The sequence below is a fragment of the Stenotrophomonas sp. PS02289 genome (assembly GCF_029960115.1).
GTDB lineage: Bacteria > Pseudomonadota > Gammaproteobacteria > Xanthomonadales > Xanthomonadaceae > Stenotrophomonas.
In genome coordinates this window covers 1-49,732 of sequence record NZ_JASCOZ010000011.1, presented here as the reverse complement: position 1 = coordinate 49,732, position 49,732 = coordinate 1, and the positions used below count along the sequence as shown (strand labels likewise).

Sequence of the window (49,732 nt, the reverse complement as noted above, 5' to 3'; positions counted from 1 at the left end):
AGCCAAGGTGCTTGAACAGACCCCATAGATGGGGAGAACCTGATCGAGAGACGAGCAATCAACCTTGAAATTCAGTCGCTTAGGCAGCTTTTGGCCCTGTACGTAATGATTCCCTGCCGACCCTCTATTCAGGATCCGTGGTTGAATAGCATCGACGTTGGAAGGCCGCTGGCCGGCCCCTTACAGGAACTGCGAAACACGATGAACCTCAGAATTGACCACGCCCCTGTGACCCTCCGGGAGAAATGCCTGGAGAAGCTTCGCAACGCGATCATCACCGGCTACTTCCCGTCGGGTGCCCGGCTCGTCGAGCGCACCCTGTGCGACCAGTTGGGCGTGAGCCGCACCGTCGTGCGCGAGGTCATCCGCTATCTGGAGGCCGAGGGCCTAGTCGAGGTGCTGCCGCAGAAGGGTCCGATTGTTGCGGTGCTCAGCTGGGACGTGGCCAGCCAGGTCTACCGCATCCGGCTGGTGCTCGAGCAGGCGGCCGTGGCGGATTGCGTGCGGAATCTGACTGATGAGACCAAAGCCCAGATCACCCAGGCCTTGGAGACCTTGCGCCTGTCCTACGGCGCGGCCGATATTGCCCCGGTGCTGGAGGCCTCCTCCACCCTGTACGAAACCATCTTCCGCGCCGGCAACAATCACATCGCCTGGGAAATCGTGCAGCGCCTCAACGGAAGAATCAGCCGCCTGCGTGCGATGACGCTGACCCATGTGAACCGGGAAAAGACCGGCTTCGAGCGCATCAAGGCGATTTGTGATGCCATCTGCGTGTCGCAGGATGAGGCACTGGCGCGGCAGCGCGTGGCCGAGCACATCGGTGAGGCCCAGTCGATTGCACGGGCGTTGCTGCAGGAGGGTCAAGACTGATGGCCGCGTACTGGATTGCCCATGTGACGGTATTGAACGCGGAGAAGTACGCGGGCTACACGGCCTTGGCACCGGCTGCGTTTGCCAAGTACGGTGCGACCTTCCTCGCCCGCGGCGGGAAAGCCGTCGCGGTTGAGGGGGAGTCTGCTGACCGGCATGTGGTGATTGCGTTCGAGGACATGGAGACCGCACTGGCGTGCTACCACTCGCCGGAGTATCAGGCGGCGAAGGCGCATCGTGACGCGAACTGTGTTGCTGAGATTGTGATTGTTGAGGGGATTTGAGGCAGTGGGTGGTTGACCCTTACGCAACGTCAGGGTGCACTATGAAGAGATGGACTACACCGTCGGACAACTCGCGAAGCTCAGCGGCGTCACCGTACGCGCACTCCACCACTACGAGAAATTGGGCCTGCTGCCTGCCTCTGACCGCACCCAGTCGGGATATCGCCGCTACACCGAAGGCGACGTCCTGCAGCTGCACAGGATTCTGGCCTGCAGGCAGCTGGGCATCCCCCTCAAGGACATCAAGCCCTACCTAGGGGCCGGTGCCCCTTCATTGAAGTCACTGCTGGCTCGACAAGCGAGCGCCCTGGGCACGGAGATCAAACGCCTGCAGGGCCTGCTGTCGTTCATCAATCGAGTTTCCGCGGCCGTGGAAAGCAACACCGATCAACAGGTAACCCTCCAACTACTGAGCCTGATGAACACCATGAATACTCTAACTGTGCACTACACGACTGAAGAACTCGAGCACTTGCGTTCACTGCAAGGCACTTTGAGCCCTGAAGCGCGAGCCGAGTCTGCTTCGGTGCTTGCTGATCTCCTCCAACAGTTCAGCAGCGCAGCGTCTGCAGGGCTCGCACCGACGAGCGCTGCAGTAACCGAACTTGCCAGCCGTTGGATCGAACTGGGAGAAACGCTTGCCTCCAGCGAGGCGATACGGGCCAAGACGCGCCAGCTCATCGACAGCGAACCTGAGATTCAGCGTGCCACTGGCATTACGCCCGATCTGAAAGCCTATATCGACAATGCATTGGCAGCCAGGAGGAGTGCCTCAGCCGAGTGACGTAGGTATAGGAGGGCATGGACGCCTTCCACTACGCGGAGTTGTATGACGGCTTTCCGCGAGGGGCAGCCGGGCAGAGCCCGGCTCTACGGAGCAGGTCACGCTTGTTCAATACGGGCGTAGATTTCACTCACCCATTCCACAAACACACGCACCTTGGTGCTTAGCTGCCGGCTCGGGGCGTAGGCAATGTAGACGTCCAACGGTGCGGGCCGCCATTCTTGAAGCACTGGCACCAGATCGCCCCGATCAATGGCCGGCCGCACCATGAAATCCAGCGTGTGGATCACCCCGAGTCCGACCAGTCCCGTTGCCAGGTGGGCATTGCTCTCATTGACCATGACCGCACAGTCCGGCGCGACCTCCAGCGGCACGCCGTCACCCAGAAAATGAAGCGGCGGTGCCCTGCCCGAGTGCGCGGAGAAGTAGCCGACCACCGGAAACCGGGGTTCGAGCAGCTGTTCCGGGTGAGTCGGCACCCCATACTGTTCGAGATATGCCGGGCTCGCGCAGGTGGTCCAGTTCAGGCGGCCGATCTTCCGGGAGATCAGCGCGCCATCTTCTGCGGTACTGCGGATGGCGCAATCGATGTTCTCACCGATGACGTCGACCGTCCGGTCGGTTACGCCCAGGTGCACCTGGATGTCCGGATAACGGGCACGAAACTCCGGCAATGCCGGGATCAACAGTCCACTTGCGGTCGAGCCGCCGGTGTCCACACGTAACTTGCCCTTGGGGCTGCGTTGGGCGCGGCCGAGGGTGGCTTCCACGTCATCCAGCTCCGTCAGCAGGTGCCGGATGCGCTCGTAGTACGCGGCCCCATCGTTACTGACACTGACCCGCCGCGTGCTGCGTTCCAGAAGCTTGACCCCAAGGTGCTTCTCCAGCGCGCTGATCGACTTGCTCAGGGTGGCGTTGGGCATCTGCAGCGATTCCGCCGCGCGATTGAAGCCGCCGGTTTCCACGACGCGGGCGAAGGCACGTATTGCCTGCAGGTGGTCCATGGCGGGCTCCGGGCTGGCCTTCGATTATTCACCCGTGGAAATAAAGAATCAACGATAGTGCCATTTATCTCTGCATTGCACCCCAATAGAGTGGCACCCATCGCGGCAGCCGCCGTCCACTCAAGGCAAAGACATGCAAACCCAGGAACTGGTCAACGTCCACAACACAAAACACGCCGGCAAGGTGGCTCTGGTCACCGGCGGCAGCTCGGGCATCGGCTTGGCCACTGCCAAGCGCCTGGCGCTCGAGGGCGCAAAGGTGGTCATCAGCGGTCGCCGGCAGGAGGAGCTGGACCGCGCGGTCGCCGAAATCGGGCATGGCGCGACTGCCGTCCGCAGTGACATCTCGGTGTCCGCAGACCTGGACGCCCTGATTGAGACCATCCGTGCGACGCACGGTCGCCTGGACATTCTCATTGCCAACGCAGGCGGCGGCGAGTTCACTCCGCTTGATGCCATCACCGAAGCTGGCTTCGACAAGTACTTCGGCATCAACGTCAAGGGCACCTTGTTTACGGTGCAGAAGGCGCTACCGCTGATGACCGCGGGCGGTGCCATCGTGGTGACGGGCTCCATCGCGGCCAATCAAGGCGTACCTGCCTTTGGCGTCTATGCCGCCACGAAGGCCGCGTTGCGCTCATTCGTGAGGACCTGGGCTTCCGACCTTAAAGGCCGGGACATTCGGGTCAACCTGGTGGCTCCCGGCGTGGTGGTCACTCCGGCCTATAAATCCGAGCTTGGCATGAGTGATGCTGACATCAACGCTTACCTTGCTGACATCTCGCAGAAGGCCCCGCTTGGCCGCGGCGGCAGCCCGGATGAGATTGCCAAGGCGATGTCTTTCCTGGCGTCGGACGACGCGTCGTACATCACCGGCACTGAGCTGACGGTTGATGGTGGGTTGACCCAGGTCTGAGGGAGAAGGACGAAATGACGATACAGGACAATTTGAAGATTGCGCACCGGTTCCTTGAGAAGATCGGGTCTGGGGCACCGCGTGAAGAGATCGCGTCACTGTTCAGTGCGGATCTGGAGTGGCACATCCCCGGCGACGCCGCTGCGCTGCCGTGGATAGGTCGAAAGTTCGGGCGTGGCGCAGTGGAGAGTTTCGTGATTGAGTCGGGCGAGCTGATGCGGCGCATGCGATTTGATGTGCATGACGTGCTGGCGAGCAGTGACCGAGCTGTCATCCTCGGCGAGCTCGCAACGGTGATCACTTCTACAGAAAAGGTGATCGAGTCACCTTTCGCGATCGCGCTGACCATTGCTGGAGGTGAGATCTCCAGATTCCTGATGCTGGAGGATAGTTTTTCGGTGGCTGCCGCTTCTCAGCCTTGACCTCGACGCAGCTTATAGAGGCTTGTTCTCCATCTTCTTCCTCCACGCCGCATCCTCAGCCTTCCGTTCGGCCAGGTATTCCTGGTAGTCACGCAGACGGCGAATCATCCCCGTAATCAGTTTGATATCCCCCTCATCGTCATTGGTTGAGTATTGGTCAGGGTCGCGGTTGAGGTCGGCTCGGACTGCGCGCAGCCCTTCCCCGTCAGGGACGAAGTGGACTTGGGCGACACAGAATCCTGTCCAGCTGCGATGCATATAGAGCGTATCGTTGGCGAAGTAGTGGAACCATTTGTCCTCCATTTCCCACGGGATGAACCCCCGTCGCACGCTCTCCGATTCCAAGGCATCCAGGCTGAAGTCCAGTGCCACGGTGACATGGCGTTCCGGCAGCGGATGGTTCTGCCAATCAGCGGGGGTGGCGATCGGGTGCGTCATGGGCTGCTCCGGGAAATTGGGGTCTTCGACCATATCGGGAAGTACTGCTCGCAGTCCCAGGATTTTTTGAACCAACAGGCCCGTACAGCCACATAGGTTTGTGGTCTGTCACAAAGACCACTCTCGGTGCACGTGCCGGAAAAGACAATGGAATGACCTGGGTCAAGCCTTGTGTTGTGGATCATCAGCATCAGTCCATCCGGTGACACCAGGAAATCAGGGAACGGCTCCGGATCTGGTGAGCGAATGGTGTGGAATGTCTGGTAGTTACTGAGGTAGAGGATCGGCCGCGATGTCTCATTGCGCAGCTCTATCTTGTAATCCCCTGTTGCGGGATCGTAGGAGCGGATCGAAAGAGTTACGCCGTCTGAGAGCGGCGGCAGCGTTGTGCAGCCTGCCAGCAGCAATAGTGCGATGAAGGATAGGTATCGCTGCATGGCGCTTGGCATCCTGTCCAGTGGGCCTTATGGGGCGGAATGGATGCTAGCACCTGTGGCGGCGTACTCGCAGGGGCCGACGCCACGGCTAAGAGCAGCCGGGCAGAGCCCGGCTCTACGTCCGGCTTCACCATATGTAACTATGTGTGTTACATATGTGCAGCCATGCCTTGAGCCGAGCCCTCATGTCCACGTTCCACGACGCTGCCGCCGTCAGCCGCTATCAAGAGACCGCCCACGCCAAAGTGCCGGGCATGGCGGCGCTCCATCGCATGGCCCATGTGCTCCTCGCCGAATCCGTACCGTCGCACGGCGAGGTGCTGGTGCTGGGGGCCGGCGGCGGGCTGGAGCTCAGCGCTTTTGCACAGGCGCATCCCGGTTGGCGTTTTGTGGGCGTGGACCCCTCCCCTCCCATGCTTGAGCTGGCGCGTGAGACGTTGGGTGCCAATGCCACTCGTGCGGCTCTGGTGGAAGGTCTCATCGAGGATGCGCCCTTGCGGGAGTTCGATGGGGCTACCTGCCTGCTGACGCTGCACTTTCTCGATCGCGACGCGCGGCTTAAGACGCTGCGGGAGCTGTTCCGGCGGCTCAAGCCCGGTGGGGTGCTGGTGGTTGCCCACCATAGCTATGCGCCTGAAGAGAGCCTGCGTTGGCTTCGTCGCTCTGCTGCATTCGCTTCCGTGAGCGGCGTGGTGAGCGAGCAGGATGAGGTGGGGATTGCTGGGATGGCGGCAAAGTTGCCGGCGCTGTCCTCGGAGGACGAGGAGGCGCTTCTTGAGGCGGCTGGGTTTGTGGAGGTGGAGCTGTTTTACGCTGCGCTTAGCTTTCGCGGGTGGGTGGCGCGGCGGCCGGTGGGGGCTACGGCTGACTGACGGGGTGCTTCGGTGATCATTCTTTGCGTGGGCCGGCCAACGGCCCGCGCTACCGGGGAGATGACGACCGTTCGGACTCCAGTGCGCGTGCTACGCTGGGCTGTTGCGTCCACCCTGACCGCCTACCCATGACCGCCAAGCTGAAGCCCCGCTTTGATTCCCCCAATGCCGGAGCTGCCTTCCGCACGCTTTGGCCACTGCTGGGGGTCATGCTGTTCTTCATCGGCAGCGGCTTTCTGGCCAGCAAGAACATCCGCACCATCCGGGAAGGCAGCGCCGAGGTTCTTCGCTCGCAGGAGACGATGACCGCCCTGAGCGACGTTCTGTCTGCCGTCCAGGATGCGGAGACCGGCCAGCGCGGTTACCTGCTTACGGGCAATGAAAGCTATCTGGAGCCCTACGAGAGCGCACTGCGGGATGCCACCGCCCAGTTGCAGGCCATGGAGCGGGCGCTGGGTTACGACCCCGCCCAGACCGAGCGCCTCAAGCTGCTGTCCCGGGGCGTTCAGGCCAAGCTGGAAGAGCTGCACGAGACCATCGAGTTGCGGCGCACGCAGGGGTTTGAAGCGGCCCTGACCGTGGTCAACTCCAACCGCGGCAAGGCGGCCATGGATGATATCCGGGCGCGTCTGACCGCCATGCGCACCATCGAGCTGGACAAGCGCGCCGAACGCCTGGCCGAGATGGACGCGGCGTACCGCGCGGCACTCACCAGTGGCGCAGCGACGGCGGTGCTGGGCATCATCCTGACCACGCTCATCGCCTTCCTGCTTCGCCGCCACGCCAGGGCCCGCGACCGCAGCGACTGGCTGCAGCAGGGTCGGCTGGAGCTGACCACCGCTACCGGCGGCGATCTGGACAACGATGTGCTGGCCAAGGCCAGCCTCGGTTTCCTCGCCCGCTACACCGGTGCCGAGGCCGGGATGCTGTTCGTGCCGACGGACGCCGGCTTCCAGCGCATCGGTGCCGTGGGGACCACCTCGCCGGTAGACATCATCGAGGGCGGAGCGCTGCGCCCGGCCGAGTCCCTGCTCGGCCGCGCCGTGGACGAGAAGCGTGTGCTGCTGGTCTCGGACGTGCCGGCCGGCTACTTCACGGTCGGCTCGTGACTCGGGCAAAGCCAACCCCGCCACCTGATCATCGCGCCCGCTGTTCACGAAGGCGAAGTGACCGGGGTCATCGAACTGGGCTTCTTCGGCGCGGTGCCCGCCGAGGTCGTCGAACTGATGGAGCTCGCCTCGGGCGACCTGGCGGTGGCCCTGCGCTCGGCTGCCTATCGGGCCAAGCTGTCGGAACTGCTGGCCCAGACCCAGGCCCAGTCCGAAGCCCTGCAGGTGCAGAGCGAGGAGCTGCGGGTTTCCAATGAAGAGCTCGAGGAGCACAGCCGTGCCCTGCGCGCTTCCCAGCATGAGCTGGAGGAACAGCAGGCCGAGCTGGAACAGACCAACAACCAGCTGTTTGACCAGTCGCTGCAGCTGGAAGAAGAGCGCGACAAGCTCGCCCGCGCCAACGCCGGCATCGTGGCCGAAGCCAGCAAGGTGCAGCGCGCCAGCCAGTACAAGTCCGAGTTCCTGGCCAACATGTCGCACGAGCTGCGCACGCCGCTCAACTCGGCGCTGATCCTGTCCAAGCTGCTCGGTGACAACCGCGACGGCAACCTGTCCGAAGAGCAGGTGAAGTTTGCGCGCACCATTCACTCCTCGGGTTCGGACCTGCTGAACCTGATCAACGAGATTCTGGATCTTTCCAAGATCGAGGCCGGGCATATCCAGGTGCATGCCGAGCTCTTCAGTGTGGAGAAGCTGCTCGGCGACATCGCCACCTTGCTCGGCCCGGTCGCCCGCGAAAAGGGGCTGACCCTGAACGTCTCAATGGCGAGCGACTGCCCGCCGGTGATCGAGTCCGACCGCCAGCGTCTCGAGCAGATCCTGAAAAACCTGCTGTCCAATGCACTCAAGTTCACCGAACAGGGCGGCGTTACCGTGACGGCCTCGGCGGCGCGCCATGGCCAGGTGGCGTTCTCGGTCATCGACAGCGGCATCGGTATCGCCCAGGAGCAGCAGCAACGCATCTTCGAGGCTTTCCAGCAGGCTGATGGTTCGATCAGCCGCCGCTATGGCGGCACCGGGCTGGGGCTGTCCATCTCCCAGGAGCTGGCACGTTTGCTCGGCGGCCACATCACCGTGGACAGCGAGCTCGGCAAGGGCAGCCGCTTCCAGGTGCTGATTGCAGCGCGGCTGATCACTGCGGAGCCCGTTGCTACGGCTCCCGAGCCGCTGCCAGTGCTGCCGCAGGAAATCCGGCCGGTGCAGCTCGGCACGCGCAACAACGGACGCGGGCTGATTCTGATCGTGGAGGACGACATCGCGTTCGGCGAAATCGTTCGCGACCTCGTCACTGAAATGGGGTTCAGTGCGCACCTGGTGCACAACGCCCGCGATGCACTGGCGGCCACGCGTGCAGAGCTGCCGCATGCCATCGTGCTGGACATCGGCCTGCCCGACCAGTCGGGCCTTTCGGTGCTGGACATCCTCAAGCACGACATGCGGACCCGGCACATTCCCATCCACGTGGTGTCCGCCATGGATCATGCGCACAAGGCGTTGTCGCTGGGTGCCGTGGGCTATCTCGGCAAGCCGGCCACGCGCGAGCAGCTGGCAGACGTGCTCGATTCGCTGGAACGGCGCCTCTCACAGCGCCCGCGTCTGGTGCTGGTGGTGGAGGACGATGCGGTCCAGCTGGACGCCGTGCGTGAGCTGCTGGCCGGGGCCGACGTGGAGACGGTCGGCGCAGGGTCGGCCGCGGAGTGCCTTGAAGCGCTGTCGCAGCACACGTTCGACTGCATGGTGCTGGACCTGACCCTGCCCGATGCCTCCGGCTTCGAGCTGCTGGAACTGCTCAGCGAGAAGAGCACCTATGCCCTGCCCCCGATCATCGTCTATACCGGCCGGGTATTGTCGCCGGCCGAAGAGGTGCGTCTGGGCCGCTACTCCAATTCGATCATCATCAAGGGGGCGCGTTCTCCCGAGCGCCTTCTGGATGAGGTGACGCTGTTCCTCCACCAGGTGGTCAGCAACCTGCCCGAATCCAAGCAGGGCATGATCCGCATTGCCCAGCGACGCGACAGTGCGATGGAAGGCAAGCGCGTGCTGGTGGTCGAGGATGACGTCCGCAACATCTACGCCCTGATGAACGTGCTGGAACCACACGGCTGCAAGGTGACCATCGCCCGTAATGGCCAGGAGGCCATCGACACCCTCAAGGCGGCCGTTGACGGTCCTGCTGCGATCGAGCTGGTGCTGATGGACATCATGATGCCGGTGAAAGATGGCCTGACCGCGACCCGTGAAATCCGTCAGGACGCGCGCTTCCGCAATCTGCCGATCATCGCGCTGACGGCGAAGGCGATGCCGGACGACCAGCAGCAGTGCATCCAGGCGGGGGCGAATGATTACGTTGCCAAGCCGTTGGATGTGGACAAGCTGATTTCGCTGGTGCGGGTGTGGTTGATGGCCTGAACTGTTCAGTCACCGAGGGTGCTGCTCTAGGTGTTCGGTGCCTGTTGCCTGCACCTCAGCGTTTCAACCGAACTAAGAACCTGCGCGTCTAGTGGTACAAAGCTGGTCGGGAGTGTATTACTGGAGAAGTACGAGTAGATCAAGGTGTAGTCAGGACCCAATATACGCCTATCGCAGGAGTAGCCCTGGTATTCATCGAGCGCCTCGCAGACAGCCATCAGCTGATCATTCTCGCGCACGGCAGTGTGGGGGGTGTCCATAAGCTGCCAGATGAACCAAGTCTTCGACCCCGCGCGCTCCGGAATCGCAATGAGGTTGTTTGCCAGGTTTTTTGCATTCGCTGATTGGCTTATAGCAACATTCTTGATGTGCGCACCGTCTCCGAAGTCGCCAAAGCGCCAGCCGCTGTAGTCATTTTTCGAAACAACTGCCAAAGATGTCATGGTTTTTGGCCCCTTGCAGGCCTCGCCACTGGCATTCCAGCATCCACTGAGCGTAAACCCGCCTCGCACCTGAGCATCCGTTCCGGGGCGCGTTGGCGTTGAATCAATCGAGCGAGGTACGCAAAAGTCTTCAAACGCCCCGTCGATTCGATACCTTGTAACGGAATCACCGCATCCGGACAAAAAGAGAGCTAACAGTACGCAGGCCAGTCTAGTTGCCGCAGCTTGGTAGTGGGCAGTAGTCATAGATGTCTCTAGATGTTTGACCAAAGTAGTTCATTACGGACTCTGCAGCATCAACCTTGAATCCTCCGAATGCTTGAGGAAGCGCTCCGTTGTTCCTGAATACCTCTTTGTGGAACTGACCAATGGTAGCCCGGTCGGATGTGGACAAGCTGATTTCTCTGGTGCGGGTGTGGTTGATGGCGTGATATGGGCCTGTGTAAGATTCCCTGCAAATGGATGATGTTTGACGCCGGCTTAAGGACTGAGTACCCGGGGGGGGGATGTGGCAAGTCAGATTGCGTGGATGAGTTTTGACCAGAACCAGCTGCAGCGAACCCAGCTGTTCCTCAACGCACTCTCCGAGCGCGGTACGGTTGACGAACTTGGCACCGGGATCATCCGGGATCTGATCTCGGGGATGCTGTTTCCGGGGCACACCGTCCTGCACACGCGGGCCAAGTACCTGTTGTTCCTCCCGCGTGATCTGTCCCGGCTGTCGTCGAAGACCGTTGATGCGCTGGCTGCGGAAGGCAGAGGCACTGAAGGGCACCGCATCAAGGCATTGCGGCAGCGCTACCAGGACGAAGGTCTGCGCAGCAAGGGGATCATCGGATACACCACCGGCTCGCAGACCAAGCAGCTTCCGAGTAGCAGCTACTGGGGTCTCATGCGCCAGCTTGGCATCTACCGTGGCGAAGGCTCGCTCTGGGACTACTATCGCGAATTGGCGGCGCACAACGCCTCCCGCGCCCAGAACGCGATGCTTCACTCCGAGGAGGATGGCGAGCTGCCCACGGTGACCGGCCTGTGGGCGGAATATCCTGCTGAATCATCCGGATTCGACGGGTTCGACCTGAGTCCGGACGAAGCCGTTTGGCTACGCGAGCGCTTCCTCGAATCCGATAAGTCGCACCAAGAAGAAAGATCGCTCACCTCCTGGTTGCTTGACAAAGGCGGGCCGAGGTCTGGCCGCGAGTGGGTATCGAAACTCGATTACGTATGGAACCACCCATTGGTAGCGCAGTTTCCGGCGCGAACAGCGCAGGCCATGTGGCTGGGCCGCGATACGGACCAGTTGCTGTTCGGGGCGCGCATCCTCTACAACTACCTGTGCGCCTACCACCGTCCTGACCAAGGCGCAGAGCGTGATGCGCTGCTCGACAAGTACCGGACTGCCATGAACGAGTGGCGTTCGCAGATCGACGCTGAGCCGCCGAGGGCTACGCTTCTGACTGAACTCGATGATTGGGCACAACGGAGGTTCGGGGTCATCCGAGCAGGGGGCGAGGCGCGGATTCGCTGGCGTGACACGCTCAGGTTCGTACAACGTTGGCAGCAACTGATCCAGAATTCAGCGGATCTGCTCGCTGACCGTGACGCGCACAAACACCTCATGTGCCGCGAGCGCAGCCTCAAGCCTGGTAGGGCGCGGCTGGAAAAGCCGAATGAACGCCTGCAGGGCTGGGGCGGCGACGCCGGCTATTTCCGGTTCGATTTCAACTGGTTGCCAGCGTGGAAGATTCTCGATGACATCCACGCTGGGCTGCGCACACCGCGGGTGGCAATTGATGGGGAAACTGACTGATGTTGCGGCTGAACGAGACCGCCCTGCTCCTCACTGCCCTTCAGCCGCCGCAGGGGATGTCTCTGGACGCCGCGATCGGCACGACATTCACCCTTGATCTCACGGCGCTGCTGACGATTCCGGTCGCCGCCAGTTTCGATCTGTTACAGGGGGAGCACGAGCCTGCCGACCTGCTGGAGACGGTCCGCCGCTACGCTGATCGTACGATCCTGTTCTGTCAGGCTGGCGCGATCAGTGTTCCGGCGCGGTACCGGGCGGCCCATACCTTCGTGGAAGACACCGTGGTCGAAGTGCGTCGGCCGCAGGGTGGCCTGTTTCATCCCAAGCTGTGGGTGGTCCGGTTCAAGGCGGGTCAACGCTACCTGCATCGGGTGCTGGTCATGAGCCGCAATCTGACCTTCGACCGGTCGTGGGACGTCATGGTGAGGCTTGACGAGGACGCAGATGCGCGTAGGACGGTAGAAACCGACGGGCTGCTGGAACTACTCGCGGACCTGCGCGGGAGGGCCGTGCGCTCGCTGACGGGAGCACAGGAAACGCTGTTCTCATCCGTATTGTCGAGTATCGCGGGAGCGACCCTGGCTGTGCCTGAGCCCTTTTCCAGCGGGAAATTCGTGCCCTGCCTTCCTGGCGTGAACCGTTGGCCATTCAGATCCCGACACGATGCGGTGCTGGCGGTTTCGCCGTTCCTTGGCCGGGGCGCTGTCGCCCGCTTCTTCAAGCCGAATGCTGGCCGCAAGGTAATCGTATCGCGCCAGCGGGCATTGGACGCGCAGGTCACGGCATTGGCGTCGACCTCGGTCAGCGAGGTGTACCGGCTCAAGGACGCGCTGTTGAGCGCCGAGGACGACCTGGGGACCCTGGACGAAACCAGCGTGCTGAGTGGTGATCCCGCCGTCGCGCACGCTGCCTTGAAGGGACTGCACGCCAAGTTCTACGTGCAGGACCACGGAGCACGCGCGACGGTGTGGCTGGGGTCGGCGAATCTCACCGATGCGGCGCTCTCCACCAACGTCGAACTGCTGGTTGAGTTTACCGGCCCTGTTAAGCAGGTTGGCGTCGAATGCGTACTGGCGCGAAAGGGGCGCAAGGATGACCTCAGTTGGCTGGTAGAGCGCCACGACCTGCCCGACACGGACGGTGACGACGACGAAGAGGAAGGCCTGGACCCGATCGAGCATCTCGCCTACGACATTGCTTCTTCCGCATTTGAGATTCTGTGCGAAGAGCATGCCTCCGGTTGGACGGCCAGTTTGTCGGTCAGCGGCATGCCGTATGCATCCGAGGTCGCTGTCAGCGCCCGCCTGCTTAGTCTTGCCAAGAGCCGTACAACGCCGGTGGAAAGCGGCAAAGCGGCGTGGTCAAGCCTGGCGGCCGAGGACCTTACGCCGTTCGTGGTGATTACGCTGTCCAGTCAAGGTGCCCAGCGGAATGTCCTTGTAAGGGCAGCTCTCCACGGCGACCCCGACCATCGGCGCAGGTCGGTGCTGGCACGTGCGATTCGTTCACGCGAAGACTTCCTGCGATACCTCGCTGCCTTGCTCGGCTACCAGACGCTGGGTATCAGCGGGGCTGGCGGAGGCGATGGTGGGCCGTTTGACCGTTGGTTCAACGGCATCGGCGTGGACCGGGTGCTGGAGGACCTGCTCACCACCGCTTCCCGCCATCCCGAGCGGCTGACATCGCTTGGCCAGACACTGGATGCCCTCGGTCGCGACCCTGAATTCGGCCGCATCGTGCCTGCAGATTTCACGCAGCTCTGGGAGGCGGTGTACACGTCACAGAAGGCGGCGATTCGATGAAGCCTCGCGGCCCCCTACCCGCTGAGAGCCTTAAACGCGCGACCGATGGGCTCAAGCAGTTCCAGCTCGATACCGTTGCAGCGGTGGTTGACGCCATGTTCGAGCGCAACCAGCGGCGCTTCCTCGTCGCCGATGAAGTCGGCCTGGGTAAAACGAAAGTCGCACGGGCGACCATCGCCGAGACCATTCGACGTCTCTGGAACGACCCGTCTGCACAGCGCATTAATGTGATCTACATCTGCTCGAACGGGCAGATCGCCCGCCAGAACCTTCAGGACCTGAATGTACTGGCGCCCGATGGCAAGACGGTTCGAAGTGCGGATCGATTGACCATGTTGCCCTCTGCCTTGGCGGGGCTGGGGCACGTCAACGTGGTGGCGTTCACCCCCGGCACTTCCTTCCAGCTAGGAAGAAACCCCGGTCGGGTCGGAGAGCGTGCGATGCTGTGGAAGCTGCTCAAGGACCCCCACGTTGACTGGGGCGATCTGCTCGCACGGGATCGGGCCAAGGAGATATTCAGCGACCGCGCCACCGCGGATCGCTTCAAGCGCGAGTTGGCCGAGCTGGGCGACTTCCTGCCCCCGCGCGTGGTCGCCAAGGCCTTTGGCAAGCGTGTCCGAATGGCAAGGCTCCAGCAGGAGTTTGCCTACATTTCCGATGGGCGCAGACCGTACGACGCAAAGCGTGGACGCACCCTGATCTCCCGCTTGCGCCGTGTGCTTGCCGAGGTGTGCATTGAGCTGCTGAACCCCGATCTCATCATCCTTGACGAGTTTCAGCGGTTCAGTCATCTGCTTCAGGGGGAAGGCGAGGATGGCGAGCTTGCACGGATTCTGCTCGACCACCCCAACGCGCGCGTACTGCTGCTTTCGGCAACGCCGTACAAGATGCTGACCCGCGCGGAAGATGAAGAGAGCCATTTCGAGGGCTTCGAGAACACCGTCAACTTCCTGCTCGGCGAGGGTCGCGAGGCGGAGCTGAAGCGGCTGCGTGAATCCCTGGCCGAGCTCCGGTCGGGAATTCTCGGGCACCGCGACCCTGTACGGCTTTCGGAAGCGCGCAACACGGCCCAATCCGTGCTTCGGAGTGTGATGGTGCGCACCGAGCGATTGGCCGCTGCACCCGATCGCGACGGAATGCTCGACCTGCGCCCACACGACATCAAGTGCACAGTCACCGCAGCAGATCTGGGTGGATTCGTCGCTATAGACAAGGCCGCCCAGCTGCTCGCCGATGTCCCTTCCATGATCGAGTACTGGAAGTCTGCCCCGTACCTTTTCAACTTCATGGACGAATATGCCGCCAAGCGGCGTATTCGCGAGGAGTTGCAGGAGAACACGGAATTGCAACGGGCGCTGCGCGGCAACCACATGCTGTCGTACAAGGAGATCAACCGTTACCTGCAGGTCGACCCCCGCAACGGCCGGCTACGCTGGCTGTTTGAGGATCTCGATGCCGCATCGGCATTCGACGTACTGTGGGTGCCTCCTGCCCTGCCCCAGACCCAACTGGCGGGTCGCTATGCCGCTGCGGGGGCGCTCACGAAACGGCTGATCTTCTCGAGCTGGAGCGTGGTGCCCAAGTCTGTGGCGGCCCTGACCTCGTATGAGTTCGAGCGCCGTCACGGGCGTGTTCCGGCCGGTCAGACCAAGCGCCCCCGTTACAGCAAGGTGCGTGAAGGTGCCCGGCCCCTCGACCTCACCACGCTGCGCGGAACCGCTGCGGATAACTTCACCGGCTGGTTCGCGCTGATCCTGCCTTGTCGGTATCTGGCGGATCTTGGAGATCCGCTTGCCGTTGCACAGGCGACCGGGGAACCCCTGCCCCTCTCGCTCACGGCGCTGCGGACTTATGTGACCGGGCAGATCGAATTGCGGCTTGCGCCCTTGCTTACAGGTGAACCCGCGGTCGGTGCCGGGCGCAGCATCTGGTATTCCGCCGCACAGGTCTGGCTGGATACAGAGATCGCCGAACTCACGCCTGAGCACTGGATGGGGGCAGGTCACGACTCGCAGGCCTTCCACGACCATTGGGCGCGCCTGGTCGAGGCTGCCGGAATGCCCGAGACGTGGGGGCCGCGGCCCGTGGATCTGGTGGAACGACTGGCCGACCTCGCCATCGCCGGACCGGCTATTGCCGCACTGCGCGCAATGACGCGACAGGGCCATCGCTTCACCGCCAAGGTGGCGGCGCACGAGCTGCGGGCGGCGGCAGCTTCGGTGGCGTGGGCGTTCACCAGCTTCTTCAATGCCGCAGAAGCGCATGCGATGGTCGAGTCGAGCGCGCCGGACAAACTGGACTACTGGAAGCGACTGCTGCTGTACTGCGCTGACGGCGGGCTTGGAAGCGTACTCGACGAATGGTTCCACCTCATTCCTGATCAATGCCGGCTCAACAAGGCGTCAGAGGACCCCATCAAGCAGATGGCCGCCCTGGCAGCGGACGTCCTGCGCCTGAACGACGGCCGCAGTTTCAGCGACTTCTACGATCGGATCGGCGCGTCCGGAGAGACAAAGTCGCACGCGATTCGATCCCACTTTGCCATGCGCTATGGGCAGGCGCGCGGTGCTACCGCAGAGGGAGAGAATCCGGTCGCCGTGCGCAATGCGTTCAACTCGCCATTCCGACCGTTCGTACTGGTGTCCACCTCGGTTGGGCAGGAGGGGCTGGACTTCCACTACTACGCGCATGCAATCGTGCACTGGAATCTTCCGGGAAATCCGGTTGATCTGGAGCAGCGCGAGGGGCGTGTCCACCGGTACAAGAACCACGCTGTACGGAAGAATGTGGCTGCCCGATTCTGCAACGATCCTGCACTCACCACGTCACCCGATCCATGGCGCAGCCTGTTTGAACTGGCTAGTGCGGAGCAGAACGGCGACGGCGGGCTACGGCCCCACTGGGTGTACGAGGGTGACGCCCGGATCAGACGTCTTGTGCCGATGCTTCCCTTGAGCCAGGAGATCGGAAAGCTGAATCAGCTCGTCGAGGCTACGAGCCTGTACCGCATGACCATGGGGCAGCCACGCCAGGCCGAGTTGATGGATGTGCTGGCTGGGTTGAGCAAGGAAGAACAAGACACACTCCGTAGCGCGGCGTCGATTGACCTCAAACCACGGACGGGGGGGTGAATGAGAGGCAGTGCGATGCTAATACTCATGCTATCGCTTGGATCGTCTACGGACGTGTCGGCTGCCGATTCCAAGCGCCGTTCTTACTATTTCGAGTCCAGAGAATCCGTTGCGTCAGTTGAGGTTGGGATGTATGCGCAGGAATCAGGGCTGAGCTGTGAGGAAGCACGGTTAGCCCTAGCGCGGCAAGAGCTGGCAATTCCCCATATTGGCGCACTGCGGACTGAGTTCCGGGATCGGCTTGCCGGATTGTTCTGGGTGCGCCGGCCCTCGCAACATATCGTGGTTCGCCTTACCGGGAACGACATTGAGATGGCCAGGGAAATCAAGACCGAAGCCGGCGTCGTACCCGTGAAATTTGAGACTGGCGCTGCTGCCACAGTCGCCCAGTTGGCTGACAAGCTCAATACAGCGGGCCCTGCTCTTCGGAGAGCTGTCCCCGGCCTTTCCGGTACGTGGGTGGACGAAACCAACGGAAGAATAGTGCTTGATGTCGCGGCACCCGCTGCTGCGGAAGACTCCTACGAGAAAGAGCGCCGCGTCATTGAGAATCTGATTGGATCTCCCGTGGAGTTCAGATTCATGCCCGCGCCTCGGGATTTAATGTAACCAATAGGGCCGTTACCGACCGCCGTCATAGCGGGTCCACAACCGTGGGTGTATACCTGCGTATGTGCCTATTTGCGGAAGTCACCATGAATACCATTCGTTGGAATGTGGTCGTGTCGGCTGACATCGATGAATCATTGCGCATGTTCTTGGCTAGCGAAGGCGGCGGCCAGCAAGGGGACATGTCACGTTTCATTGAGGAGGCGGTGCGCGCTCACTTGTTTGTGTTGAGCGCGAACGAAGCCAACGCGGCCAATGCGCATCTGAGTGAGCCGGAGGCAGCCAAAGCGGTGGATGAGGCGCTCGCATGGGCATGTAAGCGCTGATGCGGGTGGTGGGCCGACAGTGGCTGAGTGAGACCACCCGGATTGCGGGTTCGATTCCCAGGTCTTCCAGAACGCAGTAGCCGGCGTTGATCATCAGACTTTCAAGCCCGACCCTCCAACTACTTCTTGGGTGACACCCACATCGAGATGATGGCCTTGAATACGACCTCCCCGCCGGCATCCGTAACCGCAACCTCAACCGGGTACTCCCCTGCCACTGCCCAATCGAACTCGGTGTTCAGCGGGCGGGCCGTTGCGGTCACGCTGGTCGTGGCTTTCTTCAGGTACTCCACAGTCATGCCGCGTGGAATCCACCGCACACTGGATGGGATGGTCACCTCCGTCATCACTCCGCCCGCCAGTTCGGCCGCGTTGCACATGGCGATGGCGTGGATCGTGCCGATGTGATTGAGCACGGCGCGACGCTTGCGGACGTGCACCACGCAGTGCCCAGCTGCGAGCGCTTGGAATTGCGGCGCGATCGAGCGGAAGTAAGGGGCCTTCAAGCACAGCAGCTGGGAGAACAGCCAGCGGCCGGGTGCCGTGCGTGAGAGCCGGTTCCAGATACTCAGCGTGCCTTGTTTTGCCACAGAATCCCTCAATCCCGCGTCTACCATACGCACAAGTATGCATTATTTAGCCTCATCGGAACTGGAGGCGAACAGTCTCTCGTGGGTCCGGGAGCGTGCGGACCGCAACGGCATACATTTCGTTAAATCAATGACATACGCAGACGCTAGGCCAATTGCGCCACGCCGCATTGTTGGTTTAACGGGTTTAACATATATTCCGAGCATTGCCAGCACGCCGAGCCGATCAAGGCCGGTAGATAACCGTCGGAAGCCAAGATGACCACGTCACGAGATTTGCGCCACATGCTCATCAGCGACAACGAAGGGGGCCTTCTGCAGTGGTCTGGGAAAGCATCCGTTGGCGAGTTGTTGCGCGCGAGCCGTCCCTCCTCACAGTTTCCGGACGGCGGCCGCATCCACATCTACGCAACGCTACGCCTACCTGTCATCCAGGTCATGGCTGGCGCGCTGCTGGCTGCGTTCCGAGTGCGGCACGGTATGAAGATGCCAGCTAACTTGCAAATGCTGGCTTACCGAGAGGACAGCTGGTCACCAATTCCGACAAGCTCGCGCTCGCTTGCAGATGCTCTCGAAGTTCTGGTGCATGATCCGCACTCTGCGGACGTCTTGATCGACTTTTCTGACATCAGCGAGAAGCGTCTCAAGGCGGTTGAGCTGCTGTTCGTGGAGGCCAATCCGCACATCGGCTACGTTCCATCGGTGCTGCGGAAGCGAACCGTCGATGGCTCCCACGAAATCCCGAGCGAGTTGGTCCAGCTCGAGCAAGATGCAGCGGCGCGGCGCTTTGCCTTGGCCGAAGACTGGCCGACCGCAGCCACCGTCAGTCGCACACTGGGTTCCACCGCAGGCAACGCCAGTCAACTTGCGACAAGGCTACGTCGCGCCGGCGAACTGCTGGGCGTCTACCTTCCAGTGCCGGGCGGCAGCTGGAGGTTTCCTCGCTGGCAGTTCCGAAGTGATGGCCAGCCCGTTGAACACCTTAAGGAGATTCTTCGAGTGCTCCGTGAGGAGGGAAAGTTCTACGACTCGCAGCGGCGCACGACTGGCTGGGGTGAGGTGGAATGGTTTATCTCCCGCCACGTGCTATTGAACGGCAAGACGCCAGCGGAACTGCTGCCTGTCGATCCCGGACGCGTACTGCAGGCAGCAAGGACAGAGTTTGCGGAGGACGCCTGATGCCTGCAGGCACCCCGTGGGTGACGGAAGAGCCCACGTGGTCCCCTGCCCCTACACAGGTCCTCTACCGTGTCCATGACGCTCAGTTTCCAGCGACCGCGCCAAATCCCGTGAGCAAGGCCCGATTTGCGCTTACGTCATCTCACGCCATGTTTTACGCAGCCGACGAGATCGAGGGTGCACTTTGGGAAGCCCTGCTGCGCTATACGGCTATCGGTCCCAAGGGCCAATGCGATTTCCCTACGGCGAAACTGAAGGGCCAAGTGCTTTCCTGCGTTCGCTTGGTTGACGCAAGTGCAAAGGTGCTTTCCCTTAGCCGGCCGGCACTTCTCCTACTGTTCCCCGACGGCGATGGTCCTGCAGTCCAGGCAGTCAAAGAACTCACCACGACGCCTGACCATGCCTCAACTCACGCGGAGGCTGCCGCACTGTACGATTGTTTGCAGGCGCTCGATCCGCCGGTACGACGTATGCCAATCTTGAGCTGGAAATCCCGTCAGTTCGAAGACTCTACGGTGTACCTGTCTTACCATCCCAAAGACGTTACGCCAGATACTTCAGGCTGGGTCCAGGTCGGCGAATCCCAACCGTTGGACTCACCGGTCGGTATCAACTTGATCAGGACGGCGCTTCAGATCCACGGGTTCATGTGGACTCCGGTCAACACCTTTTCCACAGAGTCCTTGCATGATGAAGCGGATGTCATGGACGAAAGCCCTAATCAAAGTCCGTTTGATTGAGACCGTCGTCCATTGGCTATCGCCTACGCTCCCCCGATCAGCGATTCTCGCCGACGCGGCTGGCAAGCAGAAATGCCCTACTCCGCAGCCGATCAAGCTCTGCGTTCAGCTCATCATGTTCTGGCTTCAACGTCAGTTCGCCACCAATAAAAACCTGGCCCAGGTAGAAATCGTTGAATGAGCCCATGCCTCCATAGGCACACCGCAGGTCGTGAGCACCCTGGACATCAAGATCCTCCAGCCGTGATTTGACGCGACGCATCCAAGCGCTCCAGTGAGTATCGCCATTACCCTCCAGAAGATCGATGAGCTGTTCAAGAACGTGGATCAGCTCTTCAGCTTCTGGATCCATGCTGACTTCCCATCTTCTGGGAGTTCTGAAGTGGCGGATGATCGCCCTTCGCGCATACACCCACGCTGCCGAGACCAGGCCGAAAAGAAGCAGTACCGTGACAATGTACGCAGCCAGCAGCATCTCTCCTCCCTGGAGCCAAGTCCTGCCCTTCCAGAAGCGTTATATGCGACGCGATCAGCTCGCGGGAAGTGCCCGAGGCTGATCAGGTCGTTCATTATGAGATTTTATGATGAATTTCATAATTATGGTTTGGCTCATAAAGCACCATAACTTGTAGCCGTCGCATGGGCTTACGGCCTCCCTGGCTTCCCATGACGAGCAATCCGGGTTGCTGATCGAGCTCATGTGAGTCCGGACCTGGGCGTGTGATTGCCTGCGCGTGGACACGGGTTCTAGCCACGCATGGCGTGGCTCTACGGGGGTTGGGATGGTTGTTTGTGCTTCGACACAGGGGCGGCGGCGCCACCGCCCTGCTCATCGGCGCGGCTTCGTCAGCGGGCGAGGACCAGCTTCCACCGATCTCCAGTCGCCTGGAAACGCACCACCACTTCCGACAAGGCTTCTCGCGAAGGGTTGCCCGCCAGGACGATCAGCTCTTGCCCGGTTCCCAGGTACATGCGCCTACCCGGCTCTACCCCAAGGTCACGAATCCACAGCCCGCGTGTCTTCATGCACGGCACGGTGGGGCAGCCGGGATAGGTCTTTACGCCTTCGTGGTGAAGCGCGTTGATCATCACGCTCTTCGGTGCGCGCCAGAAGCGCCTGCGGAATTCCCGCTGTTCTTCGGTCAGGTTGGCCCAGTCGTTGTCCATCATGGTTCTTCCTCATGTGCTGCTCCCCGCCAGGATGGCGGGGAGCCGGGAGGTTCAGAACCGTGGTAACGGATACGGTGCGACGTATTTCCGCGAGGGTGTTGTATTTCGCCACCCTCCCGACACAGGTCGTACAACATGCAAACCGTTACCGGGTTCTGACACCCGAGGCACACCATGCGACAGACGCGAGGATAGCGGAATCAGCAAAGTTTCAACCGCTTATCGGGTGCAAAGGGAGCGATGTCGCAAATAATCCGTAACGTCAAAATGTCGACGAAATACCGCTATTCATGCGGTACTCGGTCACGTTTTCCGTTTCGCGTCGCAGCAAGCGGTGCACGTCGCGAGGCCAAGGCCGCGTTGTCGCTTCTAGCGCAGAGCGCGCTTGTTGCCGGATTTCGAAGCATCCAGCCACGCGTTGACGGTCTCCATCGTTCTGCGTTCCTGATCAGCCTCCATCACGAACGGATCCAGAATGCGTGCCTTCGGCGCATGGCGGGCCAGTACGCGAAGACTGCTGCCGACGCCATAACCACCATGAGTGATAAACGGCACGATCGTCTTGCCGCTCAGGTCGTGCTGGCTCAGGAACGAGCGGATGACCGGTGGCGCCGTCTCGCCCCAGATCGGAAACCCCAGATACACCGTGGTGTAGCGTTCGATGCCGGGTACGCGTGCTCGAAGTGCAGGTTCAACGCTCTCGTCGCGTTCCTGGCGCGCCTTGGCGACTGTCTCCAGGTAATCGGCCGGATAGTCGGTAGCCGGCAGGATCTCGAAAAGATCGCTGGGCATGCTGCGATGGATCAGCCCGGCGATGACCCGGGTGTTGCCGGTGCGAGAGAAGCAAGCGACCAGGGTCTGGGTAGTCGAGGTGCTGGCGACCTCACTGCCCTGCGGCTCCTCGGCAGCGCATCCCAGCGGTAGTGCGGCCAGGGCGGCCACCACAGCGCGGCGGCCGGAATTGGGGGGTGAAGTGCTCATGCGGCCAATCTACGCCTCCCCAACACATGCTTGCAGGGGCATAATCGGATATCGCTTATATCCGGGGTGCATCAATGGGTATCGAGAACTACGACCAGTTGGCGATCTTCGCGCTGGTCGCGCGTGAGCGCAGCTTTACCCGCGCTGCTGCCCAGCTGGGCATGTCCCAGCCAGCGCTCAGCCGTTCCATGCGTCAACTGGAGGAGCGCCTGGGCGTCCGGCTGTTGGCCCGCACCACCCGCAGCGTCTCGCCCACCGAGGCGGGCGAACAGTTACTGAAAGTGGTTGCTCCGCGCTTTGAAGAGATCGATACCGAGCTGGCCCAGCTCAATGCCTTCCGTGACAAACCCGCTGGCCGCATCCGTATCACCGCCGGTGAGCATTCCGCGCTGACCGTGATGCAGCCGGTGCTGGGCAAGCTGTTGCCGCAACACCCGGATCTGCACATCGAGGTCACTGTCGATTACGGCTTCACCGACATCGTGGCCGAGGGCTATGACGCCGGCATCCGCTTGGGCGAACAGGTGGCAAAGGACATGATCGCCCTGCGCGTGGGGCCGGAGCTGCGCATGGCGGTGGTGGGCTCGCCCGCCTACTTTGCACGTCACCCCAAACCGAAGTCCCCACACGATCTTACCCAGCACAACTGCATCACCATCCGCCTGCCAACCTACGGGGGCATCTACGCCTGGGAGTTCGAAAAGAAGGGCCAGGAGCTGAAAGTGCGGGTGGAAGGTCAGTTGGTATTCAACAACATCGCCATGCGTCTGGGTGCCGCACTCGAAGGACTGGGTCTGGCTTACATGCCGGAAGACCTGGTGCGCCCTCATGTGCAGACGGGCGCATTGGTGCAGGTGTTGCAGGACTGGTGCGCGCCCTTCCCCGGCTACCACCTGTACTACCCCAGCCGCCGGCAGTCGTCGCCGGCGTTTACGTTGCTGCGCGATGCACTGCGGTACCCGGGGTAGAGCTCAAGCCGAAGGTGGCGTGCGTGCAGGCGTTCCTTTCAGGAATCCATCAAGGATTTGGTTGAAGGCCTCAGGTGCCTCGATCGGAGGAAAATGCCCGACGCCTTCCATCATTTCGACCGGGACACCGCCCAGTGCCCGCGCCATCCCTTGAACCACGCTATAAGGGGTATTGACGTCGGCATCTCCACCCACAACCAGAACTGGGCATGAAACCGAGCCAATCTCATGAGTAAGGTCCAGGTCGGCCACCATGCTCCAAGTCAAGCTGTGGGCCAGCGCCTCCTGGCGTAACAGACAAATCGCTGCACGATTGATGACATCAGGTCGCTTGGAGCCAAAGCCAGGACCGAACCAGCGCTCTATTGTAGGTGCAACAATGCCGGCCATGCCCTGCTTCAGAGCTGTTGCAGAACGCTGCTTCAATGCATCCCTTACAGATGTTGCGGTATGCGTGGTGCCGATCAGCAACAGCGACTTGACCAGATTCGGATGGCGCAGTGCCAGATGCTGGGCGATCATCCCCCCGAACGACAGACCGACCACATGAACTGCATTGATATCCAAGGCGCTTAGAGCGAACGCGACGGTGTCTGCAAGCTGAGCAAAGGTGGGTTCTTGCACCAACGGAGATGACAAGCCGTGACCGGGCATGTCCATCGTCACCACATCGTACTCATTCCGGAACGCGGAAATCTGATTGTCAAACCATGAGCCGTCCAGCCCAACCGGATGCAGAAACAGCACAGTCGTACCACGCTTCCCCGTGCGAACTACGTTGATAGCGCCACTTTGTGGGGTGTTGATCAGCATTTTCGTGTCCTTTGATGTAGTGGTGCGCTTTACAGCGCTCAGGCGTTGCCGGGCGAGGCTGCGTTTCGCAGTCGGCCAGGGCTCATTGGGATCGTTTTTTTGGCGAGTCGATCAGGATCTTCTGATCGGCGGGGCTAAGCCAAGACTTCGTGATAGGTAGTGGATGGAGTGATATGACGGCATGCAGTTGCTGGGTGTTTTTGCCCTTGACTGCACGGGGGTAATGGTATACGAGTAATTGCTCATCTTTGTACTCGCATATTCCAACATGAAGAATCGCCGCCCCCAGTTGGCGCAAACTGCAAGGAAAAGGCCGTCTCAGCGGCGCTCCGTCGCAACCGTAGATGCCATCATCGAATCAGCTGCTCGCATTCTTGAGGCGCGCGGACACGCCGGCTACAACACCAACGACATCGCTCAGCTGGCGGGTGTCAGTATTGGAACGCTTTATCAGTACTTCCCAAACAAGGATGCGATCACCAACGCATTGCTGCTTCGCGAGCTGAGGGCCTTGAGCGACGCGCTACTAACCGACGCGGCTGCCGGCTCGGAGGAGGAAGGCCTCGAACGAATGATCGAGACCGCGGTCAGGCACCAACTGGGCCGATCCGGACTGAATCGCTTGCTTGAGGTCGAAGAGGTTCGACTGCAGCCGGATCTGGCGTTGACGGAAGCGCGCGCGGAACTGGAAGCGCTTGTTAAAAGCTTCTTCGAACGCTCACGAATGCTAAGTGACTCATGTGACTTCGTCGCCGAAGATGTGTTCGCCATTGTCCGCGGAATGGTTGACTCGGCTGGTTTTCGCGGCGAGTCGGACGAGGAAGCATTGATACTCCGCGTAAAGGCGGCCGCGTTTGGGTATCTCCAGTTTCGCCGAAGCTGAGTGCCTCTGGCCGCCCTCATCGGGAAGTCTCCAGGGTCCAGAACTGGACCCAAACTATCCCGTGGTCACTAATAGAAACAGGGCATCAGCTGGATATCAGTCATGCGCCTGGGATATGAATCATCCGATCAGGCCAGCATCAGCCACAGGCCGTAGAGGCTGATCAGAGCGCCCGCACCCAGCACCAGCCAGGCCACGCCATTGAAGCGATGGAATACCTTGGCCAAGCCAAACGCCAATGCAATGGCGGCAATGCCAAAGCCCAGCCAGATCACCGCAGCCACGTTGCTGGGCGAGTCCCAGAAGGACCCGGGTGCACCAACTGCGGCGAACAACAGACTCAGGCCCATGGGCGGATCCTCGAAGTGGACGGCTGGGTGAACACTAGAAAGTTGGCTGTCCGGGCCGGGTGAAGGTCACCGAAGGCCGACAGCAAGATCCCGCAAACGCCCTCCCCGCCCCTGCGGTACGCTGCCCTCCAGTCACGGGCACGGAGCAGGCGACATGGGTGCGGCACGCAAGGCCCTTTGGTACATCGAGAGCCACTTTGCCGAGAATCCCTCGCTGGCCCAGATTGCCGCGGCGGTTGAGCTTTCGCCGTTTCACCTGTCGCGCCTGTTCCAGGTCAGCACCGGCACCTCGATGGCCCGGTATCTGCGTTCCCGCCGGCTGAGCGAGGCGGCCCGGACGCTGGCTGGCGGCAGCGCGGCCATTCTGGATGTGGCCCTCGCAGCAGGCTATGCCTCACATGCGGCCTTTACACATGCCTTTACCGAGCAGTTCAAGCAGGCACCGGAGCAGGTACGGCGCGAGGGTGTGGGCGGGCTGGCGCTGGTGGAGGCGATCCGGCTGGATGCGCCCGCCCTGCCCTGCGAGGTGGAGCCAGTGCGGCGCCGGGTGGAGGGATTCCGCGTGGCTGGGGTGTGCGCCCGGCATACGGCGGCCACGGTGGCGTCGATTCCCTCGCAGTGGCAGCAGCTGGCGCTGACTCGGGAGCTGGGGCGGGATATCGCCTACGGGGTCTGCTGCAACCGGGATGGCGAAGGGGCGTTTGATTACATTGCAGGGGTGGAGATCGGGGCCAGTGCGGCGGTGCCGGCGGCCTGGAGTGCGGTGTCCATTCCTGCCGGCGACTACCTGGTGGCGTGGCATGCGGGGCATATCTCGGCCATCCGGTCTACGTGGTACTGGTTGTTGAATGACTACCTGCCCGGCTCCGGGTTGACCTTGATGGATGCGCCGGACTTCGAGCGGTATGACGCGCGGTTTGATGGTCGCACCGGGAACGGTGGGGTTGAGATCTGGTTGCCGCTGGGTGATTCGAATTAGTTCGAGGAGAACGTTCTGTGCGAATGATTGCGGCCTTTATTGCGGTAGTGGGGTGTTTGGTTGCGCCGGTTGCGGTTGCGGAGAGCAGCCGGGCAGAGCCCGGCTCTACGGATCGCGGGCGATCTGAAATTCGGGCGGTGGGCGAAGTGCACGGGGTGGCGCATACGGCCAGTGCTGCGATTCGTGATTTGGAGCGTAGTGACCAGGTGCGCTACACGGTGTGGTATCCGGCACAGACGGGTGCGAAGGAAGAGCCGATTACGCTCGGACCGCCTGGGAGCCCGTTGTTCGTCGTGGGTTCGGCTGCTGCGCAAGCGCCGGTCGCTGCTGGGCGCTGGCCGGTGCTGCTGCTGTCGCATGGCAACGGTGGGACGGCGCGGATGATGGGTTGGTTCGGCACGGCGATGGCCCGCGCGGGTTATGTGGTGGTGGCGGTCGATCATCCTGGCAACAACGGCATCGACGCGATGACGGCGTCCGGCAGCATTCTGATGTGGAACCGTGTGGATGACCTGGCGGCTGCGTGGGCAGCGGTGCAGGCGGACCCGAAGCTCTCCGCGCATCTGGATGCCAAGCGCCTGGGATTGGCCGGCTACTCGGCCGGCGGCTTCACCGCGTTGGTGGCAGCCGGAGTGAAGCCGGACATGGCGCGGTTGGCCGCCTTCTGCGAGGCCAACCCGAAGGATGGGGTCTGCGCACCGCAGTTGGAGAATCCGGAGTTCACCTTTGAGCGGCGGATGGCACTGGCGGCCGCGCCGCAGATGGCACCGTGGGTAGCCAAATCAGGGGAAGATCGCCGCATTCCGAACGTTCGTGCGGTGTTCTTGATGGCACCGGCCATTGTGCAGGCGTTTGATCCAGCGGATCTGGCGGAGCTGGATGTGCCGCTGTCGGTGGTTGTGGGTGAAGCGGATACCGTCGCCTCGCCTGCAACGAACAGCAAGGTGATTAGTGAGGCGAACGCCACGGTGAAGCTGCAGGTGCTGCCTGCCGTGGGGCATTACGATTTTCTGTCCGACTGCACGGACCTGGGCCGCGAGCGTGTTGGACCGTTGTGTGAGGCTAAGGTAGATAGATCGACCACCCATCAGACGGCGATTGATCAAGCCACGTCGCTGTTTGCGGCGGGTCTTTGAAGCGAGCATTTGATCGCGCGGCTGATGCGATCACTGGCGGCCACGCGCGGCGGCACGCAGCGCGGCGAATTTTGCTTCGACCACATCATTGGGAATACCCTCCCCCGCGAGGATGGAGGCCCGCGCAGCATCGACTTTGCGCTGCAGAAAGGCATGGTACTGGGCACGCGTTTCTTCAGCGTCTGCCAGGGTGTCGTCCAGCAACTCGGGGGCTGGTTTGATCATGAATACGGCTTCTTTCGACATGGCGCGTTCCTCGGAGCGATGTTGGGGTCATAGGTACGTGGCCCGGACGCCACGATGCTGTAAGTTGTAAGACCCGGGCGTCCCACAACAGGAGTGCAGGCATGAAGCGACCCACCACCGGCCGCGAGTCTCACGGGCGAGGCATTAAGCGATTGTTGCCGACGGCAGTCGCGCTGGCATTTTGCATGGGTGCGAGCGCCCTGAGTGCCGCTCCTGCAAAGCGTGAGGTGCCCCAGTGGCAAGCCGTTGACACAACAGGGGCGTCACAGGAAAGGCACGAAAGCTCCGCTGTCGTAATCGGCGACCACCTCTATGTGGTCGGTGGCCGCGGTGACCGTGCCCTTCAGGCATTGGACCTGAACACGCGCGCATGGCGCACCCTGGCCGCGCCGCCGATTGAGGTCCATCACGCGCAAGCCGCTACGCACGACGGCAAACTTTTGATCATCACCGGGTTCACCGGCGGATTCCCGGACGAAACGCCCTTGGCCAACGTTCTGGTCTATGACCCGGGCGCTGATCGATGGACGGTGGGCGCGGAGATTCCCGCAGCGCGCCGACGCGGTGCCGCCGGCGTGGCAATCGAGGGGGAAGTTGCGTACGTGGTCGGCGGCAACGCCAAGGGCCATAACAATGGCTATGTGAAGTGGACGGACGCCTTCAACATTGCGACCGGCGAATGGAAAGTACTGGCCGATGCGCCCCACGCACGTGACCACTTCCATGCCGTGGCTCTGGATGGGCGCATCTACGCCACTGCGGGCCGCGAATCGTCACATAACACCGGCGAGTCCTTTTCCCGAACGGTGAAGCCGGCGGATGTCTATGACATCGCCAACAATAGTTGGCGCACCCTGCCCTCGCCCATCCCGACCCCGCGCGCCGGAACCTCGGCAGTCGCGGCGTCCGGCAAGGTGCTTGTGCTGGGTGGCGAAAGCGGTAGCCAGAACGAGGCGCACGACGAGGTGGAAGCGCTCGACCCCGCCTCTGGCGCCTGGACTGCCCTGCCGTCGCTGAGACAGGGCCGCCATGGCTTCCAGGCGGGACTGCATGACGACGCTGTGGTCGTCGCGGCCGGAAGTGCCAATAGAGGCGGTGGTCCAGAGCTCAACAGTGTGGAACGGCTACTTCCATTGGAGGGCGAAGCCGGGCAGAGCCCGGCTCTACCGAGGTGACTTTGGAATCTTGATCGACTTGACGTTGACGAACTCCTTCAAGCCCTCCGGCCCGTGTTCGCGGCCGTAGCCGGAGGCCTTCACCCCACCGAACGGCATGGTCGGGGATGCCACATCAAAGCTGTTGATGCAGACCATGCCGGTGTCGAAGTATTTGCTGGCCAGCTCACGGGCGCGCTTCACGTCGCGACTGAAGATGCCACCACCCAGCCCGTAGCGGCTGTCGTTGGCAATGCGCATGGCGTCCTCGTCATCCTTGGCACGGATGATCGCGGCGGCCGGGCCGAACAGCTCATCCGTGTAAGCGACCTGGCCAGGCACCACATCGGCCAGCACCGTAGCCGGGTAGAACCAGCCGGTACGGTCCGGCACCTTGCCGCCGACCAGCAGGCGGGCACCCTGCGAAACGCTCTTGCTCACCTGCTCGTGCAGCTTGTCGCGCTGCAGTTTGGAGACCATGGGGCCCAGTTGCGTGTCGTCGGCATTCGGGTCGCCCATCTTGATGGCCTCGAACTTCTTCGTGTAAGCGCTGACGAAGGCGTCGTAGTTCTTTTCGGTCACGACGAAGCGCTTGGCGTTGACGCAGGTCTGTCCGTTATTGAACAGACGCCCCTTCACACAGGTGTCGACGGCCAGCTCCAGGTTGGCATCGTCCAGCACCAGATAAGCGTCGTTGGAACCCAGCTCCAGGACGGTCTTTTTCAGCGCCTCTGCCGCCTTGGCTGCGACGGTACGGCCGGCGGCCTCACTGCCCGTGAGGGTTACCGCGCGCACCAGGTCGTTCTCCACGATGGCATTGGACTGGTCGTGGCTGATCAGCAGCACGCCGAACAAGCCCTTGGGCAGCCCGGCACATTCGTAGATGTCACGCAACAGCAAGCCACTGCCGGTGCAGCTCTCAGCATGCTTGAGCAGCACGCCATTGCCGGCCATCAAGCTGGCGATGGAGTAACGAACGGCCTGATACGCGGGGAAGTTCCACGGCTGAATGCCGTAGACCACGCCGATAGCCGAATGGGTGACGATGCCTGTGGCCCCGTCAACTTCGCGTTCCTCATCGGCCAATACCGAAGGCCCCTGCTGGGCGGTGTAATCGCAGATGGCGGCACACAGGTCCACCTCGGAACGGCTGTCCTTGATCAGCTTTCCGACCTCGTTGGTCATGAGCTGGGCGAATTCCTCTTTCCGATCGCGCAGCGCCTTGGCGATGGCGGCGATGACCTTGGCACGCTCGTCCAGGCTGCGCAGACGCCACTGCAGGTGAGCCTCGTGGCTGGCTTTGACCACCGCTGAGGCTTCGTCGTCGGACATGTAGTCATAAGTGTCCAGCACCTCCTCGGTCAGCGGGTTGATGGTGGTGAGCTGTTTTTTGGACATGAAACGGAATCCTCTACTTCGGGGGAGAGTCTGGAACGAGTGGAAGGCCTCAGAGATGGGCCTTGCGATGGCGCTCCAGCAGGGGTTCGACGTCAGCCAGGGCCCGCAGCACTTCACGCTGCCAATGGCCAGGCTGCAGCTGGCGTACGGCTGAGTGGGCGGCACAGACGGTTGGGGAATCCGCCCACTGTGCGGCCAATGTCCGCGCCCAGTCGCTGAACGCGTCTGCGGCCTCGGGCACGGGACGGAGCGCCTTGCCCAGCATGGGATGGAACTTAAGCCGCGACTGCGGCAGCAGTTTGCCCAGCCAACCCGGGGCGGCGAGCACGTTGAGTGTGTCGTCCACATGCACGATGCCGCTGCGACGGTGCCGGACGAGGACGGACGCGGCATGCACCTTTTCGTCGGATGTCACCAGGTCCAATCCATCGGGAATGGAAAAGTCCAGGTCCTCCCGAAACTGCTGCTGGGTAACGGGATCTTCGATCACGGCGGGGTCCCATCTCACGGTTGGCGCGTGCTGTTGGTGCCGACGCGTGCCGATCATCCGCGCCCGTGGCAGCAGCTGGTGCATGCTGTAGCAATGCAGGGTATGGAACGGATGCACGTTGATGATGGCTTCGACCAGGTCGCCGTTGCCGGTCAGGGCCAGCAGCTTGGCGCGGTCGTCTTCATCCACTGAGTAGCTGTCGAGCAGCAGGAAACGGCCGTTTGTGCGGCGGATCAGCGACATCTGCGTGCCGACGTCGAGGACGCCGGCAACGCGATGATGGCCGCGGAAGTTCCAGAAGTCTTCGGCCAGTTGTTGCATGGGGGAGTGTCAGCGTGGGATGGGGTCTTTCGATGATCGACCTCGCCCGGTTCCCATGTCGTGAATTCTGCGCGGCCGCATCTCACTCGCGGTTCACTGGAATGGGCGGCGTGCACTCGATCATTGCTACAGTGGACCACCGACCTGCCCTGATCCCTCGCTATGCCCCTTTGGTTGCGACACGTTTCCATCTTCCTGATTTCCGCGCTCGCGACGGCCGCTGCGGCCAGCCTGCTCCAGACCCAGATGAATCTCCATTCGATTGCGCAGATGGGGGTCACGGTCGGCTGGGGTGAGCGCAGTGCACTGACCGCAGAAGACCTGGCGCGGTTCGGGCCGGTGATGTTTGGCTTTGCGCTGGCAGGCGGTGTGTTTGCGCTGGGGTTACAGGCCGGATTGAGGCGCTTGCGGGTGACTGCCCTGCCCGGTGCGCTGATTGCTGGCGTGCTCGGGCTGGCCATTGTGCTGGCCCTGCTGCGCAGCGTGATCCCGATGCCGGCGATTGCCGCCACGCGTGAGCTGTCCGGACTGGGGTTGATGAGTCTGTGTGGGCTGGTGGGTGGCTACATCAGCTACCTGCTCTCGTCGCGTGTAGGCCACGCCCCTTTCCAAGGGGCCATTTCGTATCTACTGCCAGTTGTTGCGGTGTTGCTGCCGGGCGCATCATTCCTGCTGATGCGCCCGGTACCGCAGCAGCCGCTGCCCGTGGCGGCAACCGGGTATGAGGTCACGACGATTGCCTCAGGCCTGCAATGGCCGTGGTCGATGGCGGAGCTGCCCGATGGCCGCTGGCTCGTTACCGAAATGGCAGGTCGCGTGAAGCTGATCGATCGCGCGGGTGTTATGAAAGACGTGAACAACATTCGGGTGCCAGCACCCTTTAATCGGGAGCGAGTGATCGGGCTGATGGAGGTGGCACTTTCGCCGAACTTCGCGAATGACCGCTACGTATACCTGACACAAGGCTATCGTGATTCGCGCGGTGCAGGCGTGCTGCTGATTCGCGGTGTGCTGACGGAGCGGGCCGACGAGTGGTCTATTGAACAGGTCAAGTTCCTGTTTGAAAGCACGCCCAAGCGTAGCGATGGCAATAATGGCGGTCGTCTGGCATTTCTGGATGACAACACTTTGCTGATGACCGTGGGCGACGGCAGCGCACGTCGGGAAGAGGCGCAGAACCCGGAGAATTCTCTTGGCAAGGTCATGCGGATTGACCTTTCTTCCGGAGCCAGCCGCGCCGTGGTACACACCTCCGGCCACCGTAATCCGCAGGGCATCGTGCGTGATCCGGTCACCGGGGCGGTCTATGTAAGCGAGCACGGGCCGCGTGGCGGCGATGAGCTCAACCGGCTGCGACCGGGCGGCAACTATGGCTGGCCCATCGTCAGCCAAGGCATTGACTATCCTTTCGCGCGAGTGAGCCCGTTCACGCAACGTGATGGATTCGAGGATCCAGAACTGGTCTGGTCGCCGTCTATCGCGCCCTCTGGCTTGGCGGTGTATCAAGGCGCTCAGTTCAAGGGCTGGCAGGGAGATTTCCTGGTGCCGGCCCTGCGGGAGCGAAGCATCCGCCGCCTTGTGCGCGAGGGCGATCGTATTGTGCGTCAGGAGCTGTTGCTGGGTGAGCTGGGCGAGCGTATCCGTGACGTCAAAGTGGCGGCGGATGGTTCGATCTACGTGCTGACGGATGGGGCGCGTGGGAAGTTGCTCAGGCTGGTAGCGATTGCGGGAGATTGATCGGGCGACCGAGGATCGGCCGAAAGTAACCCATTATGCAGTCCAGATTGCACACGGCGATCTGTACATGCCCTTTAGACGAAATACCAGAGCCGGGATACAACTCGCCTCCCTCCCAGAATGCACCGCGCACTGTGTCGTAGCTGGTCTCCCCCGCAAACTCCCTCAGGCCATGCATGGCGTTGATGGTCGCGCAGTCTAGCTCCCGCCTTGCTCTATCAGGCCCAAGACTATTCACCGGAACTGGAATGCCCACTGCGTGCAAGCTAGTTGTGAACGCCTCGTGCGCGCCCCGTAGCTCGCTCAGTGCATCACTCTCGAACAGGCTGAAGCAACTGCGCAAGTCGATGATGGCCCCGAGGACGAACGGATCAATGATCCTCCCTCTTGTAATGTGGGGTATTCGCAGTGCAGCATCCATCGCAAACTGCATGGCTCTTTGGGGGTTCCCTTCCCAGAAGTAGACACCCGGACCGAGCCAGTCGTACGCGTTATCGCTCTTAACGAGATGGGCGTCTCCCGCCAGCACTGCCTCGCCTACTTCTCGCGAACATCCGTGAAAGCCAAGCACGAAGGAAGTGGGCCGCTTATACCTCGTTGGCATTGCCAGGATCTCCGCCATAGCGCTCGGCCAGCTTTCCCTCGGGCGTGCAAACACCTATTTTCTGGAGAAAGCGCATCGCGCTATCCCGATCTTTGGTAATGTCTTGCACCATGCGATCGTAGGCTTCCTTCATGCATGGGTCTGAAAGCCTGACAATGCCGTTTTCATGCCAGCAGTTTGCATGGGGGTCTATGTGCGCTTTCTCCGCGAGTTGATTGCTCGTTGACATGCTGTCGCCCTCGATCATGGTTTCTGCTCAACTGTACGCTCGAACAGAATTTTTTCGAGAGGCGGAAGCGTCACATATTGAACAGATTCGCCCGTTCTTGCCCCTTACTCCCTGTCAGCCGAATAGGCCGCCCCCTTCCCAACCTGCAGATCTTCCATTCGGCCGCGCAGGGAACGCTCGATGTTCTCAAATGCCGCACTCCCCAACGCCAAGCGGCGGCGCGGCGTCGCCTCGCCTGCATAAGCGATCATGGCCGCGACCGTCCGCGCCGCATCACCCTTGATGGCGAAGCTGCCGTCGGCCACGCCGCGACGCACGTCCCCTGCGGGCGTGGCGTCATACACATCCATGACGGTGCCGTGGTCGAGTCCGGCGGCAAAGCCGGTGGCAGTCGGGCCTGGCTCGGCGATCAGCACTTCGATGCCGAACGGTAGTACCTCCTGCGCCACGGCTTCGAGGAAGCCCTCAATGCCCCACTTGCTGGCGTGGTAGAGACTGAAGTTCGGGTAGGCCACCTGCCCGCCTTCCGAGGAGACCTGCAGGATGCGGCCGCCACCCTGGGCACGCAGGTGCGGCAGCACCGCGCGAACGAGCTGGATCGATCCGGTCAGATTGGTTGCCAGTTGCCGCTCGATCTGCGCATCGCTTACTTCCTCAGCGGCTCCAAACAGGCCATAGCCGGCGTTGCTGACCACCACGTCGATTCGGCCACATGCTGCGAAGGCCTCGTCTACCGCCGACCGCAGGGAAGCTGTATCGGTGATGTCAAAGCCTGCCACCCGCAGACGGTCGCCGTGTGCCTGCTTGAGGTCTTCGAACGGCTCGGTGCGGCGGCCAGTGGCCACCACCCGGTCGCCGCGCTCAAGCAGTACGCGCGTCATCTGCAGCCCAAGGCCAGAGGATGCGCCAGTGATCAGCCAGGTCTTCATGGGGAACCTCGATTGGTGGGAGTACATGCAGGGTAAGCACCCAATGCTCACGTGATAAGCTGCACCAATCCGCATGTACTGGTGAATGGTATGCACCAATGACCGACATCAATCTTTCCGATCTGAAGGCCTTCTCGGCAGTAGCGCGGCACCGCAGCTTCCAGCGGGCAGCCGACGAGTTGGGCGTTTCGCGCTCATCGCTCAGCCACGCGGTGCGGGCTTTTGAACAGCGCCTGGGGGTGCGCCTGCTGCACCGGACCACCCGCAGTGTGGCCACGACCGAGATCGGTGAGGCGCTTTTGCAGCGGCTGAGCCCTCTGTTGCTGGAGCTTGATGCCACCCTGGACGAAGTGCGTCACGGAAGCGAGAACGTCGCCGGCACCCTGCGCATCAACGCCGGTGCCGGCGCGGCACGCTGGCTGTTGGAGCACGTGGCCCCAACCTTCCTGCAGCGGCACCCGCATGTCGCGCTGGACATCGTCAGCGAGGGCCGGTTGGTGGACATCATTGCCGAGGGCTTCGATGCCGGCGTTCGGCTGGCCGAAACGGTGCCCAAAGATCTGGTGGCGGTGCCGCTTGGCGGTGCCATTCGATTCATTGCGGTAGCCTCGCCGGCCTATCTGTCCGCCGCAGGCGCGCCCGCCACCCCGGAAGATCTGCATGCACACCGCTGTATTCGGCAGCGACTGCCCAGCGGCAAGCGTTATCGCTGGGAGTTTTCCAAAGGCCCCCACGAAGTGGCGATTGATGTGCCGGGTGCCCTGAGTCTCGACGACAGTGCCTTGATGGTGGATGCGGCGATCAACGGACTGGGCATCGCCTTCGTGCCCGAGCCTTTTGCACGTGCGGCGTTGGATGACGGCCGCCTGGAACTGCTACTGGAGGATTGGTCACCGCCATTTGACGGGCTGTGTCTGTACTACGCGAGTTGGCGACACGTGCCGGCTCCGTTGAAGGCGTTTGTTGCCGTGGTGCGTGAGCAGTCCGGTGCCGTCATCAGGTCATCCTGACGCGCTGGGTTCAGCCGGCAATCGCCCCTGCAATCACGGCAACCACCTTGTCGATGGCATCACGGTCGACCTGCCAATGCGTGACCAGCCGCATCTTGCCGCCATAGGGGCCATTGGCGCGGATGCCCTGCGCGGCCAGTGCGGCGGTGAGCTGGTCTGAATCAACGGATACCGGCAGCGCGAACCAGACCATGTTGATGTGCACGTCGTCCGAGTCGACGGAGACGCCGGGTATGGCGGCCAGACGCTCGGCCAGGTAGCGGGCGTTGGCGTGGTCTTCGCCGAGCCGCTTTGTCATTTCGGTCAGGGCGAGGATGCCCGGTGCCGCCAGCACACCGGCCTGCCGCCAGCCACCGCCGAGCAGCTTGCGGTTGTAGCGGGCGCGCTTGGTGAAGTCTGCCGGGCCGGCCAGGATCGAGCCCACCGGCGCGGCGAGGCCTTTGGACAGGCAGCACATCACGGTGTCGACGTGCTGGGTGATGTCCTTGACGTCGCAGCCGAGGTGGGTGGCGGCGTTGAAGACGCGGGCACCGTCCAGGTGGATGGGAATGCTGTGCCGGCGGGCAATCGCGGAAGTCTCGGCCATGGTCGCCAGCGGTATCACCCGGCCGTTGCCGTGCGCGTTCTCGAGGCAGATCAAGCCGGTGCGGGGAATGTGGATGTCCTCCCCTACCCGGATGCGGGCTTCGATTTCCTTCGGCGGGACCACGCCGCGGTCGCTGGCGATGGTGCGCAGTTGTACGCCGCTGATGACCGCCGCCGCGCCGTTTTCGTGCCAGACCAGGTGCGAGTCGTCGCCGGCGATCACCTCGTCACCGCGCCGGCAGTGGGTGAACACGGCCAACTGGTTGCCGAATACGCCGGCTGGGACGAACAGGGCCGCCTCTTTGCCGAGCATGTCGGCCGCCAGGCGCTCCAGCTCGATCACCGTGGGGTCGTCGCCGTAGACGTCGTCGCCGACCTCGGCCGATGCCATGGCAGCGCGCATTGCGGGGGTGGGATGGGTGACGGTGTCGCTGCGAAGGTCGATCCACTGCATGTTCGAGGTGTCTGGCTGCGTGAGTACCGTGGAAGTATCGCCCAATCCGGACGTAGAGCGGGGCTCTGCCCCGCTGGTAGGGTCAGCGCGAAGAGCAGCCGGGCAGAGCCCGGCTCTACAGAGCCGCATCCTTAGTGGTCAGCGGGGCCATGCGTGCGGCGGAAGATTGTGCATCGCGCCGGGCCAGGTGCTTGCGGTCCGCGCGGAAGAAGCGCCAGTTGGGAAATCCACTGGTGTGGTTGAGGGCCTGGCGCGCCGTGAGTGCGTGGCGAAGTGGGTCATGGGCGACGTCCGGGTCGACCCAGTAGTTTGAAAGCGGCTCATCCAGGTTCAACTGCCCGCTGTCGGCGAGACGCAGCACGGTTTCGGCGACCACGGGCTTGGTGAGCGAGGCGACGTTGAAGCGGGTCTGCGCGCTCGCGGCTACGCCGGGTGACTCCTCCCCGGCGTAGTGCGACCAGACCAGCTCGCCGCCTCGGATGACGCCGAAGCCTGCGGTAATGATGCGGTGCTCGCGGAGGATCGCATCCAACCGGGCGGTGGCTTCCGGGTCGGGAATCGCCACTGCTGGTGCGGTGTCCCTGGCCGGAGCCGTAATCGGTTGGTCGACGGTTGCGCACGCCGTCAGGGCCAGCAGGATGGCCGTCATGATATGCCGCATGGATTCCCCCAACGTTCGCCTTGTTACGCGCTTTGATGCGAGCTGGGGGTGCGAGGGTTTAGGCGCGTTGCTAGAAGGTGTAGCGCACCCCGAGCACCATGCTGCGGCCGCGCAGGGGTGATTGGTCCTTGACGAAGGAGGTATGCACGTACGCCTCTTTATTCAGCAGGTTGGTCGCCCGGATGTAGAACTCGGCGGCCTGCCGCCCGGTCAGCTCCAGGCGATACGCGAACGTGGCGTTGAGCATGTCGTAACCCTGGGTGCGCGTCTCGTAGGAGGCGATCCGGTTCTGCGCGTAGGTGTGGTAGTACTCGGCGTCCAGCGAGTACGGGCCACTGGACCAGGCGTGGCGCACGCCGAGGCGTCCCGGGGGAATGCGCGGCAGGTTGTCGTCCTCGCTCTTGAGGTCGGCGCGCACGTAGTCCCCGAACAGCGTGGTGCGATGGCCGGCACCGTACTGCAGGCTGATCTGGCCGTCGACGCCCTTCAGGGTTGCGTCGGCAGCGGTATACAACAGGTAGTTGTGCGGTACACCGGTTGCATTCTCGGTTTCGATCAGGCGCGCGAACACATAATCCTTGATGTCCTGGTGGAACACGCCAACCTCGTACTCCAGCACGCCGCCGACCTTGCGGAAGGTCAGGTCCACGGACCGGGTGGTTTCCAGTACGTCGGTGCGGCTGTCGGGGAAGGTGTCGGACACGCTGCCGGAGCGCACCAGGCCTACTTCATAGCTGTTGGAGGCCAGATTGTTGCCGTAGGCGTAAAGCTCGCGGACGCTGGGGGCACGTTCAGTGCGCGCGACGTTCAGTGAAGCCGAGTAGCCGTCACGGATGTTCCAGGTGGCACCCATCGACGCGGAGAACGGATTCTGGCGCGTGGTCGGATTGTTCTTCTGGAAGATCGCCACGTCCGATTCCCGAATGACGTTCTTCCAATCCGGGCCGTACCAGCCGGCGAACAGCTCCTCATAGAACGGCGTGAAGTTGACCCGGAACTCCGGCACGGGCACATGGATGTCGCGCCAATCCTTGCGCACGCCGATATCCAGATCGATCGGGCCGAACGAGCGCGACTCGCTGAGGAAGAGGGCCTTGTTGCGGGTCTTCTGGTAGTTCGGCGGCACGAAGCCGTACCCGTTGTCGGGGAACGGCACATGCAAATTGTTGACGTTGAGGCCGCCGAACGTGCCTTCGGTGTAGTGCACCCCAAACGTACCGGTGAAACCGAACATCGGCTGGTGGGTCAGCTCGATGCGACCATCATCCACCTTGTTGGTGTAACGGTTGAACAGTGCCGGGCCGTCGACCTCGTCGTGCTGGTAGTCGGTGTGCGAAAGCCGCAGGCGGACATGGGCGAACCCTGGCAGCGGGTCGTCATAGTCGGCGCGGATGTCGGTGCGCTCGCTGCGCACTTTGATGTAGGCGGTATGGTCGTCGGACGAGCCGAACGGGTCATCATACGACCCGTGCGCCTCGCAGTGCAGATCGATGCCGTGGGTGTGGCAGACCCCATTTTTGTGCGAATGCCCGGGCAGGCCGTACTTGCTGTCCTGACGAGTGAACGCGGCGCCGATATAGCCGCGTTCCGTGATCCACGATGCGCCCGCCGAGGCGGTGGTGCCTTCGGCGAAGGAATCCTTGAGGGTGCCACCGGGAATATCGTAGTCATCGGCGTTGTGGCGGGCAACTTCGGCATGCAGGCCCACCTGCCCTACCCCTGCGGTAATGCGGCCGACGCCGGTCTTTTCCTGGTCACCGGAGCCAAGGCGCACTTCCGCGGCGCCGGTCACGCCGTTCTCGGACAGCCGGGTGGGAATGCGGCCGTCGATCAGGTTGACTGCACCATTCATGGCGTTGCCGCCATACAGTACGGCGGCTGGACCGCGGATCACTTCAATGGAATCCAGCAGCAAGGGGTCGGTACCGATGGCATGGTCCGGTGACACCGAGGAGGCGTCGAACACGGTGGCACCGTCGGACAGGATCTCAATGCGTGGCAGGGTCTGGCCGCGGATCACAGGGCGCGACGCGCCGCCGCCGAAGTTGTCCAGATGCACGCCGGGAAGACCAGCCAGGGTTTCGCCCAGTCCGCCTTGGCGTCGGTGTACCAGCGCGTCACCGCTGAGGATGTCGGTGGGCAGTGGTGCCAGGACGGTTCTTCTGCCCTTCTCTGCGGTGACCCGCAGTTCGTCGAGTTCAACCGGGGTGCGGGTTGCTGCGTCCTCCGCGAAGGCGCAGGCGGGGGCGAACATCAGGCTGGCAATGGCGGACGACAGGACGCGGTGCTTCATCGGGCTCGTTCGAGAAGGTTTGAATGTAATAGCATAACATCACATTCACGTCAGCCGGTTGCGCCGGGTGCCAGGCATCCGCGTAGAGCGGGGCTTGCCCCGCTGGGTAGGTACGAGCGAAGAGCAGCCGGGCAAGCCCGGCTCTACGGGACCATCGCTTGTCCGAGCCAATGTCGGTCGTCCGAGCCAATTTCGATTGTCCCACCGAGCGTCGGTTGTCCAATCCAGCGTCGGATGCCCGACCAAGCGCCGATCGTCCGAGCGGGCGCGCAGGTTCAAACGGACGTCGCCCCGAGCGACGTTAAAGCTCGGCGCGGATGATGGCGGCACCGGCGGCGAGCGCATGCAGCTTGCCGCGGGCGACGCTGCGGGCCAATGGAGCCATGCCGCAGTTGGTGCTGGGGTACAGCTTGTCCGCGTCCACGAACTTCAGGGCCTTGCGCAGGGTGTTGGCCACCTCCTCTGCCGTTTCCACCGTATTGGACGCCACATCAATGGCCCCGACCATCACCTTCTTGCCGCGCACCAGTTCGATCAGATCAATCGGCACGTGCGAGTTGTGGCATTCCAGCGAAATGATGTCGAGGTTGGACTGCTGCAGCTTGGGGAACGACTCCTCGTACTGCCGCCACTCGGAACCGAGGGTCTGCTTCCAGTCGGTGTTGGCCTTGATGCCATAGCCGTAGCAGATGTGCACGGCGGTCTCGCACTTCAGTCCTTCAATGGCACGCTCCAGCGCGGCCACGCCCCAGTCGTTGACCTCATCGAAGAACACATTGAAGGCCGGCTCGTCGAACTGGATGATGTCCACGCCGGCAGCTTCCAGCTCACGCGCTTCCTGGTTGAGGATCTTCGCGAACTCCCAGGCGAGCTTCTCGCGGCTCTTGTAATGGGCATCGTACAGGGTGTCGATCATGGTCATCGGACCCGGCAGCGCCCACTTGATCGGCTGCGAGGTCTGCTGGCGCAGAAACGTCGCATCGTCGACGAACACCGGCTTGGGCCGGCTCACCGCGCTGACCACGGTGGGAACGCTGGCGTCGTAGCGGTTGCGGATGCGCACGGTTTCGCGCTTCTCGAAGTCAACGCCGCTCAGGTTCTCGATGAAGGTGGTCACGAAATGCTGGCGGGTCTGTTCACCGTCACTGACGATATCGATGCCGGCGTGCTGCTGCTCCTGCAGCGACAGGCGCAATGCGTCCTGCTTGGCTTCGATCAGGGCCTCGCCTTCCAGCTTCCAGGGCGACCAGAGTTTCTCGGGTTCGGCCAGCCACGAAGGCTTAGGCAGGCTTCCGGCGGTCGAGGTGGGCAGCAGTGTGTTCGTCATGTGCGTTGTTCAGGCCTTTGCGGTGGGTGCGGACCAGTTGGCGGCCCATTGGTTGAGCGTGGTCTGGTGCGGTTTGATGAAGTGTTCTTCGGTGAAGCGGCCCTGGGTGACGGCCAGCTGGCTGCGTTCTTCGCGGTCGTAGACGATGCGCGTGGCTGAGTAGTCCTGGTGCTTAAGGCTGGGCTGATAGACCTTTCCGGCGGTGGAGTTCGCGTTGTAGATCTCCGGACGGTAGATCTTCTGGAAGGCCTCCATGGTGGCGATGGTGGCGATCAGTTCGGCGTTGCTGTAGTCAGCCAGCAGGTCTCCCTGGAAGTAGAACGCCAGCGGTGCCACACTGCGCGGCGGCATGAAGTAGCGCACCTGCAGTCCCATCTTGCCGAAGTACTCGTCAGTCGGTGAGAACTCGCTCTGCTTGTATTCCACGCCGAGAATGGGGTGATGGTTCTCGCTGCGGTGGTAGGTCTTGCTGCTGGACACGCTGATGCAGATCACCGGGGCCTTGGCAAAGCTGGAGCGGTAGGCCTCTGAGTCGAGGAAATGCCGGAACAGCTTGCCATGCAGGTCGCCGAAGTCCTCCGGGGCGGAGAAGGTCGCCCTGCCCTCGTTGTGCTGCGGCAGCACCACGCTGAAGTCGTAGTCGCGCACGTAGGAGGAGAAGTTGTTGCCGACGATGCCGTCAACGCGCGCACCGGTGTGCTTGTCCACGATGGTGGTCTTGAGCATTTCGATCAGGGGGAACGCCTCGCCCTCGCCGGTCGCGCCCACGTGCATCTCCACCGAAACGATGTCCAGCTCGACGGCATAGCGGTCGCCGTTGGGGTTGTCCCAATGCGCCAGGTCGTTGTACCGGTTGTCGATCATCCTGAGCGTGTTGCGCAGGTTTTCCTGGCGGCGCTCGCCCCGGGCCAGGTTGGCGAAGTTGGTGGTAATGCGGGTGCCATCGGCCGGAAGGTAGTTCTCGTCGAAGGCGATGCGCTTGATGCTGAAGGTGAAGTCGTTGCTCATGGTGACCTGGGGGCGTCCGGAGAGGAGTGAGGTTCAGGCGACTGCTGCGGTGTGCCGGGCGTCGCGGTCGGTGCGGGCAGCCAGCTCCAGCAGCGGAAGGCTCCGCTGCACGGCCAGCGCGGAACGCTGCAGCAGCGCCTCGTTGTGCACGCGGCCGTCGTGAAAATCGCTATCGGTGGCGTAGACGCCGAGCGGCAAGGTGCGTGCCTGGAAGAAGCTGAACAATGGGCGCAGCTGGTGGTCGATCACCAGCGAGTGCCGCTCGCTGCCACCGGTGGCGGCCAGCAGAATCGGGGTATCGACCAGCGCGTCCTGGTCGATGAAGTCGAAGAAGTGCTTGAACAGGCCGGTGTAGGAGCCCCTGTAGACCGGGGTCGCCACGACCAGCACATCGGCCTGCTCCACCGCCACCAGTTCCCGTTCCACGCTGGCCGGCAACTGGTTGCGCCAAGTGGCACCGGCCAGGTGTGGGGCCACCTGGCCCAGCTCGACCAGGTGGGGGTGGCAGGCAAGCTGCTCCCCGATCAATTGCATCAGGTGCTGGCACAGGCTGGCGGCCCGGGAGGAGCGCTGCAGGCCGCCGGAGACGGCGACAACATGGAGAGGACGTGTCATCCAATCGATGCTAGTGACCCATTCACATGACGTAAAATGGTATTACTTCACGTATCCATGAGTGGGATTCATCGTCATGTTGGAGCGCATCCACCTCAGCATCGTGCAACAGGTCGAACAGCAGGGGTCGCTGACCGCTGCCGCCGGCGTGCTCAACCTGACCCAGTCGGCCCTGAGCCACAGCATGAAAAAGCTGGAGCAGCAGCTCGGCACCCAGGTCTGGCTGCGGGAGGGGCGAAGTCTGCGCCTGACCCAGGCCGGGCAGTACCTGCTGGCAGTCGCCAACCGGGTGTTGCCGCAGCTGGATCTGGCCGAGGAGCGCCTGGGCCAGTTCGCCCAAGGCGAGCGCGGTGCGCTGCGCATCGGCATGGAATGCCACCCCTGTTACCAGTGGCTGCTGAAGATTGTCTCGCCGTACCTCGCCGCGTGGCCCGACGTGGATGTGGATGTGAAGCAGAAGTTCCAGTTCGGCGGGATCGGGGCGCTGTTCGGCTACGAGATCGACCTGCTGGTCACGCCGGACCCGCTGCTCAAGCCGGGGCTGAGCTTCGTTCCGGTGTTCGATTACGAGCAGGTCCTGGTGGTGGCCAAGGACCATCGACTGGCCAAGGCGACCTTTCTCGAGCCGCAGCAGCTGACCCAGGAAGTGCTGATCAGCTACCCGGTGCCGTTCGAGCGGCTGGACATCTACAACCAGTTCCTGCTGCCGGCCGGGGTCAGTCCCCGACGCCACAAAGCGATTGAGACCACCGACATCATGATGCAGATGGTGGCCAGCGGGCGCGGCGTGGCAGCGATGCCGCGCTGGCTGGTGGAGGAGTACGCCGCGAAGATGGCGGTGGTGCCGGTGAGGCTGGGGCCGAACGGCATTCCCAAGCAGATCTATCTCGGTGCGCGCGAGGCGGATACCGGGGTGGATTATCTTCGGGCATTCGTGGAGCTGGCCAGCCACAGCGCGGAGACCGTACGCGTCTCGTAGAGCGGGGCTCTGCCCCGCTGATCAGCGGGACGGTGCGCAGCGTCGATAGTCGAAGGGAATCTCCATCCGCTTCCCGTCCTCGCCCGGCCCGGAGATGGACGCCTTCAGTTCATCTCCCTCGCGCCGGTACGCGATCCGGTTCGGGAAGTCGTGCGCGGCGTTCTCGAACACCGCCCAGCCCTCCCCTTGGCTGGCAACGGTGAACACGGTGGGCGCCACCCCATTCGGCTGTACATGGAACCCCGCGCCCTGCCCGACCGCCACCAGTCGCATGAATTCGAACGACTCCGTGCGGCCGTCACGCAGCGTGCGGGACATGCCCAACAGCGTCCCGCCGGCCTCGGGTAGCCAGACTTCCTCGATCTGCCGCCCTTCGCGCTCACCGCACCAGTGGCCGGCCAACCAGTCAAATTGCGCGCGGGCCGGCGTCGCTGCCGTTGCGGCCATGGCCAGGCCTGAGCCAAGCACTGCGGCGGAGATCCTGATCATGTCCGAGCGTCCTGAGGGAAGTATCCACAATCTAGCGGGACCCGACTGCCGCCGCTTGTAAAAATGCGCAGCCTGCGGTCCGATGGCGCATGGACTACATCGAGCACCCTGCCCCGGAGGATCTACGCCGCTATGTGCGGTGCCTGTGGCAGTTGCGCGATGACGCGCCGGGCGACGACATCCAGGTGATCTACCCGGACGGATGCTGTGAGCTGTTGGCCGAACTGGGCGTTCCGTTACGCATGCATGCGGCAGACGGCCAGGTCCGTTCCGATCAGCCCTTCTGCTTCGCCGCGCAGCAGCGCGGACCCGTGCGCCTGCAGGCCGCTGGTCCGGTGTTCTGTATCGGTGTTCGTCTGCAGCCAGCGGCCAGTGCGCTGGTGGCCGGTGCACGGCTCCCCGGTCTGCGCGACCACGCGCCAGACCTGCATACGCTTGACGACACCTTTGCCCGCGCATTTGCAGCCGCGGCGCGAGCCAGTGCCGCGGCCGATGATCCTGAGCCGCTATGGCAGTTTCTACGTCAGGCATGCGCCGATTTCACGATGGATGCAAAGATCGAGAAGGCGGTCGCCCTGCTCGATGCGGCGGCGGGCGATATGCGGATCAGCGCGCTGGCCAAGTCCTTGGGCATTTCGTTACGCACCCTGCAGCCGCGCTTTCTCGCCGCTGTGGGTATGACACCCAAGGAGTACGCACGTGTCCGGCGACTGCAGGCCTTGCTGCAGTCACTGGATGAGGAACACGCGGACATTGCAACTGCGGCAGCCCGTCATGGCTACAGCGACCAGTCCCACGCCACGCATGATCTGGTGCGCTGGACCGGCAGCACCCCCGGCGCGCTGGTGCAGGCGCTGCGGGGCGATCGTGATGGTGATGACGCGCTGCGCCTGGCGGCGGCGTTTGTACGGGGCACCAGTGAAAGGCGCAATCAGGGGCTGGCACGACGGATACCCAAGGCGACGGCCTGGGTATAGGAGATGCGCAGCAGGTCACCGCGCTTCACCTTGGGCAGTTTGGCGCGCAGGTCCGGACGTTCGACCGCGATGAGCTGGGTGTTGCCGCTTTCCCCGCGCAGGGCGATCGTACCGCGCTCCGGATTGACCGCCGCCACTTCAGTGACGAGGCTGATGGTGTTGGAGCGCGCGCCGCCAGGAATGCTGCCGCGCTTGGGCACGGTGCGGGACTGGGTGGCGGTTGCGCCCAGGGGTGCACTGCCTGCAGGCTCCAGTTCCAGTGCGACGGCAGCGCGATAGTCCAGAGCGACCTGGTCACCTACTTTCAACTGGCTGAAGTTGCGGATGTCCGGGCCAGCCACGATGTCCACGCTGCTGCCATCGGTGCCGGTGACCGTGACTTCGCGGGTGCTGGCGTTGAGCGCGGTGATCCGCCCCTGCAGGGTGGCGCTGGTGGACGCGGCGGTGACCGGGCCTGGGACGTCGCGCGGCGGCGGGGGCGGCGTGTCGGCCGTTGAGGCAGAGGTGGTCTGGCAAGCGGCGGCGGCCAGGGCGAGGATGAGCAGTGTGGAGGGGGACGTCAGGACGGGCTTGCGCATGAGGTGCTCCAGGTGGGCTCGTGGCCGGTACCTGGTATTGCAGCAGGTGCGCTGGACCGGTGCGCCAGTAGAGTTACTGGCGCTTGGGCCGAAAAGATACCGCCTGGGGTGGGTTTTTCAGCCACGCAGGGCGTGGCTCTACAGGTGCTCAGGTGCGGCGCATCAGGATCATCTTTTCCTGCGACATGTCACGCATGGTGTACGGGATGCCGCCGGTGCCGTAGCCGGATTCGCGCCGGCCGGCGAAGGGCATCCAGTCGGTGCGGAACGCGGTGGGGTCGTTGATCATCACCGCCGAGGCATCCAGACGGTTGGCGGCGCGCATGGCGACGTCGATGTCCTGGGCGAAGATGCTGGACTGGAAAGCGGTCGGCAGCGAATTGGCGCGCGCGATGGCCTCGTCCAGTTCGCTGTAGCGATAGACCGCCACCACGGGGCCAAACACTTCCTGCGTGGTGACCCGGGCATCGGCCGCGGGATTGAGCAGCACGGTCGGCTCCAGCGTGGTTTCTGAAAGGCGCTTGCCGCCGGTGGCAAGCTTCGCGCCGCCCTTCACCGCTTCGTCGATCCACTCGGCGACCCGGTCGGCCTCACGGATCTGGATCAGCGGGCCGACCTCGGTGTCCTTCAGGGTGGGATCGCCGGTGCGCAACTTCTCCACGCGTGCGATCAACGCCTGGGTGAAGTCGTCGGCGATGGCGTCGTGCACGAAGATGCGCTGGGTGGACACGCACACCTGCCCGGCATGGTAGTAACCGCCTTTGACGATGGGCTCGATGATCTTGCCCAGGTCCGCGCTGCGGTCGACGATGGCCGGTGCCACGCCACCGTGCTCCAGTGCGGAACGTGCGCCATGGGCCAGCTTGGAATGCAGCGACCAGCCCACCTTTGCCGAGCCGATGAAGCTCAGGAAGGCCACGCGCTTGTCCGTGGCCAGCGCCTCGGCCAGTGCGTTGCCGTCCGGCAGGAAGGTCTGCGCCCAGGGTTCCGGCAGGCCGGCTTCGTGCGCCATCGCCACGAACTCCAGGCAGGACAGCGGTGTCGCCGACGCCGGCTTGATGATGACCGGGCAACCGACCGCGATGGCCGGTGCCACCTGGTGAACGATGAGGTTCAACGGATGGTTGAAGGCCGAAATCGCCGCCACGACGCCGATGGGCTCGCGGGTGGTGAACGCCCAGCGGTTCTCGGCTGCGGCCGAGAGCCCCATCGGAATCTCGCGCCCCGCGAAATTACGCAGTTCGTCGGCGGCGTTGTGCACGCCGTCGATGGCGCGGTTGGTTTCAACAATCGCATCCGGCAGCGGCTTGCCGCCTTCGCGGGCGATCTGCATCGCCAGATGGTCGCGCTTGGCCTCCATCAACGCGGCGAGCCGGCGCAGGATGGCAATGCGCTGGTGCGGCGGGAGCCAGCCATCTCGGTCCTTGAAGGCGCGCTGGGCGTTGCTGAGCTTGCGCTCCAGGTCGGCAGCGGTGTCGAAGGGGACTTCCGCGATCGGGGCGCGGTCGAAGGCTTGTACTACGGTCAGCATGGGGGTTTCCTTTAATTACGCACAGCCGACATCGGGCGTGCGGTTGCGCAGCTCGTTGACGAGTACGCGGGTGTTTTCGGAGTAGTCGATGGGCACGTCCAGCAGGTGTACGCCACCGCCGGCGAAGGCCGCGTCGATGGATGGCACCAGGTCTTCCACTGCGGTCACCCGGGTACCCTTGGCACCGTAGGCTTCGGCATAGCGCACAAAGTCCGGATTGCCAAAGCGCATGCCGAAGTCCTCGAAGCCATCCACCGCCTGCTTCCAGCGGATCATGCCGTAGGCGCTGTCGTTGAGGATCAGCACCACCAGATTCAGGCCCAACCGGACGGCGGTTTCCATCTCCTGCGAGTTCATCATGAAGCCGCCGTCACCGCAGACGGCCAGCACGCGGCGCTCGGGATACAGGATGGAGGCCATCATCGCCGACGGCAGCCCGGCGCCCATGGTGGCGAGCGCGTTGTCGAGCAGCAGCGTGTTGGCCACATGCGTGCGGTAGTTGCGGGCGAACCATATCTTGTACATGCCGTTGTCGAGACAGACGATGCCGTCTTCGGGCATGGCCTGGCGCACGTCGTTCACCAGCCGCTGCGGAGTGACCGGGAAGCGGTCCTCCTCGGCACGGTCGTTGAGGCGGGCCAGGATCTTCTGGCGCAGCTCCATCATGCCGGCGTCTTCGGTGAGCTTGCCTTCGAGCCGGTCCGCGAGCGCGCCGACCGTGCTGCCAATGTCGCCCAGCACCTCGATATCGGGCTGGTAGACCTGCTCCACGGTGGCCGACTGGAAGCCGACATGGACCACCTTGGGGCCGCCGCCGCTCTTCATCAGGAACGGGGGTTTTTCGACCGTATCGTGGCCGATGGCGACGATCAGGTCGGCCCGTGCGACCGCCTCGTGCACGTAGTCGCCTTCCGAGAGTGCGGCGGTGCCCATGTACAGGTTGGAGCCACCCGTCACCGCGCCCTTCCCCATCTGGGTATTGAAGAACGGCAGCCGCGTGCGCGTCACGAAGGCGGACAGCGCGTCGGCCAGCCAGGGTCGGCTGCCGGCGGCACCGATCATCACCAGTGGGCGCTTGGCTGCGAGGATGGCCGCCGCTGCACGGTCCAGTGCGGCAGCGGGGGCGACCGGGCGCTCCAGCGGATGCACCGGTACGACCGGAACGGCGTCGACCTCTTCGCCGGCGATGTCCTCCGGCAGCTCCAGATGCACCGGGCCGGGGCGCTCTTCCATGGCGACCCGGAAGGCATCGCGCACGGTTGCAGGGATGGCGGCCGCGTTGACGATCTGGCGGGTCATCTTGGTCAGTGGCTTCATCGACGCCACGATGTCCACGATCTGGAACCGTGCCTGCTTGGCGCTCATGACCGCCTTCTGGCCGGTGATGAGGATCAGTGGCCATGCGCCCAGATGGGCGTAGGCGGCACCGGTGGAGAAGTTCAGCGCGCCGGGGCCGAGGGTGGCCAGGCAGACCCCGGGCCGACCGGTGAGCCGCCCGTGGGTGGCGGCCATGAAGGCGGCCGCCTGTTCATGTCGGGTCAGGACCAGCTCGATGCGGGAATTGCGGAGGGATTCGAGGAAGTCGAGGTTTTCCTCGCCTGGAACGCCGAAGATGCGATCAACGCCTTCGTTTTCCAGTGCGGCTACCAGTAAATCCGAGCCCTTGGGCATGGTTTCGGTCCTTTTGGAGGATGCGAAGGACTATACCCCTGCCCCTGTCGCGACGGCGGCAACAGAGTGTTCCCGCCTGCGCTCACGCGTTCTGCTTGGCCCAGCAGATGTCAGAGCGACCGGGAACGCCTATAGTGCGCCTCAACAACGGACACGGCGGATCAACATGCCTTTCATTGGAATCGGACTCCACGTACTTGCGGCCATCTTCTTCGCAGTACACGCCGTCCGCTCAGGTCAGAACCTCTATTGGCTGCTTCTCCTTTTCATGTTCCCGCTGCTAGGGAGTGTTGTTTACTTCTTTGCCATCTACCTGCCAGAAATCCGCTACTCGCGTGGTGCCCGGCAGGTGGCGCGCGCGGCGAACCAGTTGATCAATCCAGGCCGGGAGCTGCGCCAGGCACGGGAGCAGCTGGCGCATGCGCCTACCCTGCAGAACCGGGTCCATCTGGCCACGATGCTGCTGGAGTCGGGACAGGCGCAGGAGGCGCGTCCGCTGTTTGAGCAGGCGGCCAGTTCGCCGCTGGGCGACGAACCTCATATCCTGACCGGGCTGGCGCAGGCGCGGCTGGAGTCCGGAGAGCCGCAGCTTGCGGTGGAGGCGATGGAGGGTCTGTTTGCGCGTCGCCCGGAGATGCGTCGCAAGCCGCAGCCTGCGCTGCTGTATGCCGAAGCACTGGCGGCTTCTGGAGCTCTCGGGGCGCGCGCGGCGTTCGAGCATGCGGTGGAGTGCGGGAACGAGCCGGCGGCGCGCTGCCGCTATGCCGATTGGCTGTTGAGTCAGGCCGATGCGGCGGATCGGGAGCAGGCGCGTTCGCTGTATGCGGGCATTATTGATGATGCCCGCCAATGGACGCGCTTTGCACGTGACCACAATGCCGTGTGGCTTGAACGCGCCAAAGCGGCAATGAAGGGGGCGTAGAGCCACGCCCTGCGTGGCTGCGCGTTGCCAGAGTGGGTCGAAGCCACGCAGGGCGTGGCTCTACGT

50 protein-coding genes are annotated in these 49,732 nt (G+C 62.9%); 25 read left to right on the top strand and 25 right to left on the bottom strand.

All coding sequences use genetic code 11. From position 1 onward, the window contains the following. The first annotated feature begins 201 nt into the window (after nt 1-201). From QMX83_RS03135 to QMX83_RS03125, 3 genes are read left to right on the top strand one after another with little or no spacing between them, the layout of a single operon-like run. A complete protein-coding gene (locus QMX83_RS03135; RefSeq protein ID WP_282295187.1) occupies nt 202-873 on the top strand; it encodes a GntR family transcriptional regulator in 672 nt (223 codons plus the stop codon). Further along, complete coding sequence (locus QMX83_RS03130; RefSeq protein ID WP_282295186.1) at nt 873-1,157, top strand: DUF1330 domain-containing protein; 285 nt, start codon at nt 873-875, stop codon at nt 1,155-1,157. Before QMX83_RS03135 ends, QMX83_RS03130 begins: the two co-directional genes overlap by 1 nt. Nucleotides 1,158-1,206: 49 nt before the next feature. Next, nucleotides 1,207-1,941, top strand: a complete 735-nt coding sequence (locus tag QMX83_RS03125) for a MerR family transcriptional regulator (RefSeq protein WP_282295185.1) — start codon at nt 1,207-1,209, stop codon at nt 1,939-1,941. A gap of 98 nt (nt 1,942-2,039) precedes the next feature. Here the strand turns inward: QMX83_RS03125 and QMX83_RS03120 are convergent, their stop codons facing one another. Then, a complete protein-coding gene (locus QMX83_RS03120) occupies nt 2,040-2,945 on the bottom strand; it encodes a LysR family transcriptional regulator (RefSeq protein ID WP_282295184.1) in 906 nt (301 codons plus the stop codon). Nucleotides 2,946-3,078: 133 nt separating this feature from the next. On the opposite strand from QMX83_RS03120, the gene QMX83_RS03115 reads away from it, so the two are divergent. Beyond that, nucleotides 3,079-3,861 (top strand): glucose 1-dehydrogenase, encoded by a 783-nt coding sequence (locus tag QMX83_RS03115; protein WP_282295183.1) that lies wholly within the window; start codon nt 3,079-3,081, stop codon nt 3,859-3,861. 14 nt (nt 3,862-3,875) lie between these two features. Beyond that, a complete protein-coding gene (locus tag QMX83_RS03110) occupies nt 3,876-4,283 on the top strand; it encodes a nuclear transport factor 2 family protein (protein ID WP_282295182.1) in 408 nt (135 codons plus the stop codon). A gap of 12 nt (nt 4,284-4,295) precedes the next feature. Here QMX83_RS03110 and QMX83_RS03105 read toward each other — a convergent pair whose 3' ends face one another. Both QMX83_RS03105 and QMX83_RS03100 read right to left on the bottom strand, forming a co-directional pair. After that, nucleotides 4,296-4,721, bottom strand: coding sequence for a hypothetical protein (locus QMX83_RS03105; protein WP_282295181.1), 426 nt, complete (start codon nt 4,719-4,721; stop codon nt 4,296-4,298). Then, nucleotides 4,718-5,158 (bottom strand): hypothetical protein, encoded by a 441-nt coding sequence (locus QMX83_RS03100; protein ID WP_282295180.1) that lies wholly within the window; start codon nt 5,156-5,158, stop codon nt 4,718-4,720. Before QMX83_RS03100 ends, QMX83_RS03105 begins: the two co-directional genes overlap by 4 nt. A gap of 185 nt (nt 5,159-5,343) precedes the next feature. On the opposite strand from QMX83_RS03100, the gene QMX83_RS03095 reads away from it, so the two are divergent. The 3 genes from QMX83_RS03095 to QMX83_RS03085 all read left to right on the top strand — a co-directional run bounded on the left by QMX83_RS03095 (nt 5,344) and on the right by QMX83_RS03085 (nt 9,548). Next, nucleotides 5,344-6,030: a class I SAM-dependent methyltransferase gene (locus QMX83_RS03095; protein WP_282295179.1), complete on the top strand. Its 687-nt coding sequence runs from the start codon at nt 5,344-5,346 to the stop codon at nt 6,028-6,030. A 128-nt stretch (nt 6,031-6,158) separates the two neighbouring features. Continuing rightward, complete coding sequence (locus QMX83_RS03090) at nt 6,159-7,139, top strand: CHASE3 domain-containing protein (protein ID WP_282295178.1); 981 nt, start codon at nt 6,159-6,161, stop codon at nt 7,137-7,139. 57 nt (nt 7,140-7,196) lie between these two features. Further along, the gene (locus QMX83_RS03085; RefSeq protein ID WP_282295177.1) at nt 7,197-9,548 is read left to right on the top strand and encodes a response regulator; all 2,352 of its coding nucleotides are present in this window, start codon (nt 7,197-7,199) and stop codon (nt 9,546-9,548) included. Between the two features lie 26 nt (nt 9,549-9,574). Here the strand turns inward: QMX83_RS03085 and QMX83_RS03080 are convergent, their stop codons facing one another. Beyond that, nucleotides 9,575-10,237, bottom strand: coding sequence for a hypothetical protein (locus tag QMX83_RS03080; RefSeq protein ID WP_282295176.1), 663 nt, complete (start codon nt 10,235-10,237; stop codon nt 9,575-9,577). A gap of 262 nt (nt 10,238-10,499) precedes the next feature. On the opposite strand from QMX83_RS03080, the gene QMX83_RS03075 reads away from it, so the two are divergent. The 5 genes from QMX83_RS03075 (at nt 10,500) to QMX83_RS03055 (ending at nt 17,669) form a co-directional block, all read left to right on the top strand. Beyond that, complete coding sequence (locus QMX83_RS03075) at nt 10,500-11,801, top strand: DUF6361 family protein (protein ID WP_282295175.1); 1,302 nt, start codon at nt 10,500-10,502, stop codon at nt 11,799-11,801. Further along, nucleotides 11,801-13,603, top strand: coding sequence for a phospholipase D family protein (locus QMX83_RS03070; protein ID WP_282295174.1), 1,803 nt, complete (start codon nt 11,801-11,803; stop codon nt 13,601-13,603). The genes QMX83_RS03075 and QMX83_RS03070 overlap by 1 nt, the downstream gene beginning before the upstream one ends. Next, entirely contained in the window at nt 13,600-16,734 is a 3,135-nt protein-coding gene (locus QMX83_RS03065) for a helicase-related protein (RefSeq protein WP_282295173.1), read from the top strand. The genes QMX83_RS03070 and QMX83_RS03065 overlap by 4 nt, the downstream gene beginning before the upstream one ends. A gap of 54 nt (nt 16,735-16,788) precedes the next feature. Next, entirely contained in the window at nt 16,789-17,343 is a 555-nt protein-coding gene (locus QMX83_RS03060; RefSeq protein ID WP_282295171.1) for a hypothetical protein, read from the top strand. Between the two features lie 86 nt (nt 17,344-17,429). Then, nucleotides 17,430-17,669: a ribbon-helix-helix domain-containing protein gene (locus tag QMX83_RS03055; protein WP_282295169.1), complete on the top strand. Its 240-nt coding sequence runs from the start codon at nt 17,430-17,432 to the stop codon at nt 17,667-17,669. A 119-nt stretch (nt 17,670-17,788) separates the two neighbouring features. On the opposite strand, the gene QMX83_RS03050 is transcribed toward QMX83_RS03055, so the two are convergent. Next, entirely contained in the window at nt 17,789-18,259 is a 471-nt protein-coding gene (locus QMX83_RS03050; RefSeq protein ID WP_282295168.1) for a hotdog fold domain-containing protein, read from the bottom strand. 285 nt (nt 18,260-18,544) lie between these two features. On the opposite strand from QMX83_RS03050, the gene QMX83_RS03045 reads away from it, so the two are divergent. Both QMX83_RS03045 and QMX83_RS03040 read left to right on the top strand, forming a co-directional pair. Continuing rightward, nucleotides 18,545-19,438, top strand: coding sequence for a hypothetical protein (locus QMX83_RS03045; protein WP_282295167.1), 894 nt, complete (start codon nt 18,545-18,547; stop codon nt 19,436-19,438). Between the two features lie 110 nt (nt 19,439-19,548). After that, the gene (locus QMX83_RS03040; RefSeq protein ID WP_336618945.1) at nt 19,549-20,178 is read left to right on the top strand and encodes a hypothetical protein; all 630 of its coding nucleotides are present in this window, start codon (nt 19,549-19,551) and stop codon (nt 20,176-20,178) included. Between the two features lie 37 nt (nt 20,179-20,215). Here QMX83_RS03040 and QMX83_RS03035 read toward each other — a convergent pair whose 3' ends face one another. The 3 genes from QMX83_RS03035 to QMX83_RS03025 all read right to left on the bottom strand — a co-directional run bounded on the left by QMX83_RS03035 (nt 20,216) and on the right by QMX83_RS03025 (nt 22,329). Next, nucleotides 20,216-20,653, bottom strand: coding sequence for a hypothetical protein (locus QMX83_RS03035; protein WP_282295165.1), 438 nt, complete (start codon nt 20,651-20,653; stop codon nt 20,216-20,218). 371 nt (nt 20,654-21,024) lie between these two features. Continuing rightward, nucleotides 21,025-21,348, bottom strand: coding sequence for a hypothetical protein (locus QMX83_RS03030; protein ID WP_282295164.1), 324 nt, complete (start codon nt 21,346-21,348; stop codon nt 21,025-21,027). Between the two features lie 369 nt (nt 21,349-21,717). After that, nucleotides 21,718-22,329, bottom strand: coding sequence for a flavodoxin (locus QMX83_RS03025; protein WP_282295163.1), 612 nt, complete (start codon nt 22,327-22,329; stop codon nt 21,718-21,720). Nucleotides 22,330-22,403: 74 nt separating this feature from the next. Here QMX83_RS03025 and QMX83_RS03020 point away from each other — a divergent pair, with 74 nt between their 5' ends. Next, complete coding sequence (locus QMX83_RS03020) at nt 22,404-23,297, top strand: LysR family transcriptional regulator (protein ID WP_282295162.1); 894 nt, start codon at nt 22,404-22,406, stop codon at nt 23,295-23,297. A gap of 3 nt (nt 23,298-23,300) precedes the next feature. On the opposite strand, the gene QMX83_RS03015 is transcribed toward QMX83_RS03020, so the two are convergent. After that, nucleotides 23,301-24,110 carry an alpha/beta hydrolase gene (locus tag QMX83_RS03015; protein WP_282295161.1) on the bottom strand — a complete coding sequence of 270 codons (810 nt, stop codon included), beginning with the start codon at nt 24,108-24,110 and terminating at the stop codon, nt 23,301-23,303. A gap of 268 nt (nt 24,111-24,378) precedes the next feature. Here QMX83_RS03015 and QMX83_RS03010 point away from each other — a divergent pair, with 268 nt between their 5' ends. Continuing rightward, entirely contained in the window at nt 24,379-24,993 is a 615-nt protein-coding gene (locus tag QMX83_RS03010; protein ID WP_282295160.1) for a TetR/AcrR family transcriptional regulator, read from the top strand. A gap of 128 nt (nt 24,994-25,121) precedes the next feature. Here the strand turns inward: QMX83_RS03010 and QMX83_RS03005 are convergent, their stop codons facing one another. Beyond that, the gene (locus QMX83_RS03005) at nt 25,122-25,343 is read right to left on the bottom strand and encodes a hypothetical protein (protein WP_282295159.1); all 222 of its coding nucleotides are present in this window, start codon (nt 25,341-25,343) and stop codon (nt 25,122-25,124) included. Nucleotides 25,344-25,497: 154 nt separating this feature from the next. On the opposite strand from QMX83_RS03005, the gene QMX83_RS03000 reads away from it, so the two are divergent. Both QMX83_RS03000 and QMX83_RS02995 read left to right on the top strand, forming a co-directional pair. Further along, complete coding sequence (locus tag QMX83_RS03000; RefSeq protein ID WP_282295158.1) at nt 25,498-26,322, top strand: AraC family transcriptional regulator; 825 nt, start codon at nt 25,498-25,500, stop codon at nt 26,320-26,322. A 23-nt stretch (nt 26,323-26,345) separates the two neighbouring features. Next, nucleotides 26,346-27,458 carry an alpha/beta fold hydrolase gene (locus QMX83_RS02995; protein WP_282295188.1) on the top strand — a complete coding sequence of 371 codons (1,113 nt, stop codon included), beginning with the start codon at nt 26,346-26,348 and terminating at the stop codon, nt 27,456-27,458. A gap of 30 nt (nt 27,459-27,488) precedes the next feature. Here QMX83_RS02995 and QMX83_RS02990 read toward each other — a convergent pair whose 3' ends face one another. Next, entirely contained in the window at nt 27,489-27,704 is a 216-nt protein-coding gene (locus QMX83_RS02990) for an antitoxin of toxin-antitoxin stability system (RefSeq protein ID WP_282295157.1), read from the bottom strand. Nucleotides 27,705-27,805: 101 nt separating this feature from the next. On the opposite strand from QMX83_RS02990, the gene QMX83_RS02985 reads away from it, so the two are divergent. After that, entirely contained in the window at nt 27,806-28,879 is a 1,074-nt protein-coding gene (locus QMX83_RS02985) for a kelch repeat-containing protein (RefSeq protein WP_282295156.1), read from the top strand. Here QMX83_RS02985 and QMX83_RS02980 read toward each other — a convergent pair. Continuing rightward, the gene (locus QMX83_RS02980) at nt 28,868-30,256 is read right to left on the bottom strand and encodes an NAD-dependent succinate-semialdehyde dehydrogenase (RefSeq protein WP_282295155.1); all 1,389 of its coding nucleotides are present in this window, start codon (nt 30,254-30,256) and stop codon (nt 28,868-28,870) included. The genes QMX83_RS02985 and QMX83_RS02980 overlap by 12 nt on opposite strands. A 49-nt stretch (nt 30,257-30,305) precedes the next feature. Then, nucleotides 30,306-31,067, bottom strand: coding sequence for a hypothetical protein (locus QMX83_RS02975; RefSeq protein ID WP_282295154.1), 762 nt, complete (start codon nt 31,065-31,067; stop codon nt 30,306-30,308). Nucleotides 31,068-31,229: 162 nt separating this feature from the next. Here QMX83_RS02975 and QMX83_RS02970 point away from each other — a divergent pair, with 162 nt between their 5' ends. Further along, on the top strand, nt 31,230-32,804 hold the full coding sequence (locus QMX83_RS02970; RefSeq protein ID WP_282295153.1) for a PQQ-dependent sugar dehydrogenase: 1,575 nt from the start codon (nt 31,230-31,232) through the stop codon (nt 32,802-32,804). Between the two features lie 587 nt (nt 32,805-33,391). On the opposite strand, the gene QMX83_RS02965 is transcribed toward QMX83_RS02970, so the two are convergent. After that, nucleotides 33,392-33,655 (bottom strand): hypothetical protein, encoded by a 264-nt coding sequence (locus tag QMX83_RS02965; RefSeq protein ID WP_282295152.1) that lies wholly within the window; start codon nt 33,653-33,655, stop codon nt 33,392-33,394. Nucleotides 33,656-33,741: 86 nt separating this feature from the next. Continuing rightward, nucleotides 33,742-34,566 carry an SDR family oxidoreductase gene (locus QMX83_RS02960; protein WP_282295151.1) on the bottom strand — a complete coding sequence of 275 codons (825 nt, stop codon included), beginning with the start codon at nt 34,564-34,566 and terminating at the stop codon, nt 33,742-33,744. A gap of 98 nt (nt 34,567-34,664) precedes the next feature. Between QMX83_RS02960 and QMX83_RS02955 the strand changes: the two genes are divergently transcribed. Then, nucleotides 34,665-35,576, top strand: coding sequence for a LysR family transcriptional regulator (locus QMX83_RS02955; protein WP_282295150.1), 912 nt, complete (start codon nt 34,665-34,667; stop codon nt 35,574-35,576). A gap of 10 nt (nt 35,577-35,586) precedes the next feature. Here the strand turns inward: QMX83_RS02955 and ltaE are convergent, their stop codons facing one another. The 6 genes from ltaE to msuE form a co-directional block, all read right to left on the bottom strand. Then, nucleotides 35,587-36,615 (bottom strand): low-specificity L-threonine aldolase, encoded by a 1,029-nt coding sequence (gene ltaE / locus QMX83_RS02950; protein WP_282295149.1) that lies wholly within the window; start codon nt 36,613-36,615, stop codon nt 35,587-35,589. Nucleotides 36,616-36,730: 115 nt separating this feature from the next. Beyond that, nucleotides 36,731-37,276: a serine hydrolase domain-containing protein gene (locus QMX83_RS02945; RefSeq protein ID WP_282295148.1), complete on the bottom strand. Its 546-nt coding sequence runs from the start codon at nt 37,274-37,276 to the stop codon at nt 36,731-36,733. A 70-nt stretch (nt 37,277-37,346) separates the two neighbouring features. Further along, entirely contained in the window at nt 37,347-39,569 is a 2,223-nt protein-coding gene (locus QMX83_RS02940) for a TonB-dependent receptor (RefSeq protein WP_282295147.1), read from the bottom strand. 301 nt (nt 39,570-39,870) lie between these two features. Next, on the bottom strand, nt 39,871-40,896 hold the full coding sequence (locus tag QMX83_RS02935; RefSeq protein WP_282295146.1) for a methionine synthase: 1,026 nt from the start codon (nt 40,894-40,896) through the stop codon (nt 39,871-39,873). Nucleotides 40,897-40,905: 9 nt separating this feature from the next. After that, on the bottom strand, nt 40,906-41,904 hold the full coding sequence (locus tag QMX83_RS02930; protein WP_282295145.1) for a DUF1852 domain-containing protein: 999 nt from the start codon (nt 41,902-41,904) through the stop codon (nt 40,906-40,908). A gap of 33 nt (nt 41,905-41,937) precedes the next feature. Beyond that, nucleotides 41,938-42,519 carry an FMN reductase gene (gene msuE / locus QMX83_RS02925; protein WP_282295144.1) on the bottom strand — a complete coding sequence of 194 codons (582 nt, stop codon included), beginning with the start codon at nt 42,517-42,519 and terminating at the stop codon, nt 41,938-41,940. 76 nt (nt 42,520-42,595) lie between these two features. Between msuE and QMX83_RS02920 the strand changes: the two genes are divergently transcribed. Further along, nucleotides 42,596-43,498, top strand: a complete 903-nt coding sequence (locus QMX83_RS02920) for a LysR family transcriptional regulator (RefSeq protein ID WP_282295143.1) — start codon at nt 42,596-42,598, stop codon at nt 43,496-43,498. A 21-nt stretch (nt 43,499-43,519) separates the two neighbouring features. On the opposite strand, the gene QMX83_RS02915 is transcribed toward QMX83_RS02920, so the two are convergent. Further along, entirely contained in the window at nt 43,520-43,987 is a 468-nt protein-coding gene (locus QMX83_RS02915) for a DUF6265 family protein (protein ID WP_282295142.1), read from the bottom strand. A gap of 89 nt (nt 43,988-44,076) precedes the next feature. On the opposite strand from QMX83_RS02915, the gene QMX83_RS02910 reads away from it, so the two are divergent. Then, nucleotides 44,077-44,964, top strand: a complete 888-nt coding sequence (locus QMX83_RS02910; RefSeq protein WP_282295141.1) for a helix-turn-helix transcriptional regulator — start codon at nt 44,077-44,079, stop codon at nt 44,962-44,964. Here the strand turns inward: QMX83_RS02910 and QMX83_RS02905 are convergent. The 3 genes from QMX83_RS02905 to QMX83_RS02895 form a co-directional block, all read right to left on the bottom strand. Continuing rightward, entirely contained in the window at nt 44,919-45,542 is a 624-nt protein-coding gene (locus tag QMX83_RS02905; protein ID WP_282295140.1) for a hypothetical protein, read from the bottom strand. The genes QMX83_RS02910 and QMX83_RS02905 overlap by 46 nt on opposite strands. A 148-nt stretch (nt 45,543-45,690) precedes the next feature. Further along, nucleotides 45,691-47,073, bottom strand: coding sequence for an aldehyde dehydrogenase family protein (locus QMX83_RS02900; RefSeq protein ID WP_282295139.1), 1,383 nt, complete (start codon nt 47,071-47,073; stop codon nt 45,691-45,693). 15 nt (nt 47,074-47,088) lie between these two features. After that, nucleotides 47,089-48,744 carry an acetolactate synthase large subunit gene (locus QMX83_RS02895; RefSeq protein WP_282295138.1) on the bottom strand — a complete coding sequence of 552 codons (1,656 nt, stop codon included), beginning with the start codon at nt 48,742-48,744 and terminating at the stop codon, nt 47,089-47,091. A 166-nt stretch (nt 48,745-48,910) separates the two neighbouring features. Between QMX83_RS02895 and QMX83_RS02890 the strand changes: the two genes are divergently transcribed. Then, a complete protein-coding gene (locus tag QMX83_RS02890) occupies nt 48,911-49,666 on the top strand; it encodes a hypothetical protein (protein WP_282295137.1) in 756 nt (251 codons plus the stop codon). The last annotated feature ends 66 nt before the right edge of the window (nt 49,667-49,732 follow it).

What these genes read in the sequence shown, in the direction of transcription:
- QMX83_RS03130 (WP_282295186.1), top strand. Translation starts at nt 873, where the DNA reads ATGGCCGCGTACTGGATTGCCCATGTGACGGTATTGAACGCGGAGAAG.
- QMX83_RS03090 (WP_282295178.1), top strand. Translation starts at nt 6,159, where the DNA reads ATGACCGCCAAGCTGAAGCCCCGCTTTGATTCCCCCAATGCCGGAGCT.
- QMX83_RS02965 (WP_282295152.1), bottom strand. Translation starts at nt 33,655, where the DNA reads ATGATCGAGGGCGACAGCATGTCAACGAGCAATCAACTCGCGGAGAAA.
- QMX83_RS03045 (WP_282295167.1), top strand. Translation starts at nt 18,545, where the DNA reads ATGCTCATCAGCGACAACGAAGGGGGCCTTCTGCAGTGGTCTGGGAAA.
- QMX83_RS03125 (WP_282295185.1), top strand. Translation starts at nt 1,207, where the DNA reads ATGGACTACACCGTCGGACAACTCGCGAAGCTCAGCGGCGTCACCGTA.
- QMX83_RS03065 (WP_282295173.1), top strand. Translation starts at nt 13,600, where the DNA reads ATGAAGCCTCGCGGCCCCCTACCCGCTGAGAGCCTTAAACGCGCGACC.
- QMX83_RS03035 (WP_282295165.1), bottom strand. Translation starts at nt 20,653, where the DNA reads ATGCTGCTGGCTGCGTACATTGTCACGGTACTGCTTCTTTTCGGCCTG.
- QMX83_RS03095 (WP_282295179.1), top strand. Translation starts at nt 5,344, where the DNA reads ATGTCCACGTTCCACGACGCTGCCGCCGTCAGCCGCTATCAAGAGACC.
- QMX83_RS02970 (WP_282295153.1), top strand. Translation starts at nt 31,230, where the DNA reads ATGCCCCTTTGGTTGCGACACGTTTCCATCTTCCTGATTTCCGCGCTC.
- QMX83_RS03055 (WP_282295169.1), top strand. Translation starts at nt 17,430, where the DNA reads ATGAATACCATTCGTTGGAATGTGGTCGTGTCGGCTGACATCGATGAA.
- QMX83_RS02915 (WP_282295142.1), bottom strand. Translation starts at nt 43,987, where the DNA reads ATGATCAGGATCTCCGCCGCAGTGCTTGGCTCAGGCCTGGCCATGGCC.
- QMX83_RS02985 (WP_282295156.1), top strand. Translation starts at nt 27,806, where the DNA reads ATGAAGCGACCCACCACCGGCCGCGAGTCTCACGGGCGAGGCATTAAG.
- QMX83_RS02920 (WP_282295143.1), top strand. Translation starts at nt 42,596, where the DNA reads ATGTTGGAGCGCATCCACCTCAGCATCGTGCAACAGGTCGAACAGCAG.
- msuE (WP_282295144.1), bottom strand. Translation starts at nt 42,519, where the DNA reads ATGACACGTCCTCTCCATGTTGTCGCCGTCTCCGGCGGCCTGCAGCGC.
- QMX83_RS03105 (WP_282295181.1), bottom strand. Translation starts at nt 4,721, where the DNA reads ATGACGCACCCGATCGCCACCCCCGCTGATTGGCAGAACCATCCGCTG.
- QMX83_RS02955 (WP_282295150.1), top strand. Translation starts at nt 34,665, where the DNA reads ATGACCGACATCAATCTTTCCGATCTGAAGGCCTTCTCGGCAGTAGCG.
- ltaE (WP_282295149.1), bottom strand. Translation starts at nt 36,615, where the DNA reads ATGCAGTGGATCGACCTTCGCAGCGACACCGTCACCCATCCCACCCCC.
- QMX83_RS02895 (WP_282295138.1), bottom strand. Translation starts at nt 48,744, where the DNA reads ATGCCCAAGGGCTCGGATTTACTGGTAGCCGCACTGGAAAACGAAGGC.
- QMX83_RS03025 (WP_282295163.1), bottom strand. Translation starts at nt 22,329, where the DNA reads ATGAGCACTTCACCCCCCAATTCCGGCCGCCGCGCTGTGGTGGCCGCC.
- QMX83_RS03010 (WP_282295160.1), top strand. Translation starts at nt 24,379, where the DNA reads ATGAAGAATCGCCGCCCCCAGTTGGCGCAAACTGCAAGGAAAAGGCCG.
- QMX83_RS03005 (WP_282295159.1), bottom strand. Translation starts at nt 25,343, where the DNA reads ATGGGCCTGAGTCTGTTGTTCGCCGCAGTTGGTGCACCCGGGTCCTTC.
- QMX83_RS02975 (WP_282295154.1), bottom strand. Translation starts at nt 31,067, where the DNA reads ATGCAACAACTGGCCGAAGACTTCTGGAACTTCCGCGGCCATCATCGC.
- QMX83_RS03070 (WP_282295174.1), top strand. Translation starts at nt 11,801, where the DNA reads ATGTTGCGGCTGAACGAGACCGCCCTGCTCCTCACTGCCCTTCAGCCG.
- QMX83_RS03100 (WP_282295180.1), bottom strand. Translation starts at nt 5,158, where the DNA reads ATGCAGCGATACCTATCCTTCATCGCACTATTGCTGCTGGCAGGCTGC.
- QMX83_RS02945 (WP_282295148.1), bottom strand. Translation starts at nt 37,276, where the DNA reads ATGCGGCATATCATGACGGCCATCCTGCTGGCCCTGACGGCGTGCGCA.
- QMX83_RS02900 (WP_282295139.1), bottom strand. Translation starts at nt 47,073, where the DNA reads ATGCTGACCGTAGTACAAGCCTTCGACCGCGCCCCGATCGCGGAAGTC.
- QMX83_RS03120 (WP_282295184.1), bottom strand. Translation starts at nt 2,945, where the DNA reads ATGGACCACCTGCAGGCAATACGTGCCTTCGCCCGCGTCGTGGAAACC.
- QMX83_RS02960 (WP_282295151.1), bottom strand. Translation starts at nt 34,566, where the DNA reads ATGAAGACCTGGCTGATCACTGGCGCATCCTCTGGCCTTGGGCTGCAG.
- QMX83_RS02930 (WP_282295145.1), bottom strand. Translation starts at nt 41,904, where the DNA reads ATGAGCAACGACTTCACCTTCAGCATCAAGCGCATCGCCTTCGACGAG.
- QMX83_RS03020 (WP_282295162.1), top strand. Translation starts at nt 22,404, where the DNA reads ATGGGTATCGAGAACTACGACCAGTTGGCGATCTTCGCGCTGGTCGCG.
- QMX83_RS03000 (WP_282295158.1), top strand. Translation starts at nt 25,498, where the DNA reads ATGGGTGCGGCACGCAAGGCCCTTTGGTACATCGAGAGCCACTTTGCC.
- QMX83_RS03015 (WP_282295161.1), bottom strand. Translation starts at nt 24,110, where the DNA reads ATGCTGATCAACACCCCACAAAGTGGCGCTATCAACGTAGTTCGCACG.
- QMX83_RS02905 (WP_282295140.1), bottom strand. Translation starts at nt 45,542, where the DNA reads ATGCGCAAGCCCGTCCTGACGTCCCCCTCCACACTGCTCATCCTCGCC.
- QMX83_RS02995 (WP_282295188.1), top strand. Translation starts at nt 26,346, where the DNA reads ATGATTGCGGCCTTTATTGCGGTAGTGGGGTGTTTGGTTGCGCCGGTT.
- QMX83_RS02990 (WP_282295157.1), bottom strand. Translation starts at nt 27,704, where the DNA reads ATGTCGAAAGAAGCCGTATTCATGATCAAACCAGCCCCCGAGTTGCTG.
- QMX83_RS02940 (WP_282295147.1), bottom strand. Translation starts at nt 39,569, where the DNA reads ATGAAGCACCGCGTCCTGTCGTCCGCCATTGCCAGCCTGATGTTCGCC.
- QMX83_RS02935 (WP_282295146.1), bottom strand. Translation starts at nt 40,896, where the DNA reads ATGACGAACACACTGCTGCCCACCTCGACCGCCGGAAGCCTGCCTAAG.
- QMX83_RS03115 (WP_282295183.1), top strand. Translation starts at nt 3,079, where the DNA reads ATGCAAACCCAGGAACTGGTCAACGTCCACAACACAAAACACGCCGGC.
- QMX83_RS02910 (WP_282295141.1), top strand. Translation starts at nt 44,077, where the DNA reads ATGGACTACATCGAGCACCCTGCCCCGGAGGATCTACGCCGCTATGTG.
- QMX83_RS03030 (WP_282295164.1), bottom strand. Translation starts at nt 21,348, where the DNA reads ATGATGGACAACGACTGGGCCAACCTGACCGAAGAACAGCGGGAATTC.
- QMX83_RS03110 (WP_282295182.1), top strand. Translation starts at nt 3,876, where the DNA reads ATGACGATACAGGACAATTTGAAGATTGCGCACCGGTTCCTTGAGAAG.
- QMX83_RS02890 (WP_282295137.1), top strand. Translation starts at nt 48,911, where the DNA reads ATGCCTTTCATTGGAATCGGACTCCACGTACTTGCGGCCATCTTCTTC.
- QMX83_RS03080 (WP_282295176.1), bottom strand. Translation starts at nt 10,237, where the DNA reads ATGACTACTGCCCACTACCAAGCTGCGGCAACTAGACTGGCCTGCGTA.
- QMX83_RS03135 (WP_282295187.1), top strand. Translation starts at nt 202, where the DNA reads ATGAACCTCAGAATTGACCACGCCCCTGTGACCCTCCGGGAGAAATGC.
- QMX83_RS02980 (WP_282295155.1), bottom strand. Translation starts at nt 30,256, where the DNA reads ATGTCCAAAAAACAGCTCACCACCATCAACCCGCTGACCGAGGAGGTG.